Genomic DNA, 57671 nt, shown 5'->3' with positions numbered 1-57671 from the left:
AGATAAAGACATTAGCCCGACAAATGAGTCGGGCTACAAGTATTATTGTGCGGCAGGTGTTTTAGCGGGTTGTTGATCCACTGGTTCTAACTGGAAGACCACATCGACCTGATCATCAAACTGAATAGCGGCCTGCTCGTAAGTTTCCTGGGCGGAAACCGGTGCGGCATCGGCTTTCATCATGCGTACCATTGGGCTGGGCTGATAATTGGAAACATGGTAGCGCACGCTATATACCGGCCCCAGTTTGCGATTAAAGCCGTTCGCCAGCTCCTGAGCCTGATGAATCGCGTTATCAATCGCTGCCTTACGCGCTTTGTCTTTATAGGCATCTGGCTGTGCCACGCCCAACGACACAGAACGAATTTCGTTGAGTCCGGCCTTCAGCGCGCCATCCAGCAAGGAATTCAGTTTGTCTAACTGACGAAGCGTGACTTCCACCGTTCTCACGGCACGATAGCCTTTCAGGATACTTTTACCATCCTGGTAATCGTAGTCTGGCTGGGTACGCAAATTCGCGGAACTGATATCTTTTTTCGCGATCTGATTGAGTTCAAGGAAAGAAATATATTGCGCGACACGCTCATCCGCCTGCTTCTTGGCAGAAGCGGCATCCTTCGCCGTCACGTTAACTTCAATAGCAAGAATAGCGATATCTGGCACCGCATCAACGCTTGCCGTTCCTGAAGTGACAATGTGCGGACCATCCGGTAGTTCATTGGCCTGCACAGCCATCCCGCTGAAACCCATCAATGCCGCCAGGGCGATAACTTTGAACTTCACGTTAGTCTCTCCGTGTTAATTGACTTGCCCAAAATTCAGGACCTCTGGAGGCAAGCTTAGCGTCTCTGTTTTATTTTTCCATCAGATAGCGCCTAACTGAACAAGGCTTGTGCATGAGCAACACCCTCTTTCGCCAGTTGTAGGGCGATAATCCACATAACGCAGCCCACCACGAGATTGATAATGCGCTGCGCTTTGGCGGTACGCAAACGCGGCGCCAGCCAGGCGGCTAATAACGCCAGACCAAAAAACCACAGGAAAGAGGCACTGATCGTCCCGAGCGCAAACCAACGTTTGGGATCTGGCTCAAGTTGCCCGCCCAGACTGCCCAATACCACAAAGGTATCCAGGTAAACATGCGGATTCAGCCAGGTTACCGCCAGCATAGTGGCAATAATTTTCCAACGTCCCTGCTTCATCACTTCAGCACTAACCAGCTCAATATTGCTGCTCATCGCCGTTTTAAAAGCACCAAAGCCATACCACAGCAAGAAGGCCACACCGCCCCAGGTCACCAGCGCCAGCAACCACGGTGACTGCATCAATAACGCGCTACCACCAAAAATCCCGGCACAAATCAGGACCAAATCGCTTATCGCGCAGAGCAAAGCAATCATAATGTGGTACTGACGACGGATGCCCTGATTCATCACAAAAGCATTTTGCGGGCCAAGCGGCAGAATCATAGCAGCACCAAGTGCAAGACCTTGAAAATAATAAGAAAACACGTTGAACATTCCGAACTAATTATCTGATAAAGAGACTATAGCGCGGGATTGTTATTAGATAAAATTTATAATGCTAATAGCATATAAATAATTTTAATAAAAAAATAAATAATTCTATTCGGTAACTGATTTTAGGATAAAGATCTCATCATTCCCCATAACATAAACGGCGTTATGGCTCTCTTTCCTGCTAGCGTTGTAAAGGACTAACACTATGCAAGCCTATGATCTCACTCTTCTCCCCTACCCTATCCACGAAAATATGCCGCGCCAACAAGGTTGGTGCTTTGGCCTACCGCCAGGCATAACGCCCGAACAGTGGCCTCTGGATCCAAATAATGGTTTCCCACTGAATCATGGATTTACCCTGCTGTTGCCGGAAGATTATCGGATTTATGGGCCAGAAATTGTCGCGTTATCTTTCTTTGCTGTTGCGCCCGAGCACAACGATGGCGGAACACCCTGTACGGAAGAAATATTGGATGTGTTTGAGAATTTTGAATCCTGCATCCCACCCAAAGATCCAGACCTTTATGTTTTCTGGCAGGCAGAAAAGCAGCGACATCCACGGCTATTTCGGATGGAAGATATATTAGGCTGTTCTTATGCGGTAATTTTACTCACCCAGCACGAGTTCAACGGCCCATTTTGTGAGCCGCCTGAACTTATACCTAACCACTATCGCGACCAGCAAGATACGCCAGAATGGCTGACTATTGGCAGTGCGTTTAGTTATTTTCAGGCTAACGTCAGGCCAAAAGATACGCCTGAAAGCAATTTTGTATACCGTAAAATGGGCACCATTCCTGAGCAGTCACTGGCTTTCAATCTGGCGATTTCATGCGAGCCGCGCGCTTTTGATCCTAATGCGGGAATTAGCCCCACAGAAAGAAATAATACGGAATATCAGTCCATTCATTATTGTTCTAAAGATGCAGAGGGAAAGAGTAAATATGAAACTCACCAGTGGCATAGCGCTCATCAGCTTGATCATCTCGGTGGTTCAATGGCGCCCGTGCAGTCTATACCAAACGAAATGTCGCCTTATTATATTGAGTTTGAGGAGTATTTCGGCGGGTATAATTTTGGTGCGGGTAATGCCTGGCTGGACTTTAAAAATATGAAGTTTGATTTTAGTTGTTAAAGTTTACAGCTTTTAATATTAATGACGACAAATAAAATTACAGAAGGAACTGACATGATATTCAAACCATTCTTACTCTCTGTGTTATCAGGATCACTTCTGATATCTACACCCAATTTTGCCGCAGAAAAAATTCTACGCTATACCGATCATGAACCTTATGGCGGAATGCGTACCCAGCTAATTCAAAATACATTTTTTGCCGAAATTGAAAAAGAATCTCAGGGGCGTTTGAAAATCGAACCACACTGGAACGGTGAAACCGCCATCAGCTATGATGCACTGGCGACGATAAGCGATGGCAGTAAAGCTGATATGGGTATCGTGGTGCCGGAATACACAGCGAAACAATTGCCGCTTCATCAAATCTTCAAGAGCTTTGCTATTGGCCCGGATCATGGAGCCAGTCAGGTAGAATTTTTTCATCGCGTTTATGCAGAAATACCTGAGTTTAACGCTGAACTTGAGCGTAACAATATCGTGAATTTACAGTTTTTCCTTGGCTACCCGGTAGGTTTTTTCTCTACCAGGCCCATTGATAAATTGACTGTGCTTCAGGGAACCACCTGGCGAACAGCCAGTTTCTGGCATCGGGCTTATTTAACTCATACGGGAGCAAAAACCGTAACCTTACCGTGGAATGAGCAAATTACGACAGCAATCCGCGAGGGAAAACTCGATGGCTTAATGGTCAATCTTGATAGCGGATATGACATCCATGCTGAACGTGCTGCGCCGAATGTGTTGCTCTCCCCTTCTCTCTGGCTTGGTCATGTCTATCTGCTGGTAATGAATAAACAAACGTGGGAAAACCTTGATAAAAGAGATCGTGAGGCGATTCAACGAGCAGCCATTACAACCGAGAAAGCGCTGGGCAAGGCATTAGATAACAACCTGATCAGCATGGTAAAAACGCTTGAGCAGGACGGTGCACAGGTTCGCTATCTGAAAAAATCAGAGCTGGACGCCTGGCAGAAAGCAATTGGTTATCAGCAAGAGCAAACTCAGTGGGTAGAACAGCAAAATAATGAAGCCGTGGAGAAAGCCGGGGAAGTCATGCAAAAAGTTGCCAAGATACTAGATGAAACAATGCGTTAAATTGGTAGTGCGCCCATGAACTTCATGGGCGCTTCACATGATTAACGTGTTACCGCTTCGCTCTCTTTATTTTCTTTCACCCGCTTAAAGTTCACATCCATTTGCGGATACGGGAAACTGATACCAGCAGCATCAAATTCACGTTTAATACGTTCCAGCACATCCCAGTACACGTTTTGCAGATCGCCACTGTTGCTCCAGGCCCGAACGACAAAATTAATCGACGATGCGCCAAGTTCGTTCAGGCGTACGGTAATTTCACGATCTTTTAAAATACGATCTTCGGACTGAATAATATCGGTCAGGATCTGCTTAACCTGATCGATATCAGAATCATACGCTACGCCAATAATAAATTCGTTACGGCGCGCTGGCTCACGAGAGAAGTTAATAATATTACCGGCAATAATTTTACCGTTCGGAATAACAATTATTTTACCGTCTGCGGTACGCATGGTGGTGGAGAAAATCTGCACACTCTGCACAGTACCAGCAACGCCGCCGAGGTCAACATATTCTCCTGCACGGAACGGGCGGAACATAACCAGCAAAACGCCAGCAGCCAAGTTAGACAGTGAACCCTGCAAGGCCAGACCTACAGCTAAACCTGCGGCACCGAGTACGGCAATGACCGATGCGGTTTGTACGCCCACGCGGCCCAGTGCTGCAATTAACGTAAAGGCGATAATTGCGTAACGGATTAATGCAGAAAGAAAATCAGCAACGGTGGCATCTATGTTACGGGAGATCATCAGGCGATTCACCGCGTTGGAAATCATCCGCGCGATAATCAAACCAACGATGATGATCGCGAGTGCCGCCACGATGTTTACAGCATAACTCAGCAACAGCGCCTGGTTATTTACCAACCAGGATCCTGCGCCGTTTATGCTATCGACAACTTTCAAATCTTCCATTCAATATTCCTTTTCAACTGACTTAAATTGGAGAAACATACTCCGCCGCCTTACGACGGGCAGTCTGACAAGGGTAAACAATAAAGCATAATTTTGCCAAATAGATCACAGATTTCTTAAGTACATCACCTTGCTTTTGGCGAAAAAAGGTCCGCAGAGCGGGCCTCAGACAGATGACAATGTGCGCTTTGTCATGCCGGATGCGGCGTGAACGCCTTATTCGGCCTACAAAAACCTGCAAATTCAATATATTGCAGGATACGTGTAGGCCTGATAAGCGTAGCGCATCAGGCAATTTTGCTTTTGGCGAAAAAAAGACCCGCAGAGCGGGCCTCAGACAGATGACAATGTGCGCTTTGTCATGCCGGATGCGGCGTGAACGCCTTATTCGGTCTACAGAAATCTGTAAATTCAATATATTGCAGGATACGTGTAGGCCTGATAAGCGTAGCGCATCAGGCAATTTTGCTTTTGGCGAAAAAAAGACCCGCAGAGCGGGCCTTGAGATAAGCAGAAAGGAATATCTTACAGAACGTCGATCGCGTTCAGTTCCTGGAATGCTTTTTCCAGACGAGCGATCATCGAAGTCTGACCGGCACGCAGCCATACGCGCGGATCGTAGTATTTCTTGTTCGGCTGATCTTCGCCTTTCGGGTTGCCCAGCTGGCCCTGCAGGTAAGCTTCGTTCGCTTTGTAGTAGTTCAGAACACCTTCCCAGGTCGCCCATTGGGTGTCGGTATCGATGTTCATTTTAACTACACCGTAGCTTACGGAGTCTTTGATTTCCTGAGCAGTAGAACCGGAACCACCGTGGAATACGAAGTTCAGGCTGTTGTGCGGCAGATTGTGTTTCTTAGAAACATATTCCTGAGAATCACGCAGGATGGTCGGGGTCAGAACAACGTTACCCGGCTTGTAAACACCGTGTACGTTACCGAAGGACGCTGCGATGGTGAAACGCGGGCTGATTTTGCTCAGCTCGGTGTATGCGTAATCAACGTCTTCCGGCTGGGTGTACAGTGCAGAAGCGTCCATGTGGCTGTTGTCCACGCCGTCTTCTTCACCACCGGTGCAACCCAGTTCGATTTCCAGAGTCATGCCGATTTTGGACATGCGCTCCAGGTATTTAGAGCAGATTTCGATGTTCTCTTGCAGAGATTCTTCAGACAGGTCGATCATGTGAGAAGAGAACAGCGGCTTACCGGTAGCAGCGAAGTGTTTTTCACCCGCGTCCAGCAGACCGTCGATCCACGGCAGCAGTTTCTTCGCGCAGTGGTCGGTATGCAGGATAACCGGAACACCATAATGTTCAGCCATCTGATGAACGTGATGCGCACCAGAGATCGCACCCAGGATAGCAGCGCCCTGCGGAACGTCAGATTTCACGCCTTTACCAGCGATAAAGGAAGCACCACCGTTGGAGAACTGAACGATAACCGGCGCTTTAACTTTAGCAGCGGTTTCCAGTACGGCGTTGATGGAGTCAGTACCGACGCAGTTTACTGCTGGCAGTGCGAAGTTGTTTTCTTTTGCTACCTGGAAAACTTTCTGTACGTCATCACCAGTGATTACGCCAGGTTTTACGAAATCAAAAATCTTAGACATGTCTCTTGTCCTGTATCGTCGGGCCTTATACTCGCCATACCTCAAGTTGCTGTGCTGCAACTCGAATTATTTAGAGTATGAAAAAGTGCGTGCTTTAAAAGCGCGCTGCAACAAGGGCAGGTTTCCCTGCCCTGTGATTTTTTACTTCTTAGCGCGCTCTTCGAGCATCGCTACTGCAGGCAGTACTTTACCTTCCACGAATTCGAGGAATGCGCCGCCGCCAGTGGAGATGTAGGAGATTTTGTCAGCAATGCCGAACAGGTCGATTGCTGCCAGAGTGTCGCCGCCGCCAGCGATGGAGAACGCTTCGCTGTCTGCGATAGCGTTAGCCACGATTTCAGTACCTTTGCGGAAGTTCGGGAATTCGAACACGCCAACCGGACCGTTCCACAGAATGGTTTTCGCATTCTTCAGGATTTCAGCCAGTTCCTGAGCGGAAGCATCACCGATATCCAGGATCTGCTCGTCAGCTTTCACATCGTTAACAGATTTCAGAGTAGCCGGAGCGGTTTCAGAGAACTCAGTCGCTACGCGAACATCAGACGGAACCGGGATGTTGCAGGTGGTCAGCAGACGTTTTGCTTCGTCAACCAGGTCAGCTTCGTACAGGGATTTACCCACATCGTGGCCTTGTGCCGCGATAAAGGTGTTAGCGATACCACCACCAACAATCAGCTGGTCAGCGATTTTAGACAGAGAGTCCAGAACGGTCAGTTTGGTAGATACTTTAGAACCACCAACGATAGCCACCATCGGGCGAGCAGGTTCTTTCAGTGCTTTACCCAGCGCGTCCAGTTCAGCTGCCAGCAGCGGGCCTGCGCACGCAACGTCAGCGAATTTGGCGATACCGTGAGTAGAAGCCTGCGCGCGGTGAGCAGTACCGAATGCGTCCATTACGAACACGTCACACAGTGCAGCGTATTTTTTGGACAGGGTTTCGTCGTCTTTCTTCTCGCCTTTGTTGAAGCGAACGTTTTCCAGAACAACCAGTTCACCTTCAGCAACGTCAACGCCGTCGAGGTAATCTTTAACCAGACGAACCGGGTTAGACAGTTTGTCTTTCAGGTAGTTAACAACCGGCAGCAGAGAGAATTCTTCATTGTACTCGCCTTCGGTAGGACGACCCAGGTGGGAAGTTACCATCACTTTTGCGCCTTGTTTCAGGGCCAGTTCGATGGTTGGCAGAGAAGCACGGATACGCGCGTCGCTGGTTACTTTCCCGTCTTTTACTGGTACGTTCAGATCCGCACGGATAAATACACGTTTCCCAGCAAGATCCAGATCGGTCATCTTAATTACAGACATGGTGAATCCTCTCGTTGATTCTAAAAGTTTTGCAGACGCTGCTTGCGTCTTACCTGAAAGCAACAGTAGCCATAGCTAACGTCGTGTCGAGCATTCGGTTAGCAAAGCCCCATTCGTTATCGCACCAGACCAACGTTTTGATCAGGTGTGCGCCACTGACCCGGGTTTGGGTGCCATCGACAATGGCACTGTGCGGATCGTGGTTAAAATCTACAGAGACCAACGGTAATTCCGTATAGTCAACTATACCATGAAATGCACCTTGTGCTGCTTTTTGCAGCAACAGGTTGACTTCATTGGCTTTTACAGGTTTCTTCACCGTCACGCTTAAATCGATTGCCGTCACATTTATGGTTGGCACACGTACCGCAATCGCTTCAAAGCGATCATTAAATTGCGGAAAAAATCGTGTGATACCGGCGGCCAGTTTGGTATCGACCGGAATGATCGACTGGCTGGCTGCCCGGGTGCGGCGCAGGTCAGGATGGTATGCATCAATAACCTGTTGATCGTGCATGGCGGAGTGAATTGTAGTCACAGTGCCGGTCTCAATACCGTACGCATCATCCAACAATTTGATGACAGGAATTATGCAATTCGTGGTACAGGAAGCGTTAGAAACGATGCGGTGTTCCGCACGAAGTTGATCCTGATTGACGCCGTAAACAACGGTCGCGTCGAGATCGTTACTGCCAGGATGTGAAAAGAGCACTTTTTTGGCCCCGGCGGCAATGTGCGCTTCGCCATGCTCGCGGGTGCCGTATACGCCGGTGCAGTCGAGAACAACATCAACGCCTAGTTCACGCCAGGGAAGCGATTGCAGTGAACGTTCATGCAATACGCGGATGGCATCATCACCAACAAAAAGTTGATCACGTTCCTCACGGACTTCCCATGCAAAACGGCCATGACTGGTGTCATATTTCAACAAATGCGCCATGCCCGCAGCATCCGCCAGTTCGTTGATTGCCACCACGGTAATTTCCGCACGGCGTCCTGATTCATACAAAGCACGAACCACATTACGCCCGATGCGACCGAAGCCATTTATCGCTACGCGTACGGTCATAGATCTCCTGCAAGGCTTTCCCTGAGCAAATTTGCCAGACAGAGTAATCCAGCAAATCGTTCGGGGAAACCTTACCTGTCGCAAACTGCGACTGATTGGTTAATTGTCGAACATTTAATCGACTGAAACGCTTCAGCTAGGATAAGCGAAACATGGAATAAAAGGAATGATTGTCCAGTCAAAGAAGACAATTATCTGACTTGCGTCACGTTTTCCGGCCTGATGCGTTGGAATTTATTCCACTTTGCAGAATCACGAATAAGCGTAGCAAAATCTTTTCGTTGTGCCGTCACAAACCCTGACTTATATCAGAATATGACTGATGCAGCGTCGATATTATCCGCAATACGTCCGAGTTTCGGAGTACTCCAATGATGACATTGCCCTACCCATATTCTTCCTCCGCACGCTTTTACGCGCTGCGCCTGCTCCCCGGGCAGGAAGTTCTCTCCCAATTACGCGCCTTCGCGCAGCAACAACAACTCCACGCCGCATGGATTGCCGGTTGTACCGGCAGTCTGACTGACGTCGCCCTACGCTATGCCGGGCAAGAAAACACGGCCCTACTAAGCGGTAAGTTCGAAGTGATCGCACTGAACGGCACGCTGGAACACACTGGCGAGCATCTTCATCTCTGCGTTTCTGACCCACGCGGCGCGATGCTTGGCGGTCATATGATGCCCGGCTGTACCGTACGCACCACGCTTGAACTGGTGATCGGCAGCCTTGAGGAACTGGCGTTTAGCCGCCAACCTTGCGCGCTTTCTGGTTACGACGAGTTGCATATTTCCCCCGTTAAATAACTATTTGCAGAGAGGTTTTCTTATGGCGCGTCGCCACTTTTCCAGTCAGGCACTGGTGTTGATCGTTATATCTATCGCCATCAATATGATCGGCGGGCAACTGGCCAGCATGGTTAAATTACCTATTTTTCTCGACTCAATCGGTACGCTCATTAGCGCGGTACTACTTGGCCCGGTTATTGGCATGTTGACCGGCTTACTGACCAATTTACTCTGGGGATTGCTAACTGACCCGATCACCGCCGCATTTGCGCCCGTCGCGATGGTCATCGGCCTGGTCGCCGGTTGGCTGGCGCGGGCGGGTTGGTTTCGCACTCTGCCAAAAGTCGTTGTCAGCGGCGTGATTATTACGCTTGCGGTAACGGTCGTCGCTGTACCGCTGCGTACTGCGCTGTTCGGCGGCGTGACAGGAAGCGGGGCCGATTTGTTCGTTGCCTGGATGCACTCGATGGGGCAAAACCTGGTGGAGTCGGTGGCGATAACGGTAATGGGCGCGAACCTGGTCGACAAAATTCTCACGGCGGTGATTGTCTGGCTTTTGCTCCGACAACTGCCGATTCGCACCACGCGGCATTTTCCGGCAATGGCAGCCGTGCGCTAAATGCATCCGTTTACATCCTTAACGCTGTGGGCGCTGGCGGCCTGCACCACGCTTATCCTGCCCACACAGACAATATTGCCAGTCTATAGCGCGGCGACCTTTTTCTGCCTTGTCGCGTTAAAGGCCACGCGACGGCGGGCAAAATATGTCTCCTGGCTGATGTTCTCGCTGGGAGCCGGGCTGTGGCTGGTACACGGTGGCTGGCTAACAGAATGGCTTAGCGGCACGCCGCGTTCGCCGGAACGTTGGACGTATGCCATTACGCTTTGGTTGCGGATTCTGGCGATTGTTTCAACCTCGCAGTTGTGGATGCAATTCGTCCCCGTGCAACGTTTTATCCGCGCTTTGTTTGCTTCTCGACTGCCGCCGGGCGTCGCTTATCTGTTCGCCGGGCCGTTGTTGGTCGTTGAGCAGTTAAAACGGCAATTAGCGATTATTCATGAGGCGCAGCGCGCCCGCGGCGTGCCGCTGGATGAGGGCTGGTATCAGCGTTTACGTGCGATGCCCGCGTTAATTATTCCGCTAACACACAATGCGCTAAACGATCTTGCTGTCCGTGGTGCGGCGCTGGATATGCGGGCATTTCGGATCCACAACCGACGAACAACGTTATGGGCACCAGCCGATAGCACCCTACAACGCGTAGCGCGTTACACCATGATCTTGCTGATGCTGGCAGAATTCGGAGCGTGGCTATGGTTACGTTAGAACAGTTTCGCTATTGCCCGACACACTCAACAAATCCTCCGTTCTGTTATGACTTTCACTATGCCAAACCGGGGATGGTCGCGATCTTTGGTGACAACGGCAGTGGCAAAAGTACGCTGGCACAGCTGATGGCGGGCTGGTATCCGGACTTTCTGCCAGGAGAGATAGCCGGCACGGGGACGCTTCTCGGTACGCCCATTGGACAGATCCCGCTTAATGAGCAATCCGCCACCATCCAGCTCGTTCAGCAATCACCCTATTTGCAGCTCTCCGGCTGTACCTTTAGCGTGGAAGAAGAAGTTGCCTTTGGGCCAGAAAATCTGTGTCTTGCTGAAGAAGAGATTATGGCGCGGATTGATGCCGCCCTGACTCTGACCGAGTGCCAGCCGTTGCGCCATCGTCACCCGACAACACACTCCGGTGGAGAGACACAGCGCGTGGTCGTTGCCTGCGCCATCGCGATGCAGCCAAAGCTCTTAATTCTTGATGAAGCCTTTAGCCGCCTGACGCCGCAGGCCAGCGAAATGCTGTTGCAGCGCTTACAACACTGGGCGTTTGAACGTGGTTCGCTGATTATTCTTTTTGAACGTCATCGCACGCCTTTCCTGAACTACTGCCAGCAGGCGTGGCACCTGCAAAACGGAGCGATCCAGCCATTATGTTAACGTTAAATCAGGTAACTTATCGCTGGCCAGGTGCAGTAACGGATTGTCTTTTCGACATTTCTCTGCAACTCAAACAAGGTGAATGGTTGGCACTGACCGGCGACAATGGCGCGGGAAAATCGACGCTGTTGCGGATAATGGCAGGTCTTCTTACGCCCACAGCCGGTACGGTTATGCTGCAACAACAGGCGATGAAAAACCTGAAAAACCGCCAGCGCGCGGCAAAGATTGGCGTACTGTTTCAGGAAGCGGAAAACCAGCTTTTTCACAGCACCGTCGCCGACGAGATCGCATTTGGTTTGAAACTGCAAAAATGCCCGGCGGATGAAATCACTCAACGTACCAATGCTGCCCTGCAATGCTGTCAGTTAGCAGATGTTGCCAGTGCGCATCCGTTAGATCTGCACAGTGCGCAGCGACGGATGGTCGCCGTCGCCTGCCTGGAAGCACTCACTCCGCCACTATTGCTACTGGACGAGCCGAGTCGGGATTTTGACGAAAATTGGTTGAGCGTGTTTGAAAGCTGGCTGGAAAAGTGCCGCCAGCAAGGCACAAGCGTCGTAGCAATCAGTCATGACGCCGCATTTACCCGGCGTCATTTCTCTCGTGTGGTGCGACTGGAAGGCGGTGTAATCAGGAACGTTAATCCACCAGACGATATTCACCCGTAGCGGTCATCATTAAGGTCAAATTTGCAGGCAGGCTCTCTTCAAGCACCCGGCGAACATTCGGCCCGTCGGTACGGTCATAAAAAGCTTCTGCGTCTGCCAGCGATAACCCTCCCGCCAGCTTGCGCCCCACCAGCCGTTCACGCAATGCAGCTGCGGGCGCGTTGATAAAGATCGAAAAATCACAAAATTGCGCAAGCTGGCGCCACTTCTCATCATCCAGCAACAACCAGTTTCCTTCGACGATGATTATTGGTGCGGTAACGTGCAACGCATCTTCTACCGGATCATGTTTTTGTCGATCGTACTGCGGCCACGTACAATCCCCTTCCACGACCTGGCACAGATTTTCCGCCAGTTTCGCAACGTCGAATGTCTCTGGTGCACCTTTGAAGGGGCGTAATTGATGCGCATCCAGCCAGCTATTGTAATGGTGAAAACCATCCATCGGCAGCGTCTGGATAGTGGGTAATTCAGGGTCTTGTTGCGCGAGATATTCCCAGAAGGTAGTTAATGTAGATTTACCCGTCCCCGGCGGAGCGCAAAGAAAAACCACCGTACGTCGCTGCAGATTTACCGCCTGTAAGGCCGCCAGCATACGCAGCAGCGGTTTATGAACATTCTCAATTTCATCATCAGAGTACTGCGCCTGTACCTTTAGTCCATTCACCGTCAGTTCGATTTTCACGGCGTTAATTCCTTTAAAGTTGTCGTTACTGCCAGCGTCAGCGCCGTTTTGACCATCCCGCTAAAACGCGCCTCTGACCAGACGGCGAAATCGGCGAACTTCATCGCTTTCAACGCGTCATAGAGAGTCGCATTGCGAGTTATACTGTTGACATTGCTGATAAAATCCCAGGTTATATCATCGGTAAATCCGGGCGTTTCATCCTGTTCGTTCAGGTAATGCCAGAACTGGGAAAAGTGCGTGATATCGGCGTACAGCCATTTATCCATCTTCCCCAGCGCATAAATCAAACGCAGCGCAACATCAATATCATCAAGCGGGCCACTTTGGGCGAGCAACGGCTTCACTGCATATTCCACGATCTCTTCATCGTTATCGACAAACAGCGACGGCAGAAACTGGCGTATCCCCTGGAGCAAAATGGCATGCGCAGTTTTCATAAATGACAATAAATTGTCCTGTGCATCCAGTTGCTCAAGCACATCATCTTCTGTCAGCGTCGCCATTCGTCTTCCGATAGATCACCATCAATGCAGGGAGTCTATTATATTACACGTTTGGTCCGCGCCGCCGATCAGTAATGTCTGCGTCCGCACCCCATTCGCCGTTTGTTGGATACCGTTCACCAACTCGCCGCCCGTCACGCCCGTAGCGCTAAAGAGGATATCGTTCCCCCTCACCAGTTCGTCGAGCGAGTACACACGGTTAACGTCACCTTGCAACGCTTGCGCTCCTGCTCTGCAATCTGCCGATTTTCCGTGTAATCCCCTTTAGCCTGACAAAAGTCAATCAGCTCGGCCTGCATATCCCCGCCTAATGCTTTAACGGCACAGGCAGAAATCACGCCTTCTGGCGCACCGCCGATGGTGTACATCACATCGTAAGGATTATCCTGCCAGCAGGTCAGCACGCTGGCGGCAACATCGCCATCCGGCAGGGCAAAAACCTTCACGCCCAGCTGTGTTGCCTCTTCAATCGCGGCACTCAGGCGCGGTTTATCCAGCGTAACCATGCGCAGCTTGTCCAGCGGTTTGCCTAACGCTTTCGCCACGTTGCGCAAGTTGTCCGCCAGAGGCAAAGACAGATCAATCGCCCCGGCAGCCAGTCGATTAACAACCAGCTTTTTCATATACATATCGGGCGCGTGTAGCAGGCTACCTCGTGGGGCGAAGGCCATGACCGCCAGCGCATTGCTCTGCCCCATCGCCACCATCCGCGTGCCTTCAATCGGGTCAACCGCGATATCGACTTCTGGCCCGTCGCCTTTGCCCACCTCTTCGCCAATCCACAGCATCGGCGCATGGTCAATTTCTCCTTCGCCGATAACCACTCGTCCACGAAAAGCGACGTCGTTTAATGCCTGGCGCATCGCGGTGACCGCCAGGCCATCAATTTTATTTTTGTCGCCACAGCCGGTTTGCGGCCAGGCAGCTAACGCTGCCTGTTCCGTAACGCGAAATAATGGCCACGTCAGGGACATCATTGCGCGGCCTCCCCAATATCAACGCCAAATTGCGCCAGCAGATATTTCTCGGCCTGTTCATTCCAGATGCCGTGCGTTTCCTCAACCAGCCGCGCCAGCTCTTTAAACAGCGGATCGGTTTTGCCTTTTTCGGCAAAATCGGCAATGGCAGTGAGCGGCATGGTCACGCCGTTATAAATGAGTTTTTTACCGCCTGGGATATCCGGCAGATTGAGCACGGTTTCTGGCACCGCATCCAGCCCACCGATATGGGTCACCATAAACGACGGCTGCAACTGCCCCGTGGCGCTAAGGGCTATCGCCTCTTTCATGTCGTCCGTTGAACCGCCGGATGTACCGACGACGTGCGTGCTGTTGTAATGGACGTTGTAGAAATTAAACGGCACTTTGAAGTTTTTATCTGTCGGCCCGGCGAAGAAATTCAGACAACCATCTTCCGCCAGTAATTCATCAGCCATTTCAACGACAGCAGGCACCGCCGCATAAACAAAAATGTCATCGAACCCGGCATCTCCTGTTAGTCCCCGCAGCATCTGGACAGGATCGCTCATCCCTTTGGTATTCACATACACCAGCTCAATGCCTTTACTGGCTGCCAGCTCCACCGGCAGCAGCTTCTGTACCTGCGCCAGGCGTTTGTCGTCGATATCGACCACCACCACCCGCGACGGTTGTATGCCGCCGTTAATGGCATAATCGATAGCGCCAATGCCCATCGGGCCTGCACACGCCAGCAGTGCAATATTGCCGCCAGGTTTGACGCCCATGCGATGCTCATAAACATATTGCGTGGTGTGATAATTGGCATGATAAGCGCCAATAATGCAGCACATAGGCTCTGCCAGCGACGCCGCAGCAAAATAAGAGCCGTGATACGGTAATACGCAGCCCAGGTTAATGGCGATCTCGGGAATAATCATATAGGTGGCGTTACCGCCAAAATATTCGTAGCTGTAGCCCGCTGAATATCCGCTTGGTAACCCCATCGCCGGTTGCAATACAAAACGCTGACCTTTTTTATATTTGTCGGTGAGATTTTTACCTACTTCGACAATAACCCCGGCACATTCATGCCCGGTAATGACCGGATGATTTTCTAAATCGTCGGGTACGCGTTTATGTTCACTACCGAGTAACGCCGCTTTCCAGGTCGATAAACAGACGCTGTCAGAAATTACACTCACCAAAAGTTCGTTATCAGTAATTTCTGGCAATTCAAATTCGCGCAGACGGACATCCCGCTTGCCATAAATAGCAGCAACTTTGGTTTTCATTTTTACCTCTGCAATCAGTTTTTATGTTCGGCGGTTAATTGATTAAATAAAGTGTCAAGTTTTGGATCGCCAATATAGTTATTAATCAATATCAGCGGTTTATCCGTCACACGTTTCACGCGCCCTTCCAGACTGGCATGAGTGACAACGATATCCGCATCCGCAGGCACGTTTTCTATCGCGTAATGTTTTACTTCAATTGCCAGTCCTGCTTTTTCCAGGCGTTTACGGAAGGTGGTTGCGCCCATCGCGCTGGAGCCCATCCCTGCATCGCAAACAAAGGCAATACGCTTAACACGGCTTAACGAGAATGCGCCTTCCTGCTTCATTGCCTTAACCGCATTGGCTGACTCAGTAAATTCATCTTCGCTCTCAGTCTCCACTGTTTTTTCCATCTTCAGTATCAGGGAAGTGATGACAAAGGACACCAGCGTGCCTACCGTAACTCCGGCAATTGTCGCCAGGAACGAACCTTTCGGCGTCAGCGCCAGGTAAGCAAAGATAGACCCCGGACTAGGGCCAGCCACCAGACCACCGTCCAGTAAGTTAAACATCCAGGTGCCAGACATACCGCCCGCAATCATGGCGATAATGGTCAACGGCTTCATCAGCACATACGGGAAATACAGTTCGTGGATCCCACCGAGGAAGTGAATAATCATCGCACCAGGTGCAGAGCGCTTACTCATCCCTTTACCAAACAGAGTGAATGCCAGCAGCAGTCCTAAGCCAGGCCCAGGGTTGGACGCCACCATAAAGAAGATGGATTTACCGTTAACCGAAGCCTGTTGCATCCCCAACGGGTAATAGACGCCCTGATCTATCGCGTTATTGAGGAAAAGCACTTTCGCCGGTTCATTGATGACTGACAGCAAAGGCAGATAGCCTGCATGTACCAGTGCTTCAATACACTCTTTGACGAAAGTATTGGCAATTAACACCGCCGGGCCGATGACTTCAAAACCCAGCAGACAGAGAATCATCCCAGCAATACCTAATGAGAAGTTATTGATAACCATCTCAAAACCAGCAGGTATGCGTTTTTCCAGTGCCTTATCGACATATTTTATGACCAGCCCACCTAACGGTCCCATGATCATCGAGCCAAGGAACATCGGAATTTCAGCACCGACAATAACGCCAATCGTCCCTATTCCTCCCATGACAGCACCGCGTTTACCACCGACCAGATGACCACCGGTAGAACCAATCATCACGGGCAATAAATAGGTAATCATCGGGCCGACAATTTTGGCGAAATGTTCGTTAGGCAGCCAACCAGTAGGAATAAATAATGCAGTAATAAAACCCCAGGCAATAAAAGCACCAATATTGGGGATGACCATTGCCGTCAAAAAGCCCCCAAAAGCCTGGACCTTTGCACGAGCAGACTTGTTTTCCATAATATTATCCTGTAGAGGAGAGAGTAATTATCCGCGGCTGATAATGTCCGCTAATTGTTTTTCTGATGATGCTGTTAAGAGTTGTTCGAGTATTTCTTCTTCGCACAGTAATTCACTTAACGCCTGAATAGCGCCAATGTGCGAATCGGCATCGGCAGCAGAGAGTCCGATGAGTAATTTAATCGGTTCGTCATTTCCCGGAAAATAAACGCCTTGTTTAAGTAACGTCAAAGACATCCCGGTTTTAAGCGCCCCACATTCCGGTCGCGCATGAGGCATTGCCACGCCTGTTGCGAGAATATAATAAGGGCCATTGTTAATGGTGGAATCTTTAATTGCCTGAATGTAATTATCGCTGATATAGTTTTTATCCAGCAATGATACCATCGAGAAATCGATAGCTTCCTGCCAGTCTTTTGCAGAATGTATAACTGAGATTGATGATTCTGGAAAATAATCACTAAGCCGCATAAATTATCCTTATTTTATTTTTAGGGTACCGTCCGGCGGTAAAAATAAAATACGCGTGAGATTTAATGAAAGCAATTGGGTACGCGAGAAGAAAAACCCCATAAACCAAAATAATAAAACCTTAAATAACAACAATATGAAATTGATATTTTTAAAGTCAACTTTGTATTTGTTATGTTTATCACAAAATCAATATTTTGTTTGTTATTGTATTTGTGATGCATATCTCTATTTATTTATTGAATGTTCGAAAACATACTTTTCTAATGCAATGTTTTTTCGCTATACCCTTTTATAGATTCTGAATTCTCACCTGTCGGCTGTTTTCCCCTCACCTCATGTGACATATTCCCACACTTTACTCAAGGAAGATTGTCATGAAAGCACCTGTTTCTATAACCTCATTTCGCCCACAAAAATCTATTGCTATCGCCATTGGCGTGCTTGCCGTGGTTGTGCTGCCATTTCTCTCGTATTACACCGTTAATGAAGGTGAACGCGGCATTTTGCTGCGCTACGGAAAAATAGTAAAAGTCGCCGAGCCGGGTCTGGGTTTTAAGATCCCGTTTATGGAAAGCGTGGAGAAAATTTCCACGCGTAATCAGGCCGTGGTCTATCAGGGATTGCAGGCATACAGCCGCGACCAGCAACCTGCACAAATGACCGTGTCAGTCAGCTTCCACATTAAACCTTCAGAAGCAGGTGCTGTTTATACCACTTACAACACCATTGAAGCATTAAAAGATCGTCTGATTGTCCGTCAGTTGCCAACTCAACTGGAGAACGTTTTCGGCCAATATACCGCCATCAGCGCCGTACAGGATCGTACAAAACTGGTTCAGGATCTGCAAAATGCCATGCGCAAAGCCGTTGTTGGGCCAGTGGTAATTGACGGGGTCCAGATTGAGAATATTGATTTTTCTGACGCTTATGAAAAGTCGATTGAAGATCGAATGAAAGCGGAAGTCGCCATTGCCACTCGTAAGCAAAATCTGGAAACAGAGAAAATCCAGGCGCAAATTGCGGTAACTCAGGCCCAGGCAGAAGCAGACAGTAAACTGGCGGCAGCCAAAGCAGAAGCTGAGACTATTCGCGTAAGAGGCGCGGCAGAGGCTGAAACTATTCGTTTAAAAAGTGCGGCTGAAGCAGAAGCTATCCGCCTGCGCGGTGAAGCCCTGCGGGATAATCCCGGCCTTGTAGCCCTCACCACCGCCGAACGTTGGGACGGTAAGCTGCCCGATACCATGATCCCCGGCAGCACAGTTCCGTTTATCTCTACTAAGTAAAAAAAGGGCCGCTTTCGCGGCCCTTAAGAGTGATGGCAAAGGCAAAACTGCCTGATGCGCTACGCTTATCAGGCCTACATACTTCCTGCAATATATTGAATTTGCACGATCTTGTAGGTCGGATAAGGCGTTCACGCCGCATCCGACATGAACAACGCGCACTTTGCCAACAATCTGAAGGGCCGCTTTCGCGGCCCTTCTCACAAAGCATCTTACCGATTACAGCAACGCTTTTGCTTTCGCAACAACGTTGTCAACGGTGAAGCCGAACTCTTCAAACAGCAGCTCAGCCGGAGCAGATTCACCGAAGGTGGTCATACCGACGATAGCACCGTTCAGGCCAACATACTTGTACCAGTAGTCAGCAATGCCTGCTTCTACTGCAACACGAGCAGTAACCGCTTTCGGCAGTACAGATTCGCGGTAAGCCGCGTCCTGCTTGTCGAATGCGTCGGTAGACGGCATGGAAACCACGCGCGCTTTCACGCCTTCGGCAGTCAGTTTTTCGTAGGCAGCAACCGCCAGTTCAACTTCAGAACCGGTGGCGATGAAGATCAGTTCCGGCTGACCAGCACAGTCTTTCAGCACATAACCACCGCGCGCGATGTTTGCCAACTGCTCTTCAGTACGTTCCTGCTGCGCCAGGTTCTGACGGGAGAGGATCAGCGCAGTCGGGCCGTCCTGACGCTCAACGCCGTATTTCCACGCGACCGCGGATTCAACCTGGTCACACGGACGCCATGTAGACATGTTCGGGGTTACGCGCAGAGAAGCGACCTGCTCAACCGGCTGGTGAGTCGGGCCGTCTTCGCCCAGACCGATGGAGTCGTGGGTGTAAACCATCACCTGACGCTGTTTCATCAGCGCAGCCATACGTACGGCGTTACGTGCGTATTCCACGAACATCAGGAAGGTGGAGGTGTACGGCAGGAAACCACCGTGCAGGGAGATGCCGTTAGCAATCGCGGTCATACCGAACTCGCGAACACCGTAGTGGATGTAGTTACCCGCAGCATCTTCGTTGATTGCTTTAGAACCAGACCACAGGGTCAGGTTAGACGGTGCCAGGTCAGCAGAGCCACCGAGGAATTCCGGCAACAGCGGACCGAACGCTTCGATAGCATTCTGCGACGCTTTACGGCTGGCGATTTTCGCCGGGTTAGCCTGCAGTTTAGCGATGAACTCTTTCGCTTTAGCGTCGAAGTCAGACGGCATTTCGCCTTTCATACGGCGGGTAAATTCAGCGGCTTCCTGCGGATAAGCTTTCGCGTAAGCAGCGAATTTCTCGTTCCATGCGGATTCTTTCGCCTGGCCTGCTTCTTTCGCATCCCACTGAGCATAGATTTCAGACGGGATTTCGAACGGCGCATATTTCCAGCCCAGCTGTTCGCGGGTCAGGGCAATTTCAGCGTCGCCCAGCGGCGCACCGTGGGAGTCGTGGGTACCGGCTTTGTTCGGGGAACCGAAACCGATGATGGTTTTGCACATCAGCAGGGACGGTTTGTCAGTCACTGCGCGCGCTTCTTCTACTGCGCGTTTGATGGATGCCGCGTCATGACCGTCGATGTCGCGAATAACGTGCCAGCCGTAAGCTTCGAAACGCATTGCGGTGTCGTCGGTGAACCAGCCTTCAACGTGACCATCGATAGAAATACCGTTGTCATCGTAGAACGCAATCAGTTTACCCAGCTTCAGCGTACCCGCCAGAGAGCAAACTTCGTGGGAGATGCCTTCCATCATGCAGCCGTCGCCCATGAAGGCGTAGGTGTAGTGGTCGACAATGTCGTGGCCCGGACGGTTAAACTGCGCCGCCAGCGTTTTTTCCGCAATCGCCATACCGACTGCGTTGGCAATACCCTGACCCAGCGGACCAGTGGTGGTTTCCACACCAGCGGTGTAACCCACTTCCGGGTGGCCCGGAGTTTTAGAGTGCAGCTGACGGAAGTTTTTCAGTTCTTCCATCGGCAGATCGTAACCGGTAAGGTGCAGCAGGCTGTAGATCAGCATGGAGCCGTGGCCGTTGGACAGCACGAAGCGGTCACGGTCAGCCCAGGACGGATTCTGCGGGTTGTGTTTCAGGAAATCACGCCACAGGACTTCGGCAATGTCAGCCATACCCATAGGGGCGCCCGGGTGACCGGATTTGGCTTTCTGTACTGCGTCCATGCTCAGCGCACGAATAGCATTGGCAAGCTCTTTACGTGAGGACATTTTGACTCCAGATCGGATGATGAAGGGCACGCCCTTAACGACTTGACGACAGCGCGTTTTGGGCTACGCCGGAAAATTTGCCAACAATTTACCGCAAGCCGCGCGTCATGTACATGGAACATCCTTTTGCCGTTTCAGAAATCTCTGGATCATGCTCGCATGTTGCGCAATCTGCTCGCCCGTCCGCTGCGCTTTTTCTTATACTTAGGACGAGCGTCGATTCACCTGCAAACGGCGCATTTTTAGAATAATCCTGACCTTGTGCGGAAGAGAAAACATGAAAATTCGCGCCTTATTGGTAGCAATGAGCGTGGCAACGGTGTTGACCGGTTGCCAGAATATGGACTCCAGTGGACTGCTCTCATCAGGAGCGGAAGCTTTTCAGGCTTACAGTCTGAGCGATGCGCAGGTGAAAGCCCTGAGCGATCAGGCGTGCCAGGAGATGGACAGCAAGGCGACGATTGCGCCAGACGGTAGTGAATACGCTAAACGTCTGACCACCATTGCTAATGCGCTGGGAAATAACATCAACGGTCAGCCGGTAAATTACAAAGTGTATATGGCGAAGGATGTGAATGCCTTTGCGATGGCAAACGGCTGTATCCGCGTCTATAGCGGCTTAATGGATATGATGACGGATAACGAAGTCGAAGCGGTGATCGGTCACGAAATGGGGCACGTGGCGTTAGGCCATGTGAAGAAAGGGATGCAGGTAGCACTTGGTACCAACGCAGTGCGAGTTGCGGCGGCCTCTGCGGGCGGGATTGTCGGCAGTTTATCGCAATCACAACTCGGTGACTTGGGGGAAAAATTAGTCAATTCGCAATTCTCCCAGCGCCAGGAAGCAGAGGCGGATGATTACTCTTATGATCTTCTGCGCCAACGCGGCATCAGCCCGGCAGGTCTTGCCACCAGCTTTGAAAAACTGGCGAAACTGGAAGAAGGCCGCCAAAGCTCAATGTTTGACGACCATCCGGCATCCGCCGAACGCGCCCAGCATATTCGCGATCGTATGAGCGCGGATGGAGTTAAGTAAGGTCTGGTGGTGCCGAACCCTGGTCAGATAAGGCGTTCACATCGCATCTGACATTAATGGCACATTTGTTACCCCGTGCGCATTGCCGGATGCGATGCCTGACGCATCTTATCCGGCTTACGGGTGCCGAGCGTAGGTCGGATAAGACGTTCACGCCGCATCCGACATTAATGGCACATTTGTTACCCTGTGCGCATTGCCGGATGCGATGCTGGCGCATCTTATCCGGCCTACGGGCGCCGAACCCAGGTCGGATAAGGCGTTCACGCCACATCCGACATTAATGGCACATTTTACCCGTGCGCATTGCCGGATGCGATGCTGGCGCATCTTATCCGGCCTACGGGTGCCGAACCCAGGTCGGATAAGGCGTTCACACCGCATCCGACATAAATGGCACATTTGCTACCCCGTGTGCTTACTCGCCCTTTTTCGCCGCCTGAATATACAGCATCTCCAGCGCCAGCGTCGCCGCAGCCAGAGCGGTGATTTCCGACTGATCGTATGCCGGAGCCACTTCCACTACGTCCATCCCAACGATGTTGAGATCTTTCAGGCCGCGTACCAGTTTAATAGCACGATCGGAGGTCAGGCCGCCAATTACCGGCGTACCGGTGCCTGGTGCAAAAGCAGGATCCAGGCAGTCGATATCAAAGGTCAGGTAAACCGGCATCTCACCCACAATCTGTTTCACCTGGGCGATAACGTCATCCACGCTGCGATCGTTCACCTGGCAGGCGTCCAGCACGGTAAAACCGTTGTCTTTATCAAATTCGGTACGAATACCAATCTGCACGGAATGATTCGGGTCGATCAGACCTTCTTTCGGCGCGGTATAGAACATGGTGCCGTGGTCAAATTCACAACCGTTAGCGTAGGTATCGGTGTGGGCATCAAAGTGTACCAGCGCCATTTTGCCGAAATGCTTCGCATGTGCACGCAGCAGCGGCAGCGTAACAAAGTGGTCACCACCAAAGGAGAGCATACGCTTACCAGCAGCCAGCAGTTTCTCGGCGTGCGCCTGCAGCTTCTCGCTCATCTCACGGGCATCGCCGAATGCATATACCAGATCACCGCAGTCCACCACGTTCAGACGCTCACGCATGTCGAAATTCCACGGGAAGCGGTTGTGTTCCCAGGCCAGATTCGTCGAAACCTGACGGATAGCTGCCGGACCGTGACGACCACCCGCACGACCAGAAGTGGCCATATCGAACGGCACGCCAGTAATCACCCAGTCAGCATCGCTGTCATACGGCTGGAAGTTCATCGGCAGGCGTAAAAAACCAAAGGCGTTGGAAACCAGTGAGTTATCGTATTGATGACCTAAGGTGCTCATGGATGGACTCCTATTACAAAGTCGATATAAAAAAACCCTTCCGCGTCGTTAGGCCCGACGAGGAAGGGTTGGATTTGCGAAACACAAGTTTGTGCTAATTATCGCCCTAAATGGGCGAGGCATCAAGCAAGGTTACTATTTCCGACACGGTGGCGGCGCATAGCCATTGTTGTCCGCCGGAAACGCTTGTCCAGAGCACGGCGGCAGCTCGTTTTGCGCCGGGCCTTGTAATTCAAAGGCGGCAAAGCCGATTACACCGGTATTACGCACATCGCCTTGCGCCGAATTGGCTGCGTAGGAATCAGCAACGTTGGCGAACTGAAAAGCCGCTTCGGTATGTTTATCTTTGCGGAATCCTTTAATCGCTAACGAATCTCCGGCATTCACAATATAACCGTTGTTATTCAGCGAACCTTGCTTGCCGTTCAGCACATCCAGGCCATCAACCGTAGCAACGATCTCGTAGTTGGTGTTACGACTGTAATTGCGGACATATAATTGATAATTCATTCCTACTCTGGCATGGACAATATAGCGTGGTTCATTATTTGATGAATCATAAACCCGCGTAATAGGTAGAGAATTAAAATTACCATCGCGAATAGCATATTCCAGTTCGTTAATACGAATGCTATAAACGCGGTCGTAGCCGGAAGGAACATTAGTCGAATAACTAATAACGATCATCTCCGCCGGATCGCGCCAGGCTCGCTCAGCAGATACGCCCTGAACCGTTGAGTGCACATCCCCACCCCAGGCGGTGCCGACATTGCCAGATGCACTGCTATTATACTGCGCATTACTGGAACAACCAGCCAGCAGCACGATTAATGCCACCAACGCGCTACGTACTTTCCATTTTTTCATAACCGTTCCCTCTGCATTTAATTAATGCAGCGATTGTAGGGAGATTATTTAATAAGAAAAGCAGCTAAATTATTTTTAAGAATATATAAAAAGAAAGCGGGTCGATTTACGTAAATAAATCGACCCGCCAGCGGAATAATCTTAATTATTCATCTTCAAGATAGGTATAACCGTACAAACCTGCCTCGAACTCTTCCAGGAACTGTTGTTGCAGTTCAGCATCAAGATCGGTTTTCTTCACTTGATCGCGGAACTGGGTTAACAGCGTTTTCGGATCGAGCTGCACATATTGCAGCATGTCCGCCACGGTATCGCCTTCGTCAGACAGTTCCACTTCTACACTACCGTCAGGGAACACGAACACGTCAACCGCTTCGGTATCACCGAACAGGTTGTGCATGTTGCCGAGGATCTCCTGATATGCGCCGACCATAAAGAAACCGAGCATCGGCGGATTCTCCGGATCGTACTCCGGCATTGGCATTGTCGTGGCAATACCGTCACCATCGATATAGTGGTCGATAGCACCGTCAGAGTCACAGGTAATATCCAGCAGCACAGCGCGGCGTTCCGGCACTTGATCCAGCCCTTCCAGCGGCAGAACCGGGAACAACTGGTCGATCCCCCATGCGTCCGGCATCGACTGGAACAGCGAGAAGTTGACGTACATTTTGTCCGCCATACGTTCCTGCAATTCATCGATAATCGGGCGATGGGCGCGGTTTTGCGGATCCAGCTGCTTTTGCACTTCATGGCACATGCTCAAATAAAGCTGCTCAGCCCATGCGCGTTCTTGCAGGCTAAAGGTGCCGGAAGAGTAGCCGATATGAATATCGTGCAGATCCATCTGGCTGTCGTGCAACCATTCACGCAGAGAACGGCGAGTTCCCGGTTCGTGCATCTCCTGCCAGGTTTCCCACATGCTTTGCAGTGCGCGCGGCGCATCTTCTGCGGGCGCGGTCGGCACCGTATATTCGTTACGTTCCACGCCGATGATATTCGACACCAGCACGGTATGGTGCGCAGTCACCGCACGACCCGATTCGGTGATTACCGTCGGATGCGGCAGACCATTTTCTTCACACGCATCGCCAATCGCCCAGATGATGTTGTTGGCGTATTCATTGAGGCCGTAGTTCACCGAACAGTCGGACTGCGAACGAGTACCTTCATAATCCACCCCCAGACCGCCGCCGACGTCGAAGCACTGAATATTGACGCCCAGCTTGTGCAGTTCCACATAGAAACGCGCGGATTCACGAACGCCCGTGGCGATATCGCGAATATTCGCCATCTGCGAACCAAGGTGGAAGTGCAGCAGTTGCAGGCTGTCGAGACGCCCGGCTTCACGCAACGTTTCAACCAGTTGCAGTACCTGAGTCGCAGCCAGGCCGAACTTCGATTTTTCCCCGCCGGAGGACTGCCATTTCCCCGAGCCCTGCGAAGCCAGACGTGCACGCACGCCCAGACGAGGAACGACATTCAGACGTTCTGCTTCATCCAGCACAATGGCGATTTCTGACATCTTCTCAATGACCAGATACACCTTGTGACCCATCTTCTCGCCAATTAATGCCAGGCGGATATATTCGCGGTCTTTATAACCATTACAGACGATGACGCTACGGGTCATGCCAGCATGCGCCAGCACCGCCATCAACTCTGCTTTCGAGCCTGCTTCCAGCCCCAACGGTTCGCCAGAATGAATCAGGGACTCAATCACGCGGCGGTGCTGGTTAACTTTGATCGGATAAACGAGGAAGTAATCGCCGTTATAGCCGTAGGATTCCCGCGCACGTTTAAACGCGGCGTTAATGGAACGCAAACGGTGCTGCAGGATCTGCGGGAAACAGAACAGTGCAGGCAGACGCTGGCCCTGTGCTTCGCGGGTTTTCACCAACTGCGCGAGATCGACGCGAGCTTCCGGGACGTCCGGGTCCGGGCACACGCTGATGTGGCCCAGCTCGTTAACGTCATAGTAGTTATTGCCCCACCAGGCAATATTGTAAGTACGCAGCATCTTGCTGGCTTCCTGGGAGCTCATTGCAACCTCCTGCATGGAGCGTAGTACACCGTGTTCGCCCGCTGACGAAGGCAAACTCATAGACATGTCGTCAGACATAGCGAACCTCAAATTATTTTATTAAGTGTAAAACAGTTAACGACTATCGCAGCCTGAAACTGCGATAACAACCCATAAGCACATGGATTTTCCAGCAGTGTATGCTGACGCTCCGACTGCGCAACCGGTTTCTTTTTCATAACATTATTAAGCACATAACCGAACGTAAGTGTGACAGTTCGGCGAAACCACGAGAAAACTCTTGTTTTTACAAGAGCGCCCTTGTTCAGTCCTCAGTAACTGTAACCAGCTCTTGAATCCTGAGAAGCGCCGAGATGGGTATAACATCGGCAGGTATGCAAAGCAGAGATGCAGAGTGCGGGGAACGAATCTTCACCAGAACGGTGAGACAGGTTAAGCAGCAGACAACGGTTCATTATTTCGTATCACCTCCACGGCCGCCCGTTAAGACGAACCCACAAGCCAAAACTCTGATTTCAACCCGGCTGGAAGTGGCAACACGAAAGAAACGTCGTGTGCTTTTTATTTAAGCCGCGCGCCGCGTTTTATACCCCACAATGGCAGAAAATTGCAAAAGATAAATACGAAGAATGCCAGCATTGTCAGGAAAAATTTCCAGCCACGTTTCTAACAGAATGAGACACGATTCAAAAAAAAGTGGAAATCGGGTGAAGGATTGACCTAAAATAGCCATCCAGATGTTAATCCATCCATACTGATTAACACTCAGACTGCCAGTGTTTTTAACCTGTCGAGTCGTGGTAGGATCCGCTACCACAGAAAATCCACACAACAGTTTGAGCTAACCAAATTCTCTTTAGGTGATATTAAATATGGCAAAACACCTTTTTACGTCCGAGTCCGTCTCTGAAGGGCATCCTGACAAAATTGCTGACCAAATCTCTGATGCCGTTTTAGACGCGATCCTCGAACAGGATCCGAAAGCACGCGTTGCTTGCGAAACCTACGTAAAAACCGGCATGGTTTTAGTTGGCGGTGAAATCACCACCAGCGCCTGGGTAGACATCGAAGAGATCACCCGTAACACCGTTCGCGAAATTGGCTATGTACATTCCGACATGGGCTTCGACGCTAACTCCTGTGCGGTCCTGAGCGCTATCGGCAAACAATCTCCTGACATCAACCAGGGCGTTGACCGTGCCGATCCGCTGGAACAGGGCGCGGGCGACCAGGGTCTGATGTTTGGCTACGCAACCAACGAAACCGACGTGCTGATGCCAGCACCTATCACCTATGCACACCGTCTGGTACAGCGTCAGGCTGAAGTGCGTAAAAACGGCACTCTGCCGTGGCTGCGCCCGGACGCGAAAAGCCAGGTAACTTTCCAGTATGATGACGGCAAAATCGTCGGCATCGATGCTGTCGTGCTTTCCACTCAGCACTCTGAAGATATCGACCAGAAATCGCTGCAAGAAGCGGTAATGGAAGAGATCATTAAGCCGATTCTGCCCGCTGAATGGCTGACTTCCGCCACCAAATTCTTCATCAACCCGACCGGACGTTTTGTTATCGGTGGCCCGATGGGTGACTGCGGTCTGACTGGTCGTAAAATTATCGTTGATACCTACGGCGGCATGGCGCGTCACGGTGGCGGTGCGTTCTCCGGTAAAGATCCATCAAAAGTGGACCGTTCCGCAGCCTACGCAGCACGTTATGTCGCGAAAAACATCGTGGCTGCTGGCCTGGCTGACCGTTGCGAAATTCAGGTTTCCTACGCAATTGGCGTGGCTGAACCGACCTCCATCATGGTGGAAACTTTCGGTACCGAGAAAGTGCCTTCTGAACAGCTGACCCTGCTGGTACGTGAGTTCTTCGACCTGCGTCCATACGGTCTGATTCAGATGCTGGATCTGCTGCACCCGATCTACAAAGAAACCGCAGCATACGGTCACTTTGGTCGCGAACATTTCCCGTGGGAAAAAACCGACAAAGCGCAACTGCTGCGTGAAGCTGCCGGTCTGAAGTAATCTTTCTTCACCTGCTTTCAAAGGCCAGCCTCGCGCTGGCCTTTTTCTTTTACCTCTCCGCGGTGGATAGGCGTTCACGCCGCATCCGGCATTTGTGTCGGATTCGATGCTGCCGCATCTTATCCGACTTACAGACATCCCGCGCTCGTAGGCTGGATAAGGCGTTCACGCCGCATCCGGAAAAAAGCCGCCCGCACAATAACATCATTCTTCCTGAACACGTTTTACCGCAAATTATCATCACCACTGAAACCGATTACACCAACCACACCAGCCAAATATTTGTAATATTTTCATATTATTATTCAGTTTTCACGGTTGTTACATTTCTTTTCAGTAAAGTCTTAAATGCAGATAACTATGTTTAACCTATGATTATATAACTCAATTAATTTCATACACTTAAATTATAATCATAATGAATATTAGTGTAAGCGATTACACTGATGTGATTTGCTTCACATCTTTTTACGTCGTACTCACCTATCTTAATTCACAATAAAAAATAACCATATTGGAGGGCATCATGCCTGACGCTAAAAAACAGGGGCGGTCAAACAAGGCAATGACGTTTTTCGTCTGCTTCCTTGCTGCTCTGGCGGGATTACTCTTTGGCCTGGATATCGGTGTAATTGCTGGCGCACTGCCGTTTATTGCAGATGAATTCCAGATTACTTCGCACACGCAAGAATGGGTCGTAAGCTCCATGATGTTCGGTGCGGCAGTCGGTGCGGTGGGCAGCGGCTGGCTCTCCTTTAAACTCGGGCGCAAAAAGAGCCTGATGATCGGCGCAATCCTGTTTGTTGCCGGTTCGCTGTTCTCTGCGGCTGCGCCAAACGTTGAAGTACTGATTCTTTCCCGCGTTCTGCTGGGTCTGGCGGTAGGTGTAGCCTCTTATACCGCGCCGCTGTACCTCTCTGAAATTGCGCCAGAGAAAATTCGCGGCAGTATGATCTCGATGTATCAGTTGATGATCACTATCGGGATCCTCGGCGCGTATCTTTCTGATACCGCCTTCAGCTACACCGGTGCATGGCGCTGGATGCTGGGTGTGATTATCATCCCGGCAATTCTGCTACTGATTGGCGTCTTCTTCCTGCCAGACAGCCCACGTTGGTTTGCTGCCAAACGCCGCTTTGTTGATGCCGAACGCGTGCTACTGCGCCTGCGCGACACCAGCGCGGAAGCGAAACGCGAACTGGATGAAATCCGTGAAAGTTTGCAGGTTAAACAGAGCGGTTGGGCATTGTTTAAAGAGAACAGTAACTTCCGTCGCGCGGTGTTCCTGGGTGTACTGTTGCAGGTGATGCAGCAATTCACCGGGATGAACGTCATCATGTACTACGCGCCGAAAATCTTCGAACTGGCGGGTTATACCAACACCACAGAGCAAATGTGGGGGACCGTGATTGTCGGCCTGACCAACGTACTTGCCACCTTTATCGCAATCGGTCTTGTTGACCGTTGGGGGCGTAAACCAACGTTGACGCTGGGCTTCATGGTGATGGCTGTGGGCATGGGCGTACTGGGTACAATGATGCACATCGGTATTCACTCACCGTCGGCGCAGTATTTCGCCATCGCCATGCTGCTGATGTTTATTGTCGGTTTTGCCATGAGCGCGGGTCCGTTGATTTGGGTACTGTGTTCTGAAATCCAGCCGCTGAAAGGCCGCGACTTCGGTATCACCTGCTCCACCGCTACCAACTGGATTGCCAACATGATTGTCGGCGCAACCTTCCTGACTATGCTCAACACGCTGGGCAACGCCAATACCTTCTGGGTTTACGCAGGTCTGAACGTGCTGTTTATCCTGCTGACACTGTGGCTGGTGCCGGAAACCAAACACGTTTCGCTGGAACACATTGAACGTAATTTGATGAAAGGTCGTAAACTGCGCGAAATCGGCGCTCACGATTAATCTCCCCAGGCTTCCTCCCGTCGCGGAGGAAGCCACCTCTTGCAGTCATCTTTTCTTCGCTCTATCCTCTGCCGCTATGAAAACATCCCGTCTCCCTATCGCCATCCAACAGGCTGTTATGCGTCGCCTGCGGGAAAAACTCGCCCAGGCCAACCTGAAGCTGGGGCGTAACTATCCGGAGCCAAAACTTTCTTATACCCAGCGAGGCACATCCGCCGGAACGGCCTGGCTGGAAAGCTATGAAATTCGCCTCAATCCGGTGTTGCTGATGGAAAACAGCGAGGCTTTTATAGAAGAAGTGGTGCCACACGAACTGGCGCATTTGCTGGTATGGAAACACTTTGGTCGCGTAGCGCCACATGGCAAAGAGTGGAAGTGGATGATGGAAAGCGTGCTGGGCGTTCCCGCCCGCCGTACGCATCAGTTTGAACTGCAATCCGTGCGCCGTAACACTTTCTCCTACCGTTGCAAATGCCAGGAGCATCAGCTCACCGTACGTCGTCATAACCGCGTGATACGAGGCGAAGCCGTCTATCGCTGCGTTCACTGCGGTGAACAACTGGTTGCCCAATAACCAGCAGAACTATCAGGAATTTTACTGATCTGGCTGATTGCATACCAAAACAACTTTCGCTACGTTGCTCGCTCGTTTTAACACGGAGTAAGTGATGTACCGTAATTTGTCTGTGGCTGCGGTGGTACTGAGCGCAGCATTATCCGGCACGGCGTTAGCCGAAGGCATCAATAGTTTTTCCCAGGCGAAAACAGCAGCGGTAAAAGTCTACGCTGATGTGCCGGGAACATTTTACTGCGGATGTAAAATCAACTGGCAGGGTAAAAAAGGCATCGTGGATCTGGAGTCGTGCGGGTATCAGGTGCGCAAAAATGAAAACCGCGCCAGCCGCGTAGAGTGGGAACATGTTGTTCCCGCCTGGCAGTTCGGCCACCAGCGTCAGTGCTGGCAGGAAGGCGGTCGTAAAAACTGCGCTAAAGATCCGGTTTATCGCCAAATGGAAAGCGATATGCATAACCTGCAGCCCGCGATAGGTGAAGTGAACGGCGATCGCGGCAACTTTATGTACAGCCAGTGGAATGGCGGCGAGGGGCAGTATGGGCAGTGCGCTATGAAGATTGATTTCAAAGAAAAAGTTGCTGAACCGCCCGCTCATGCCCGTGGTTCCATTGCGCGGATTTACTTCTACATGCGTGACCAGTACAACCTGACACTCTCACGCCAGCAAACGCAGCTGTTTAACGCCTGGAACAAAATGTATCCGGTCACCGACTGGGAGTGTGAGCGTGACGAGCGCATCGCGAAGGTGCAAGGCAATCACAACCCGTATGTGCAACGCGCTTGCCAGGCGCGAAAGAGCTAACCTACACTAGCGAAATTCTTTTTGTTAACCCTACCCCACGCGCGCAACCGCGTGGGGAGACGACGCGGATATTTAACCATGCGTATCCCCCGCATTTATCATCCTGAACCACTCACCAGCAATTCGCAGATCGCGCTTTGTGAAGATGCCGCTAACCATATCGGGCGCGTCCTGCGTATGGCGCCAGGTCAGGCATTACAGTTATTTGACGGCAGCAACCAGGTCTTTGACGCAGAAATCACCAGCGCCAGCAAAAAAAGCGTGGAAGTTAAAGTGCTGGAAGGCCAGGTAGACGATCGTGAATCTCCCTTGCATATTCACCTTGGTCAGGTGATGTCGCGCGGAGAAAAAATGGAATTCACTATCCAGAAATCGATAGAACTTGGCGTAAGCCTCATTACGCCACTTTTTTCTGAACGCTGCGGCGTTAAACTGGATAGTGAACGTCTGAACAAGAAGCTCCAGCAGTGGCAGAAAATTGCAATTGCCGCCTGCGAGCAGTGTGGTCGTAATCGGGTACCAGAAATCCGTCCGGCGATGGATCTGGAAGCCTGGTGTGCAGAGCAAGATGAAGGCTTGAAACTCAATCTTCACCCGCGCGCCAGTAACAGCATCAATACATTGCCGTTACCGGTTGAACGCGTCCGCCTGCTGATTGGCCCGGAAGGCGGTTTGTCGGCAGATGAAATTGCCATGACTGCCCGCTATCAATTTACTGATATCCTGTTGGGACCTCGCGTTCTGCGTACTGAGACAACTGCGCTCACCGCCATTACCGCGCTACAAGTGCGTTTTGGCGATCTGGGCTAACGGAGAAGAATAATGATCAAGCTCGGCATCGTGATGGACCCCATCGCAAGCATCAACATCAAGAAAGATTCCAGTTTCGCTATGTTGCTGGAAGCACAGCGTCGTGGTTACGAACTTCACTATATGGAGATGGCCGATCTCTATTTGATCAATGGTGAGGCTCGCGCTCGTACCCGTACTTTGAGCGTCGAACAGAACTACGATAAATGGTACGAGTTCACGGGTGAGCAGGATCTGCAACTGGCCGATCTCGACGTGATTCTGATGCGTAAAGATCCGCCGTTTGATACCGAGTTTATCTACGCGACCTATATTCTGGAACGCGCCGAAGAGAAAGGAACGCTGATTGTTAACAAGCCGCAGAGCCTGCGCGACTGTAACGAGAAGCTGTTTACCGCCTGGTTCTCTGACTTAACGCCAGAAACACTGGTCACGCGCAATAAAGCGCAGTTGAAAGCGTTCTGGGAAAAACACAGCGATATCATCCTCAAGCCGCTGGACGGTATGGGTGGCGCGTCGATTTTCCGCGTGAAAGAAGGCGATCCGAACCTTGGTGTGATTGCCGAAACCTTGACTGAGCACGGCACCCGCTACTGCATGGCACAAAATTATCTGCCAGCGATTAAAGATGGTGACAAGCGTGTGCTGGTGGTGGATGGCGAACCAGTACCGTACTGTCTGGCGCGTATTCCACAGGGCGGCGAAACCCGTGGCAATCTGGCTGCCGGTGGTCGTGGCGAACCTCGTCCGCTAACGGAAAGCGACTGGAAAATCGCCCGTCAGGTAGGACCGACGCTGAAAGAAAAAGGGCTGATTTTTGTTGGTCTGGATATTATCGGTGACCGCCTGACTGAAATTAACGTCACCAGCCCAACCTGTATTCGTGAGATTGAAGCAGAGTTTCCGGTGTCTATCACCGGAATGTTAATGGATGCTATTGAAGCACGATTACAGCAGCAGTAACCCTGTTTAGCGAGAGGGATCTCGTTGAGACTATGAGTGACAGCGCCATACTTTCCACGCATACTGGGCGCTGTTGCTTTTTTGAACCAGGAAACAGAACCTCTGACAATGAATTTACAGCATCACTTTCTTATTGCCATGCCTGCTCTCCAGGATCCGATTTTCCGTCGTTCCGTGGTCTACATTTGCGAACATAATACCAATGGAGCAATGGGGATCATCATTAACAAGCCACTGGAAAATCTCAAAATTGAAGGGATTCTGGAAAAGCTGAAGATCACGCCGGAGCCGCGTGATGAATCTGTCCGTCTGGACAAACCGGTTATGCTTGGCGGCCCGCTGGCTGAAGATCGCGGGTTTATTTTGCATACCCCGCCATCCAATTTTGCGTCCAGCATTCGCATTTCAGATAACACGGTGATGACCACTTCCCGCGATGTGCTGGAAACACTCGGCACCGATAAACAACCTGCTGACGTGATGGTAGCCCTTGGTTACTCCTCTTGGGATAAAGGCCAACTGGAACAAGAAATTCTCGATAACGCGTGGTTAACCGCCCCGGCAGATCTGAATATTCTGTTCAAAACACCGATAGCCGACCGCTGGCGCGATGCGGCAAGGCTGATTGGTGTTGATATTCTCACCATGCCTGGTGTGGCAGGGCATGCCTGATGAGCGGAACATTACTCGCCTTCGACTTCGGCACCAAAAGCATTGGCGTAGCGGTCGGCCAACGCATTACCGGCACCGCTCGCCCGCTGCCCGCAATTAAAGCACAGGACGGTACCCCGGACTGGAACCTTATCGAGCGTTTACTGAAAGAGTGGCAACCAGACGAAATCATCGTCGGTTTGCCGCTGAATATGGACGGTACCGAGCAACCATTGACTGCCAGAGCGCGTAAATTTGCCAACCGTATTCATGGCCGTTTTGGTGTTGAAGTAAAGCTCCATGACGAGCGTCTTAGCACCGTGGAAGCACGTTCCGGTCTGTTTGAACAGGGCGGCTATCGGGCGCTCAACAAAGGCAAAGTCGACTCTGCCTCTGCGGTTATTATTCTCGAAAGCTATTTCGAGCAGGGGTATTAAGGCGATTTAAAAGCCAGCTGGAGTGTAAATAATATCATCGCGCCTTACGCCTTACGCCTTATTGCCGGATGCGGCGTGAACGCCTTATCCGGCCTACATGTGGCAGCGGTTGTAGGTCTGATAAGACGCGCAAGCGTCGCATCAGACGTTTATTGCCTTTGTAGGCCCGATAAGCTTGCGCATCGGGCGTGTTTACAATTCGTATCAGGCACAGCAACGTCACAAACGCCCTTCCCCCACCCGCTGCTGATAACTCTGCTGAAACGTTAACATCCCCACCTGCTGACCGGTTTGAATAACATGCGGCAACTGGTGGGTTTTCCCTTCGCGAATCAAATTCCCCACCGCAGGTGTGTTAATCAGTAATTCAAACAGCGCCACGCGTCCTTCCTGTTTATCCACTTCCAGCTTTTGTGACAACACCGCCCGTAAACTACCTGCCAGTTGATTACGCACGGGATCTTTTTCCTGCGCCGGAAACGAATCCACCAGTCTCTCAACTGCCTGCGCTGCACCGCGCGTGTGTAATGTCGCCAGCACCAGATGCCCGGTTTCTGCCGCCGTTAGCGCCAGACGTATTGTCTCGCTGTCACGCAGCTCTCCAAGCAAAATCACATCAGGATCCTCCCGCAATGCGGCCCTCAATCCCGATGCGAACGTCATACAGTGCAAACCAATTTCCCGTTGCTGGATCAAACATCGCTGGCTGGCATAGAGATATTCCACAGGATCTTCCAGTGTCAGAATATGCGCATCGGCATGTTGATTGAGATAGCCAACCATTGCCGCCAGCGTGGTGGATTTGCCGCTCCCCGTCGCCCCCGTCACCAGAATCAGGCCATTCTCGCTCTTGAGTAATTCCGGCAATACCGGTGGTGCGCCAAGCTGTTCGAGTTGCGGACAGTGCGAAGGTAACAGCCGTAACGCCAGAGATATGCCTTGCCGCTGCGCGAACGCACTGCCGCGCAATCGCTGGTTTTCCGCCAGCGACACGGCAAAATCCAGCTGACCATTCTCCAGCAATATTGCCCGCTGATCGTCATCCAGCCACTCCCGCAGTAGCTCTTCGACGTCCGGCGCATCAAACGGCGCAGCTTCCATTCTGCCGCGAATGCGCCATCGTGCGGGCCAGGCGCTGCACAGGTGTAGATCAGAGACGTTATGCTTTACACTAAGGGCCACAATTTCTTCCATATTCATACTAAGATCCTCGGAAAATGAACGATATTGCGCATAACCTGGCACAGGTCCGGGACAAAATCTCAGCGGCTGCAACGCGTTGCGGCCGTTCTCCAGAAGAAATTACGCTGCTTGCAGTCAGTAAAACAAAACCTGCGAGCGCCATCGCAGAAGCCATTGATGCCGGGCAGCGTCAATTTGGTGAAAACTACGTTCAGGAAGGGGTAGATAAAATTCGCCACTTTCAGGAGCTGGGCGTAACAGGATTAGAATGGCATTTTATTGGCCCGTTGCAGTCTAATAAAAGCCGCCTGGTGGCAGAAAATTTCGACTGGTGTCATACCATCGACCGTTTGCGTATCGCTACCCGCCTGAACGACCAGCGACCGGCAGAACTTCCCCCTCTTAACGTGCTGATTCAAATCAATATTAGCGATGAAAACAGCAAGTCAGGGATTCAACTGGCGGAACTGGACGAGCTGGCTGCTGCGGTCGCTGAACTACCGCGTTTACGTCTGCGCGGGCTGATGGCAATCCCTGCGCCTGACTCAGAATATGTAAGGCAGTTTGAAGTTGCACGCCAAATGGCTGTAGCATTTGCCGGACTGAAAACGCGCTACCCGCATATCGACACGCTCTCTCTGGGAATGTCAGACGATATGGAAGCCGCCATTGCGGCAGGTAGCACGATGGTTCGTATCGGCACTGCAATTTTTGGTGCGCGTGATTACTCTAAAAAATAAGGAATTAAAGGAACGCCATGAATACGTTGACTTTCCTGCTTTCAACGGTCATTGAGCTGTATACCATGGTGCTGTTATTACGCATCTGGATGCAGTGGGCTCATTGTGATTTTTATAACCCTTTCTCACAGTTTGTAGTGAAGGTGACACAACCGATTATCGGGCCACTGCGCCGCGTTATTCCGGCAATGGGGCCAATTGACAGCGCCTCACTGCTGGTCGCTTACATTTTGAGTTTTATCAAAGCCATCGTGCTGTTTAAAGTGGTGACCTTCCTGCCAATCATCTGGATTGCCGGTTTATTGATTCTGCTGAAAACCATCGGTCTGCTGATTTTCTGGGTCCTGCTGGTGATGGCGATTATGAGCTGGGTAAGCCAGGGTCGTAGCCCAATTGAATACGTGCTGATTCAGCTGGCCGATCCGCTGCTGCGCCCGATTCGCCGCCTGCTACCGGCAATGGGTGGGATTGATTTCTCGCCGATGATCCTCGTTCTGCTGCTGTATGTCATCAATATGGGTGTCGCAGAAGTGTTACAGGCGACCGGAAACATGCTGCTGCCGGGGCTGTGGATGGCGTTATGAGTGCCGTAACAGTTAACGATGACGGTCTGGTTTTACGGCTCTATATTCAGCCGAAAGCCAGCCGTGATTCTATTGTCGGTTTACATGGCGACGAGGTAAAAGTCGCCATTACCGCGCCGCCGGTTGACGGCCAGGCCAACAGCCATCTGGTGAAGTTTCTCGGTAAGCAATTCCGGGTAGCCAAAAGCCAGGTGGTGATTGAGAAAGGCGAACTTGGCCGCCACAAACAAATTAAAATCATTAATCCGCAACAAATCCCGCCAGAAATCGCGGCGTTAATTAATTAGGTATCCTATGCAAAAAGTTGTCCTCGCAACCGGCAATGCCGGTAAAGTGCGTGAGCTGGCGTCGCTGCTTAGCGACTTCGGTCTTGATATCGTGGCCCAAACAGACCTCGGCGTAGATTCCGCTGAAGAAACCGGCCTGACCTTTATCGAAAACGCGATTCTGAAAGCGCGCCATGCGGCAAAAGTGACCGGTTTACCGGCAATTGCCGACGACTCCGGTCTGGCGGTAGATGCGCTGGGCGGCGCGCCAGGGATTTACTCCGCGCGTTATTCCGGTGAAGACGCGACCGATCAAAAGAATCTGCAAAAACTGCTGGAAACACTGAAAGACGTACCGGACGACCAACGTCAGGCGCGTTTCCACTGCGTGCTGGTATATCTGCGTCACGCGGAAGATCCCACTCCGCTGGTGTGCCACGGTAGCTGGCCGGGCGTGATTACTCGTGAACCAGCGGGTACTGGCGGCTTTGGTTATGATCCAATCTTCTTCGTGCCTTCCGAAGGGAAAACCGCTGCCGAACTGACCCGCGAAGAAAAGAGCGCCATTTCTCACCGTGGTCGGGCGTTGAAACTGCTGCTGGACGCCTTACGTAATGGTTAAATTACCGCCGCTGAGTCTCTACATTCACATCCCGTGGTGCGTGCAGAAATGCCCGTACTGCGATTTCAACTCTCACGCGTTGAAAGGGGAAGTGCCGCATGACGATTATGTTCAGCATCTGCTTTGCGATCTGGACAACGATGTGGCTTACGCTCAAGGCCGTGAAATGCAGACAATCTTTATTGGCGGCGGTACGCCGAGCCTGCTTTCCGGCCCGGCGATGCAAACGCTGCTGGACGGCGTACGTGCGCGTTTGCCGCTGGCAGCAGATGCAGAAATTACGATGGAAGCGAACCCTGGTACGGTTGAAGCCGATCGCTTTGTCGATTATCAGCGTGCTGGCGTGAACCGCATCTCTATTGGTGTGCAGAGTTTTAGCGAAGAAAAACTGAAACGACTCGGGCGCATTCATGGCCCGCAAGAAGCGAAACGTGCAGCAAAACTGGCAAGTGGACTGGGGCTGCGTAGTTTTAACCTCGATTTGATGCATGGGCTGCCGGATCAATCACTGGAAGAGGCGCTAGGCGATCTGCGCCAGGCCATTGAACTGAATCCGCCGCATCTTTCCTGGTATCAACTGACCATCGAACCCAATACGCTGTTTGGCTCGCGCCCTCCCGTACTGCCGGACGATGATGCGTTATGGGATATTTTCGAACAGGGGCATCTGTTGTTAACCGCGGCAGGTTATCAGCAATATGAAACTTCCGCTTACGCCAAGCCCGGTTATCAGTGCCAGCACAATCTCAACTACTGGCGATTTGGCGACTACATCGGCATCGGCTGCGGCGCGCACGGCAAAGTGACCTTCCCGGATGGGCGCATTCTGCGTACCACCAAAACGCGTCATCCGCGTGGTTTTATGCAAGGAAGGTACCTGGAAAGCCAGCGTGATGTCGAAGCCGCAGATAAGCCGTTTGAGTTCTTTATGAATCGCTTCCGTCTGCTGGAGGCCGCGCCGCGCGTGGAGTTTAGCCAGTATACTGGCCTTTCAGAAGAGGTTATTCGCCCTCAGTTAGACGAGGCTATCGCTCAGGGATATCTCACAGAATGTGCGGATTACTGGCAGATAACGGAACATGGGAAGTTGTTTTTAAATTCGCTGCTGGAGCTTTTTCTGGCTGAGTAAATTTGTATTGCCGGATGCGGCGTGAACGCCTTATCCAGCCTACATGTGGCAACGGTTGTAGGTCTGATAAGACGCGCAAGCGTCGCATCAGACGTTGATTGCCGGATGCGGCGTGAGCGCCTCAGCCGACATGTGGCAGCGGTTGTAGGTCTGATAAGACGCGCTAGCGTCGCATCAGACGTTGATTGCCGGATGCGGGGTCAACGCCGCATCCTGCTACAAATCGTGCGCTATATCAAAACTTACTTAATCACCCCATTGCGCCGTAATGCTTCGGTATCTTTTTTCCAGCGATCGCAGGCCTTATTGATATCGTCAATTTTCATCAAAATCGCGACTTTTTTACTGTTTATTTCTGAAACCTTCATCGTTAACGGATATTGCCCTTTCTCGAGCGTTATCCAGTCATCCTGCAATTTACGGCTAAGTTTTTGTGATTGCAGAAAAGTCTGTCGCCGTTGTTCGTTGATATCGAAATCCCGTTTCTGCTGAATCGGCACTTCATAACACTCTTCACTCTGTTTATGACATGCCGCAATCGCCGGTTGATAAACCTCTTTGTCATATTTAACCGCGAACGCCTCGCTATCATTCTGTTTATTAAACTCATCCCGCTGTTGGTGAATTTTTTTAAAGGCGTCTTCGCGAGTCATTTGCTTGCCATTTGCATCTTTTCCCCAATATGCATCTGCTGCTTTCTGCGCCGCCACCATTTGCTTATCAAGCGCTTTTACATCCTTTTCCAGCGCAGGAATCGAGTTCTTCTGGGTATTCAACGCTGATTCAAGCTGACTAAAGCGATAATTGAAATCTTCGCTATTCACAATCAGGTACTTATTATTCGTTTTAATATCGTCGACCGCCCGCCCACTATCGCTGGCTGCCGCCTGAAAAGAGTAAAAGTTCACCGTCCAGCCAGACGCGGGCGTTCCTTTACTGGTTAACATCGCCGAGAATTTTACTGGTTTATCTTTCGTCCAGGTCTGTTCGAGCAGTTCGTAATCTGCCAACTGACCGACCCAGGTATAGAGATCGTCGCTGGAAGAGACATCGCCCTCCGCTGACCAGGTGGCCTGATTACCCTTGGCATCAAGATTTTTTAAGCTGATGGCATCAAGCTTGAGAATGCCGTGATACTGCTTTTTGAATTGATCTTTTAAGACATTTTCAGTTGGCGGTTCGCCATCGGCCCAGACATTACCAGTCATCAACATAAGCAGCGCCGTGCCAACAATCCATTGCTTTTTCACCCGAAAACCCTCGCGCGGAATAATTTATTCCAGTGATTATCATTAGGGTAATGAAAATTGGCAATGGACGTGAGTCTGAAGTGAATAAGCCCCGGCGCGATACCGGGGCGAGGTGATTAGTACTGATTGAAGATCTGCTGGATCTGCTGCGGATCTTTGGTTTGCGTCAGAGCCAGTTGCAGCAGAACGCGCGCTTTTTGCGGGTTCAACGTGCCAGAGGCGACGAAGCCGTATTTCGCATCATCCACTTCGGCATCCTGAGTGGTAGCGCCCGTCGGTACGCGGGAAGAACGCACTACCGCAGTGCCGTTTTTCGCGGCGGTCGCCAGAGTGTCAAACACGGATTTATACAGGTTGCCGTTACCCACACCAGCGCTCACGATGCCATCATAGCCCGCATCTACCAGGGCTTTAGCCGGAAGATCGGATGCGTTAGCGTAGTTATAAACAATGCCGACTTTCGGCAGTTCATTCAGCTTAGAGACATCGAACGGCGTGTCGCTGGTGTGCTTACGTGCCGGAGTACGCTGATAGTCAATCTTACCGTTGTGAATGTAACCCAGAGGGCCGTAGTTAACAGACTTGAAGGTCGCAACGTCGGTGGTGTTGGTTTTGGTGACATCCCGCCCATCCAGCACGGTGTCGTTCATCACCACCAGCACGCCACGGTTGGCGGAGGCTTTATCTGCCGCAGTTACTACCGCGTTATACAGGTTGAATGGACCGTCTGCGCTCATGGACGTGGACGGGCGCATTGCGCCAACCATCACCACGGGCTTGTCGCATTTCACCGTCAGGTCGAGGAAGTAAGCAGTCTCTTCCATCGTGTCGGTACCGTGGGTAATAACGAAGCCGTCAGTCTTATCACAGTCGGTGTTAATTTTTTTCGCCAGTGTCAGCCAGACATCATCGTTCATATCCTGGGAGCCGATATTAACGACCTGCTCGCCTTTAACGTTCGCAATGTCCTTCAGTTGCGGCACCGCATTGACCAGATTTTCTACGCCAACTTTACCCGCTGTGTAGTTAGATTTGGTTGCGGAGTCACCACCACCGGCAATCGTCCCGCCAGTCGCTAAAATGGTGATATTGGGTAATGCCAATGCTGCACCACTAAAACCCATAACCAGTGCGGCAAGTGCCGTCTTTTTGAAAAACTCCATTTCATTCCTCCAGTTACGTGAACGCTACGCATTATCCCTTAGCTTTGTATAGGAAATTTGACGTTAAACAATTTACTTTGTGAATAGATTTTGGAGATCTATAAAGTTAGAGGCAGGTAACAAAATGAAGAATTAAACGGCATAAAAAAGCATTATGCCGTCTTAAACTAGAGGATTATTTCAAATTCCCGACCAGGGCTTTACGGCTGTCTTCCAGAGTCACAACACGGCTACAAACATCTTTGCCAAATTGCTGGAAATCTTTTTCCTGCTTTTTCCACTCGGTCTGGATTGAGGATTGCAGTCCCCCCAGGCTTCCCAGCACATTCTGTAACGGGTTGCCGCCGCTTTTCAGCACCGCTTTCGCGCCCATTTCGTTAATGCTGTCCTGCAAAATTCCGCCCATCGCCTGATTCACTAACTGCTGACCTTCGGCGCGAACCTGATCAATGGCTTTATAGTGAAATGTCAGGCCATCGCTGCGCGTTTCGATAATGCGATTCATCTGTTCTTTCAGCTGCGCATCAAGTTTGGTCAGACGGCTGCGCATTTTGCTGCTTTCGCCCATCTCCTGAACGATAATTTTATCCAGCGCAACGCGTGCTTTCTCTACGCGGCTTTTCGCACCTTCATCAATCCACGGCAGCGTGCTGCGCAGTTCGGCCTGATAATCCTTCGCCTGCTCGCGCTGGGCGGCGTTCAGTGAATATTGCTTGCCGTTGTACATCACATTGCCGTCTGGCGTGATCACCAGATTGCCGTTTTCGCCCTTCACCTGCACGGTTTGCGGGCTGACAATCACATCGTCACGCGGCGTGACGCTGCACTGGTAGTCGGCGTGAGCGGTCATTGCCGTCACTGAAAGTGCTGCCGCCAGCAGCATTTTGCGCATCATAGTCTTCCCTCAAGAACAAATCAGGCCAGCATTTGCTGGCCCCAGATTGATAACAATGTACACGTTGTCCATGCCGGATGCGGCGTAAATGCTTTATCCGGCCTACTCGATCGTACATCTTTGTAGGCCTGATAAGCGTAGCGCATCAGGCAGTTTTGCATTTGTCATCGCCCGTATGCTTTCTTAGTCCCACCAAACATCGAAAAGTTCGCTGGTGCGTACCTCATCCAGTTTGCGCTCTTCCAGCCACTTACGCACAATCGCTTGATGCTCTTCGGTGCATTTGCCGATTTCCTGCATGCAGATCAGACCTTCCCAGGCCAGATACCCGCTGCCGTCAAAGGCCAGTTTGTTCGGTTCGATAACCTCGTTAATAAAGTCATCAACGGTTTTATCAATCTGCTCTTCCGATGTACCTTCCGGGAATCGCCATGCCACCGAAAATCCTAATTCCTGGAATTCGTCGATGTGCATTTTTTTACGCAGACGACGGCTACGGTTCTTTGCCATTATTTCACCCTCTCGAACATTAAGTCCCATACTCCGTGACCAAGACGATGACCACGTTGTTCAAATTTCGTCACCGGACGTGATGCCGGACGCGGTACGTAATCATTGCTCTCTGACAGGTTTTTATAACCGTCAATAGAAGACATCACTTCAAGCATATGTTCCGCATAAGGTTCCCAGTCGGTCGCCATATGGAATACGCCCCCCAGCTGCAGTTTGCTTTTTACCAGTTCGGCAAACGGCACCTGAACGATACGGCGTTTATTATGGCGCGCTTTGTGCCACGGGTCAGGGAAAAAGAGCTGCACCATGCGCAATGAATTGTCAGGAATCATTTTATGCAGCACTTCAACCGCGTCATGACACATCACGCGCAGGTTGCTTAAGCCCTCTTCATGCGCAGAAGCCAGGCACGCACCCACGCCCGGGGAATGCACTTCAATGCCGAGGAAGTCCTGCTCAGGGCGATCTTTGGCCATTGCCACCAGCGACGCGCCCATGCCAAAACCAATCTCAAGCGTCACTGGCGCTTCACGGCCAAAAAGCGCAGGGAAATCCAGCATATCTTCGCTGAACTCAACGCCCATCACCGGCCAGTAGTTTTCCAGCGCATGTTCCTGGCCTTTGGTCAGTCGCCCCTGGCGGCGCACAAAACTACGGATACGGCGCAGTGGGCGGCCGTTTTCATCAAATTCCGGTGAGATGACGTCGTTTTTCATAAAGATTTAGTCGCTTGTGAAAGTGTTCTGAAAACGGGCATTATCCAAAGTTAGTTGCCGGATGCAAGCATGATAAGGCCGTAGCTGCGGAAAGTTCCGGTTTACACCCCGCCGCGGCTGTGCTGCAATCTTGCCCCCAACAACAGTGAATTCGGTGACCATGCAAGCGTCGCAATTTTCAGCCCAGGTTCTGGACTGGTACGATAAATACGGGCGGAAAACGCTGCCCTGGCAAATTGACAAGACGCCCTACAAAGTATGGCTCTCAGAAGTGATGTTGCAACAAACTCAGGTTGCGACCGTTATCCCCTATTTTGAACGCTTTATGGCGCGCTTCCCGACGGTGACCGACCTCGCCAATGCGCCACTGGACGAAGTTCTCCACTTGTGGACCGGGCTTGGCTATTACGCCCGCGCGCGCAATCTGCATAAAGCGGCACAGCAAGTTGCTACCTTACACGGCGGTAAATTCCCGGAAACCTTTGAAGAAGTCGCGGCGTTACCGGGCGTTGGGCGTTCCACCGCAGGCGCGATTCTCTCGCTTTCTCTGGGTAAGCACTTTCCGATTCTCGACGGTAACGTCAAACGCGTGCTGGCGCGCTGCTATGCTGTAAGCGGCTGGCCTGGGAAAAAAGAGGTCGAGAATAAACTATGGAGTTTGAGCGAGCAGGTGACGCCCGCGGTCGGCGTGGAGCGGTTTAATCAGGCGATGATGGATTTGGGCGCGATGATTTGTACGCGTTCGAAGCCGAAATGCTCGCTCTGTCCGCTACAAAACGAATGTATTGCCGCCGCCAATAATAGCTGGTCGCTTTATCCGGGCAAAAAACCGAAACAGACGCTGCCGGAGCGCACCGGCTACTTTCTGCTGTTACAGCACGAAGATGAAGTATTGCTGGCGCAGCGCCCGCCGAGCGGATTGTGGGGCGGTTTATACTGTTTCCCGCAGTTTGCCAACGAAGAAAGTTTGCAGCAATGGCTGGCGCAACGGCAGATTGCTGCCGATAACCTGACGCAACTGACCGCGTTTCGCCATACCTTCAGCCATTTCCATTTAGATATTGTGCCTATGTGGCTTCCCGTGTCGTCATTCACCGACTGCATGGATGAAGGCAATGCGCTCTGGTATAACTTAGCGCAACCGCCGTCAGTTGGCCTGGCGGCTCCCGTGGAGCGTTTGTTACAGCAGTTACGCACTGGCGCGCAGGTTTAGCGCGTGAGTCGATAAAGAGGATGATTTATGAGCAGAACGATTTTTTGTACTTTCCTGCAACGTGAAGCAGAAGGTCAGGATTTTCAGCTGTACCCCGGCGAACTGGGAAAACGCATCTATAACGAGATCTCCAAAGAAGCCTGGGCGCAGTGGCAGCACAAACAAACCATGCTGATTAATGAAAAGAAACTCAACATGATGAATGCCGAGCACCGCAAACTGCTGGAGCAGGAGATGGTCAACTTCCTGTTCGAGGGTAAAGAGGTGCATATCGAGGGCTATACGCCGGAAGATAAAAAATAAAAACTGTGCCGGAGCACGTCTCCGGCAACTTGCATAAAAACAAACACAACACGCACCCGGAATGATGAAAAAATATCTCGCGCTGGCTTTGATTGCGCCGTTGCTCATCTCCTGTTCGACGACCAAAAAAGGCGATACCTATAATGAAGCCTGGGTCAAAGATACCAACGGTTTTGATATTCTGATGGGGCAATTTGCCCACAATATTGAGAACATTTGGGGATTCAAAGAGGTGGTGATCGCCGGTCCTAAGGACTACGTGAAATACACCGATCAATATCAGACCCGCAGCCACATCAACTTCGATGACGGTACGATTACTATCGAAACCATCGCCGGGACAGAACCTGCCGCGCATTTGCGCCGGGCAATTATCAAAACGTTGCTGATGGGTGACGATCCGAGTTCGGTCGATCTCTATTCCGACGTTGATGATATTACGATTTCGAAAGAACCTTTCCTTTACGGTCAGGTGGTGGATAACACCGGGCAGCCGATTCGCTGGGAAGGCCGTGCGAGTAACTTCGCGGATTATCTGCTGAAAAACCGTCTGAAAAGCCGCAGCAACGGACTGCGTATCATCTACAGCGTCACCATTAACATGGTGCCGAACCACCTTGATAAACGTGCGCACAAATATCTCGGCATGGTCCGCCAGGCGTCACGGAAATATGGCGTTGATGAGTCGCTGATTCTGGCAATTATGCAGACCGAATCTTCCTTTAACCCGTATGCGGTCAGCCGTTCCGACGCGCTGGGATTAATGCAGGTGGTACAACATACTGCCGGGAAAGATGTGTTCCGCTCGCAGGGGAAATCCGGCACGCCAAGCCGCAGTTTCTTGTTTGATCCTGCCAGCAATATTGATACCGGCACCGCGTATCTGGCGATACTGAACAATGTTTATCTCGGCGGAATTGATAACTCAACGTCGCGGCGTTATGCCGTCATCACCGCCTATAACGGTGGTGCAGGCAGCGTGTTACGCGTTTTCTCTAACGATAAGATTCAGGCGGCTAATATTATTAATACCATGACACCGGGCGATGTTTATCAGACGCTGACGACCCGCCATCCCTCTGCGGAATCTCGCCGTTATCTTTATAAAGTGAACACGGCGCAAAAATCTTACCGTCGCCGATAATTGCACTTATTGCCCCTTGACGATGTTCAGGGGCAAAAGTGTTATCTACATCACAATTATGTTTTGCAAAACGATATTATTTGCAATTATTTGCCACGGGTAACAAAAAAACAGTCCGCGAAGTTGATAGAATCGCATCATCTTGCACGGTCAAATGTGCTTTTTAAAACACTCATCCGCATTATGATGTGAGGAAATTAACATGAATCTTAAGCTGCAGCTGAAAATCCTCTCTTTTCTGCAGTTCTGTCTGTGGGGAAGTTGGCTGACGACCCTCGGCTCATATATGTTCGTTACCCTGAAGTTCGACGGTGCTTCCATTGGCGCTGTTTATAGCTCACTGGGTATCGCTGCGGTCTTTATGCCTGCTTTGCTGGGGATTGTGGCCGACAAATGGTTAAGTGCGAAATGGGTGTATGCTATTTGTCACACCATCGGCGCAATCACCCTCTTCATGGCGGCACAAGTTACCACCCCGGAGGCGATGTTCCTCGTGATATTGATTAACTCGTTTGCTTATATGCCAACGCTTGGGTTAATCAACACCATCTCCTACTATCGCCTGCAAAATGCCGGAATGGATATCGTGACTGATTTCCCGCCAATCCGTATCTGGGGCACCATCGGCTTTATCATGGCGATGTGGGTAGTGAGCCTGTCTGGCTTTGAATTGAGCCACATGCAGCTATATATTGGCGCAGCACTCTCCGCCGTTCTGGTGCTGTTCACCTTTACGCTGCCGTATATTCCGGTTGCTAAACAGCAAGCTAATCAGAGCTGGACGACGCTGCTCGGCCTCGATGCATTCGCGCTGTTTAAAAACAAGCGTATGGCGATTTTCTTCATCTTCTCGATGCTGCTGGGTGCGGAACTGCAGATTACCAACATGTTCGGTAATACCTTCCTGCACAGCTTCGACAAAGATCCGATGTTTGCCAGCAGCTTTATTGTGCAGCATGCGTCAATCATCATGTCGATTTCGCAGATCTCTGAAACCCTGTTCATTCTGACCATCCCGTTCTTCTTAAGCCGCTACGGCATTAAGAACGTAATGATGATCAGTATCGTGGCATGGATCCTGCGTTTTGCGCTGTTTGCTTACGGCGACCCGACTCCGTTCGGTACCGTACTGCTGGTTCTGTCGATGATTGTTTACGGCTGTGCGTTCGACTTCTTCAACATCTCTGGTTCGGTGTTTGTCGAAAAAGAAGTTAGCCCGGCGATTCGCGCCAGTGCGCAAGGGATGTTCCTGATGATGACCAACGGCTTCGGCTGTATCCTCGGTGGCATCGTGAGCGGTAAAGTGGTTGAGATGTACACCCAAAACGGCATTACCGACTGGCAGACAGTATGGCTGATTTTCGCAGGTTACTCCGTGATTCTGGCCTTCGCATTCATGGCGATGTTTAAATACAAACACGTTCGTGTCCCTGCCGGTACACAAACTGTTAACCACTAATTACGCAAAGAAAAACGGGGCGCCAGAAGGTGCCCCGTTTTTTATTCTTACTTCAACACATAACCGTATAACCGTTTCATTCCATCCGCATCGGTTTCGCTATAGACACCTTGTAGCTCCGGCGAAAATCCCGGCAGCAAATTCACGCCTTCTTCCAGCGCAAGGAAATAACGCTGGACCGCTCCGCCCCACATTTCTCCTGGCACCACGCAAAGCACGCCAGGTGGATACGGCAGCGCGCCTTCCGCCGCAATTCGCCCTTCGGCATCACGAATGCGCACCAACTCCACTTCACCACGAATATAAGCGCTATGCGCATCCTGGGGGTTCATCACCACTGACGGGAAACTCTGCTGGCGGAACATCGCTTTTTGCAGGTCTTTGACGTCGAAACTGACATACAGATCGTGCATCTCCTGACACAACTGGCGCAGGGTATAGTCGCGATAGCGCACCGGGTATTTGTTATAAACACTCGGCAACACTTCAGACAGCGGCGAGTCATCCTCAATATGTTGTTCAAATTGCGCCAGCATCGCCACCAGCTGTGCCAGCTTCTCGTGGCTTTCCGCCGGAGTTAATAAGAACAGAATGGAGTTGAGATCGCACTTCTCTGGCACAATGCCGTTCTCACGCAGATAGTGCGCCAGAATCGTCGCTGGAACGCCAAAATCACTATATTCGCCTGTTTCGGCATCGATACCCGGCGTGGTGAGTAACAGCTTGCACGGATCAACAAAATACTGATCCGCGGCATATCCTTCAAAGCCGTGCCACTTCGCCCCCGGCTCAAAACTGAAAAAACGGCGGTCGTTGGCTAACACTGACGTCGGATAATCCTGCCACAATTTGCCATCAACAACGGGCGGGATAAACGGGCGGAACAGCTTACAGCGCGCAAGAATCGCTTTCCGCGCTTCAATCCCTATCTCAACGCACTCAGCCCACAGCCGACGCCCACTCTCCCCTTCATGAATTTTGGCGTTAACGTCCAGCGCGGCAAACAGCGGGTAAAACGGGCTGGTAGAGGCGTGCAGCATAAAAGCATTGTTCAACCGTTTATGCGGGCAAAAACGCGCCTGTCCGCGGATATGGTTATCTTTTTTATGGACCTGCGACGTCTGTGAGAATCCCGCCTGCTGTTTGTGCACCGACTGAGTCACAAAGATCCCCGGATCGTTTTCGTTAAGTTCTAACAGCAGCGGCGAGCTATCTGCCATCATCGGGATAAACTGTTCGTAACCGACCCATGCAGAATCAAACAGAATGTAATCACACAGATGCCCAATGGTATCGATCACCTGGCGGGCGTTGTAGATAGTGCCGTCATAGGTTCCCAGCTGAATAATCGCCAGGCGGAACGGGCGCGGCAGTTCGGCTTTTTCTGGCGCAACGTCGCGAATTTGCTGGCGCAGATACTCTTCATTAAAACAGTGCGCATCAATCCCGCCAATGAAACCGAATGGGTTGCGTGAGGCTTCCAGATACACCGGCGTCGCCCCCGCCTGAATCAGCGCACCGTGATGATTCGACTTATGGTTGTTACGGTCGAAGAGCACCAGATCACCACGCGTTAACAGCGCATTCGTCACCACTTTATTCGCTGCCGATGTGCCGTTCAGCACAAAATAGGTTTTATCGGCATGAAAGACTTTGGCGGCGAATTTCTGCGCATCCTTTGCGGAACCTTCATGAATAAGCAGATCGCCCAATTTTACGTCAGCGTTACACATATCGGCGCGAAAGACGTTCTCACCAAAGAAATCGTAAAAATGGCGTCCGGCAGGATGCTTTTTAAAGAACGCACCATGTTGATGCCCAGGACAAGCAAAGGTGCTATTGCCCATCTCAACGTACTGGGTCAGCGTGTCATAAAATGGCGGCAGCAAATTCTCTTCATACTGACAGGCTGCGGATTCCAGCTCCAGCCACTGCTGCTCATTGCCGTTGATGATAGCCGTAACGCCCGCGGGCAATTCAACCGCATCTTCAGAATACAAAAACACCGGCAGATGAAAACCGGTGCGCTTAAGTAACGCAAGGATGCCGCTACGACTATCCGCAGCGGTAATGACGACTGCCGCGACGTCCGTAAAATCAGTATCTTCCAGCGCCACCACGCGGCGATGGGTAGAAAGTCGGGAAACCAGTTCACCACTGGCGGCAATACTCATTGATTTCATAAGCGCAAAACCCGTTTCGGGGAAGTAAAAATACCGGGCAAGGTGGAACCCCCGCCCCATGAGATGTGGGTCAAACTGGTCACCAGCTCCGACCGCCAGACATCAGTAAAAGCAGAAACGCTCTGATTTTACTGTTGCCCTGCAGTGAGCATACGTTAACGTCACCGCATAAAAAGCAGCGTCACAGAACAGGAGACATTTCGCGCGAAACGGCGATAAGCGAAAGAATGTAAGGAGGCGGCGTGCATCAAGCAAGCTCCGTACAGGAAGGAGAAAATTCGCGCAATCATGGCACTTTTCGCTAACGCGTGCAAGCCAGGACTTTGCGACCAGACAAGCAATCGACGGGGCAAAAAGTTCATAATAAAAACATCAAACAACACAATTAACAGGAACTCTTGTGGTCATCGGCCCTTTTATCAACGCAAGTGCAGTATTACTGGGTGGCGCCCTCGGCGCACTGCTTAGCCAACGCTTACCGGAACACATCCGCGTCTCTATGACGTCCATTTTTGGCCTGGCATCGTTGGGAATTGGTATTTTACTGGTGGTGAAATGCGCCAACCTTCCGGCGATGGTTTTAGCTACGCTACTCGGGGCATTAATCGGCGAAATTTGTCTGCTGGAAAAAGGCGTCAATACTGCGGTCGCTAAAGCGCAGAATCTGTTTCGTCACTCGAGCAAGAAATCTGCGCATGAATCTTTTATTCAGAATTTTGTCGCGATTATTGTCCTGTTTTGTGCCAGCGGCACCGGGATCTTCGGCGCGATGAATGAAGGGATGACAGGCGATCCGAGTATTTTAATCGCCAAGTCATTTCTTGATTTCTTTACAGCGATGATCTTCGCCTGTTCACTTGGCATTGCGGTATCGGTGATTAGTATTCCATTGCTCATCATCCAGTTAACGCTGGCGTGGGCTGCTGCGCTGATATTACCGCTGACCACACCGTCGATGATGGCGGACTTCAGCGCCGTAGGTGGTTTATTGCTGCTGGCAACCGGATTACGCATCTGCGGCATAAAAATGTTCCCGGTGGTCAATATGCTTCCTGCCCTCCTTCTGGCAATGCCGCTTTCCGCTGCCTGGAGCGCCTGGTTTGCATGACATTACGAGCGATAACGGCAAACTGATGATAGATTGTGCAGTCTGCCGTAAATTGAAGAAATTTGATTGACGAGACGAGGCGAATCAGGTTTAATGCGCCCCGTTGCCCGGATAGCTCAGTCGGTAGAGCAGGGGATTGAAAATCCCCGTGTCCTTGGTTCGATTCCGAGTCCGGGCACCAAATTTATAAGGCCTCGCTGCAAAGCGGGGCTTTTTCTTTTTCTGGCTACGGTAAATTTCAGATCGTTGCTACAGGTCATTCGTAATCGTTAACACCTTTTAATTTCAAAGCATTCTGTCGAATGTCGGCATATCTGGCGATGAGCTGTTTCAGATGCATCTCTGCCTCAGCCCCTGCGGCAGGTGGAAGTGGTTGTCCCGCCGACGACTGTTCCAGTATCCGCAGTTGCTCTTCAGCCGGTATGGATTGATTAAAAGACTGTATCGTTGAAAACACCACTGACTTCAGCTCACTGACCGTCATGTATTTCCCCTTATGCTCATCCAGTCCGTTTAGTCGCTCACTCAGTTTCTGTAGCGTAACCATTCCCTGATGCCAGCCATTCAAATTTCCTGTCGGCAACGCAGCGACATTAAATTGTTGCTGCCACTGCTGTATCAGGGGCTTTGCGCGCTCCGGCCATATCACCCGGGCCTGTTCGACAAGCTGCCTTTCCCGGGTTATGAGCCAGTCCGGCGGTAGCTTGTCCAGACGCGTAAGCTGCTGTTGTGTTTGCGTAATTAAAGCTTGTGGCAACGGCGATTGCTGACGCAATAAATCCAATTGTTCAGGCGTGAGTACTGCGGGTAACGGTGCCAGAGAGGCAGTAAACTGGGTTTGTAACGGGTCCGGCCGATGAAAAAACTGCCACGCCCATAGCGTTGCTGCACCTATCACCAGCATGGTACACATCCCACCGACAAAAGATTTCCATTTTTTTACTGGCTCAGGTATTGCCGGCAGTACCTCCACGTTCGGCTGTGTAACGTACACCCATTGCACTGCACTGTCTGGCGCCCGGATATCTTCAAACGAACGACCAGTATGGGAACCTGTTGTTATACCCACGTCATTCATGACCGGATCATGCGAAACGATACCCGACTGAATTGTCGCCCCTGTACAGATTGTGTCATCGCTGTTCTCCAGCCTGACAGCGTTGTTATGTATCAGGGTACGCAATGTATCCAGCTGACTGAGATGTCTGAGTTCCAGACGCTGTAAAACTGCCCCCAAACGGGTAAGCAGTTGCTCTGCCCGATACAGTTGGCTAAGGTCGCTGTATTTCAGCGGAAGTGAGCGCATCCGTTGTTGCAAACGCTGGCTCAGATTACTGAGGATCTCAATCCGAACATGGACAGGCTGTGGCCAAAGCACGCCCCACTGATGGCTTATCAGAGCCTCCAGTATTGCCAGCCCTTCATTCAGACCAAACAATCCGGCCAGCTGCGTACGGGCCAGCGTATACCAGGCCGCAGTCTGCAGCTCAACACCATTTTGCTCAAACAGTGAGAGACACAGTTTTTCAGCATAACGCCAGTTCACATCAGGACGTGCCGGATGCGTTAGCTTATTGAGTTCATCACACAAAGCGGCATAATCCGGTAACCTTCGCGGGTCACCGCCGGTTTTGATTCTACGTGGGGTAATGTCATTCATGACCAGTTATCCATCTGACGTACTTGCGGTTATAAAAGATGATCGTTTATGCAGCTTGGTGTTCTGCATATTCAGGGCGTAGCAGAGACTGACGGGGTTAGGGAGAAACGCTAAAACCAGACCTTAAATACGAGCTGCCGTGTCGAGATACTGCTGTTTCAGGTGTCTCAACAGGACTCGCCCTTCAGGCATAAATTCAGTGCCATAACGCACCAGACCAACATCTTTGAGTTCAGCGTCAATGGCATAGCACAGCTCGCCAGGGACTGCCTGTTCCAGCAGAACAACGGTTATTTTTTTCAGACGCGGCTCATATTTGAGCAGTACGGTAGATAACGTCCCCATCATTTCATGCGCCGTCCCCGGCATTCCCTGGAGAATTTTGGTCATATCCGGTAGACCATAGTCCGGCAGATGTGCCAGCGTGCCGGCACGACTGTTAAGAATGCGCTGCATATTGTCCAGTACTGAGAGGATTATCTGGTTCTGCTCGCTAACCTGATTCAGATCCAGACCTCCGGTAAAATTCCCAAACAGGGTTTCATATAGCGACGGACGCGGAGTGTCATTCATCTTTCAACGCCTTCAGAGTCAACCGTTCACTCCCTGCTTCAATGATTCTGGCTGAGTCCGGGTCAAGGTCGTCACGACTCAACACGATCCGCCAGGTGTTATTCACCGGATCCGGAGTGCCGGCCTTATCCAGGTCTAACATCGCTGCCCGGTCCGGATAACTTTGTGCAAACTCTTTCGCGGTTTCACGCAGGTAGCGCATTTCTGCGTCGTAATAACGCAGGGTTAAATCATCCATAAAATAGTTACTCAAAATATAGGAAACAATGTTTTCTTCCCCAAAAGTGGAAGTTATCTCACCACTTCGCGAGTAGTCAGAGACATAGGTTTTATCTCCTCATTTAAAATCTCAAATTCAGTAGTTATTTTTCTGAATGACTGACCAGATGAAAAAATGTGAGAAAGTACCTTGCTATAAATTATGAGCCACACTTATTCATCCTCCTTTTATCCAGCCAATAACTTTCTCTAACCACATAACACCGCGGCCCGCGCCGGATCGAGCTGAATCAGCCCGCCTAGCAATTTTTCCATAGCAGGCCCGAGGCGAATCTTGTCAGCCTCACTGCGGCTGGCTTTCAGTCTGAGGAGTTTCAGATGACGAGCCTGTACCTCAAACAGCAGCTCAGGTTCCCAGTCGCTAAGGGCCACTTCTGTGGCACGCTCACCCAGCTCTGCAAACAGGTGCACCGCGAGCTCATTTTTTCCGTACTGTTCTGCAATACGCCCCATTAGCAGGCGCAGCAGCCACTGCTGCCGCACAGTGGCGATGCCCGGTCGATGCTGTAACCAGCTCAGTGCCGCATCCGGGCTTTCGCTGTCCGCCAGCGCCACGGCTTCCGACTCCAGAGCCAGAATGTCGTCATTCACTTCGGCCATACGGGCGGAAGGCGTTTCTTTGCCCCACCCAGCGGTGGTATCCAGTACGCTCTGCTGGATCCAGTTCAGCGTCACTTCATCAGCAAACGGCGTACCGTCACTGAATGCCAGCGTCTCCAGCCCGGATAGCCGGGTCAGTAGCCCCTTCAGATCAGCGGCAATAATGTCAGCCACTATCTCCTTACCGGACTTCGTCAGCGCCTGATGGATATACCATTGCAGATCCAGCCACAGGTGGTTGGCACCGCGGGAAAAGGTACTGTCTGCCGTTTCCAGAATCTCAGCCCAGTTTTGCTGCAGGTACAGGCGTTTGAGCAGCGCTCGCTGGTCTGCTCTTGGGGGTTCGATGCGAGTTCGCCCCTGTGCATCTGGAGCCGGAATAGCCTGCAGGGTATCGTGACGCAGACTTTTCATCAGATGGTGCGCCGACAACCAGCCGTCGGGCTGTTCACGCAGGTATTCGCTAAGAGTGCGCGCCTGCGCCAGCAAATCCTGACCGGAAGTGATTCTCCCGATAGCAGGGGCATCGCTGTGGCTCGCCGTGGAAAGTGTCTCGGTAGTACTGGCGTTCTGCGGTACAACGGCATCCACTCCGCCCGCTTTCTGCAGTCGGTTTTCCAGCGCACCATACAGTGCGTTAAGTTCTGGGCGGGTTTCATCCGGCTCATTTTCGGTGAGCTGCGCTATCAGCAGCAGCGCACCGATGGTACGCAGCGCATCTTCCCTGACCACTTCCGGATACAGTGAAAGAGAATCCGTCATGCGTGAACCTGCCAGCCACTCCAGTGCTGCCTTACGGCTGCGGTTGCGCTGTGGGTGCAGTTGCACACCGAAGCGGTCTATCAGACCCGCCAGCAGTTCGAGCCCCTCAGCCAGCCCCTGCTCGCCTTCACGATGCAACCTGGCCCAGCAGTAATACGTCGCCACACGAATGTCTTTAGCGGTGGTGGTGAGCACTTTCTCCGCCAACTGGCAGATAAGCTCAGTATCCGCCCCGGAAAGTTTGTTGACCTCCTCGCGCATTTGCTGGAAGCCATCGTCATAACCAGGGTCATCTCCCACTGATGACTCTCCGGGTAACGGCTGCAGCCAATTGTTCCACTGCGCTACTCGCTCACGGGTCGCGTCAAGGAGTGTTGTCGGCTCTGTCTGACAGGCGCTAACCAGGGCATTTAACGTGCTCATCAATTGACCTCCGCTGCATCACGGTTCGTGCTGGCGACCGGGTCTGTCACTGCCACTTTCGCCGTACTGAAGATGGTACCTGTCAGACTCATAAGGTTCCTTCAGTCATATTTAAACTCCAGCACAACCCCTTCTTCATCATTCCACCCCAGTGTCAACGACGCTGGCTTTTGTTTCGCCGCCATATGAACCAGCAATTGCTGACTCAGCACCGGCAGAATTTGTTGGTTGAGTAAGCTGTCGACATTGCGCGCCCCGGTGTCCGGTAACAGGCAGGCTGCGGTCAGCGCGTCGTACAGACTTTCGTCAATCAGCGTGGTCAGGCCGTAGTGGCGCTGTAAGCGCTGGCTGACCTGGGAGAGTTTCATCTCCACAATCGTGTGCATGGCTGCTTCTGCCAGCGGACGGTAAATCACGGTCTGGAAACGGGCGAGCAGCGCAGGCTGGAAGTGGTCGCGCAGTATCGGGCGCAGCAGTTCGTGCAGGTCTGCCTCGGTGGCTTCCGGTTGTTCGTTCAGCAACTGCATCAGGTGGTCGCTACCAAGGTTGGAGGTCATCAAAATAACGGTATTACGGAAGTCGATTTCTCGCCCTTCGCCGTCGCGCATAAAACCACGATCGAATACCTGATAGAACAGATTCATCACGTCACGGTGCGCTTTTTCGACTTCATCGAGCAGCACCACACTGTACGGACGCTTACGTACAGCTTCAGTAAGAATGCCGCCCTGGCCGTAGCCGACGTAACCAGGTGGAGAACCTTTCAGCTGGGAAACTGTGTGTGGTTCCTGGTATTCCGACAGGTTAATGGTAATCAGTGATTTTTCGCCACCGTACAGCGCATCCGCCAGTGCCAGCGCGGTTTCAGTTTTTCCTACACCACTTGGGCCAACCAGCAGGAATACACCCTGTGGACCGTTCTCAGAGGTGAGGCCGGTTTTAGCGGCGCGCAGGCGCCGGGCGATGGCTTCAAGTGCTACATTCTGACCGACTACACGTTTGCCGATTTCATTTTCCAGGGTAAGCAGTTCAGTCTGTTCGTCTTTCATCAGCGAAGAAAGCGGCACGCCGGTCCAGTCGGCAATCACTGTTGCAACAGTGCGCACATCCACATCCACCGACAACAACGGATTGCCCTGCTGTAAACCGTTCAGCTCCTGTTGCAGGGCATGCGTTTCGCTCTGACGGGAAATGTCCTGGCGGCATTCCCGTAGTTGTTCAGTAAGTTTCAGTTCCTGGCCGTACTGGGTTTCAAGTTCGTGGAGTTCAACGATGACGTTTTTCTCTTCCTGTTCGATTGCCGTCAAGCGTTCACCGTGGTTTTGATTACCGACGGTAATATCTTCCTGTAGCGCTTGTCTCTCCATTTCAAGAGAGGTAATCCGGGAACGGATACGGGTCAACTGTTCGGGTACGGTGTCGAGACTCATACGCACGCGAGCGCTTGCAGTGTCGAGCAGGTCAACGGCTTTGTCCGGGAGTTGACGGCCAGTCAGATAACGTCGGGATAACGTAACGGCAGCGCACACCGCATCATCAGTGATGTGCACATTATGATGTTCGGCATAACGGGATTTCAGGCCACGCAACATCAGACAAGCCGTGTCGTCGTCCGGCTCGTCAACTTTCACCATCTGGAAGCGGCGTTCGAGTGCGGCATCGCGCTCAAAGTATTGTTTATACTCAGACCAGGTCGTCGCGGCGATGGTACGTAACTCACCGCGCGCCAGGGCTGGCTTCAGCAGATTGGCAGCATCAGCACCACCCGCCTGGTTACCTGCGCCGATGATGGTATGGGCCTCATCGATAAACAGCAAGACAGGTACCGGAGACTGCTGTACAGCATTAATCACGTTTTTCAGGCGCTGCTCAAATTCCCCCTTCACTCCCGCCCCCGCCTGCAGCAGCCCGAGGTCAAGAGTGCGTAGCACCACCGGTTTGAGGGATTCAGGGACATTACCGTCAGAGATTCTGAGCGCCAGACCTTCTACCAGTGCGGTTTTCCCGACACCTGGCTCACCGACCAGGATTGGGTTATTTTTTCGGCGACGAGAAAGAATGTCCACCATCTGGCGGATTTCACTATCGCGGCCAAATACCGGATCAATTTTGCCTTCACGCGCCTGGGCGGTGACGTCATGGGTGAATTTATCCAGCGCATTCTGCAGCGCCGGACTCAGTTCCCCTTCTTTCATCTCACTCCCGACTGGACGCCCGATAAACTCCACGTCCCCACCATGGCTCCCCGTGAGTTCGGCTTCCTGCTGTACCTGCGCACGCTCGTCTGACTGAGCATCCAGTAGCGGGCGCAGGCACTCCAACTGGCTCTGGCCCAGAGTCAGCAATGGCCACAGACCATCGCAGCGCACCAGCTTCTGGTTAGCCACCAGCGCCATCAGCAGGTGGTGACTTCGAATCTGTTCTTCTCCCGCCAGTGAGGCAATCAGCCAGGCTTGTTGCATCAATACCTGGATATTTTCTGAAAGCTGCGGGCGATGGCGCACCGAGCGCGGTTGTTTGTCG

The 57671-nt window shown here is 51.5% G+C and carries 56 protein-coding genes, 1 tRNA gene and 3 pseudogenes (1 of these 60 running past the window's edge); 28 read left to right on the top strand and 32 right to left on the bottom strand.

The window, feature by feature from the left end; all coding sequences use genetic code 11:
* Window positions 1-42: 42 nt before the first annotated feature.
* Together D9736_RS07555 and argO are read right to left on the bottom strand one after the other, a co-directional pair.
* The gene (locus tag D9736_RS07555; RefSeq protein WP_064529765.1) at window positions 43-783 is read right to left on the bottom strand and encodes an oxidative stress defense protein; all 741 of its coding nucleotides are present in this window, start codon (window positions 781-783) and stop codon (window positions 43-45) included.
* Between the two features lie 92 nt (window positions 784-875).
* A complete protein-coding gene (gene argO / locus D9736_RS07550) occupies window positions 876-1511 on the bottom strand; it encodes an arginine exporter ArgO (protein WP_130217989.1) in 636 nt (211 codons plus the stop codon).
* A gap of 214 nt (window positions 1512-1725) precedes the next feature.
* Between argO and D9736_RS07545 the strand changes: the two genes are divergently transcribed.
* Both D9736_RS07545 and dctP read left to right on the top strand, forming a co-directional pair.
* Window positions 1726-2655, top strand: coding sequence for a hypothetical protein (locus D9736_RS07545; RefSeq protein WP_130258047.1), 930 nt, complete (start codon window positions 1726-1728; stop codon window positions 2653-2655).
* A 54-nt stretch (window positions 2656-2709) separates the two neighbouring features.
* Complete coding sequence (gene dctP, locus D9736_RS07540; RefSeq protein ID WP_130258046.1) at window positions 2710-3753, top strand: TRAP transporter substrate-binding protein DctP; 1044 nt, start codon at window positions 2710-2712, stop codon at window positions 3751-3753.
* Between the two features lie 41 nt (window positions 3754-3794).
* On the opposite strand, the gene mscS is transcribed toward dctP, so the two are convergent.
* The 4 genes from mscS to epd form a co-directional block, all read right to left on the bottom strand.
* On the bottom strand, window positions 3795-4670 hold the full coding sequence (gene mscS, locus D9736_RS07535) for a small-conductance mechanosensitive channel MscS (protein WP_130217995.1): 876 nt from the start codon (window positions 4668-4670) through the stop codon (window positions 3795-3797).
* A gap of 525 nt (window positions 4671-5195) precedes the next feature.
* Entirely contained in the window at window positions 5196-6275 is a 1080-nt protein-coding gene (fbaA, locus tag D9736_RS07530; RefSeq protein ID WP_000034372.1) for a class II fructose-bisphosphate aldolase, read from the bottom strand.
* 141 nt (window positions 6276-6416) lie between these two features.
* Window positions 6417-7580 (bottom strand): phosphoglycerate kinase, encoded by a 1164-nt coding sequence (pgk, locus tag D9736_RS07525; protein ID WP_130258045.1) that lies wholly within the window; start codon window positions 7578-7580, stop codon window positions 6417-6419.
* Between the two features lie 49 nt (window positions 7581-7629).
* Window positions 7630-8649, bottom strand: a complete 1020-nt coding sequence (epd, locus tag D9736_RS07520; RefSeq protein WP_130217999.1) for an erythrose-4-phosphate dehydrogenase — start codon at window positions 8647-8649, stop codon at window positions 7630-7632.
* Between the two features lie 371 nt (window positions 8650-9020).
* On the opposite strand from epd, the gene D9736_RS07515 reads away from it, so the two are divergent.
* Genes D9736_RS07515 through D9736_RS07495 form a run of 5 tightly spaced genes read left to right on the top strand, consistent with a single transcriptional unit; the run spans window position 9021 to window position 12097 of the window.
* Window positions 9021-9452, top strand: a complete 432-nt coding sequence (locus D9736_RS07515) for a PPC domain-containing DNA-binding protein (protein WP_130258044.1) — start codon at window positions 9021-9023, stop codon at window positions 9450-9452.
* 22 nt (window positions 9453-9474) lie between these two features.
* Window positions 9475-10053, top strand: a complete 579-nt coding sequence (locus D9736_RS07510; protein ID WP_130258043.1) for an ECF transporter S component — start codon at window positions 9475-9477, stop codon at window positions 10051-10053.
* On the top strand, window positions 10054-10761 hold the full coding sequence (locus D9736_RS07505; RefSeq protein WP_130258042.1) for an energy-coupling factor transporter transmembrane component T: 708 nt from the start codon (window positions 10054-10056) through the stop codon (window positions 10759-10761).
* Entirely contained in the window at window positions 10749-11426 is a 678-nt protein-coding gene (locus D9736_RS07500; protein WP_130258041.1) for an energy-coupling factor ABC transporter ATP-binding protein, read from the top strand. The genes D9736_RS07505 and D9736_RS07500 overlap by 13 nt, the downstream gene beginning before the upstream one ends.
* Window positions 11420-12097: a sulfate/molybdate ABC transporter ATP-binding protein gene (locus D9736_RS07495; protein ID WP_130218009.1), complete on the top strand. Its 678-nt coding sequence runs from the start codon at window positions 11420-11422 to the stop codon at window positions 12095-12097. The genes D9736_RS07500 and D9736_RS07495 overlap by 7 nt, the downstream gene beginning before the upstream one ends.
* Here the strand turns inward: D9736_RS07495 and D9736_RS07490 are convergent.
* The 6 genes and pseudogenes from D9736_RS07490 to cmtB form a co-directional block, all read right to left on the bottom strand.
* Window positions 12069-12782 (bottom strand): nucleoside/nucleotide kinase family protein, encoded by a 714-nt coding sequence (locus tag D9736_RS07490; RefSeq protein ID WP_130258040.1) that lies wholly within the window; start codon window positions 12780-12782, stop codon window positions 12069-12071. The genes D9736_RS07495 and D9736_RS07490 overlap by 29 nt on opposite strands.
* Entirely contained in the window at window positions 12779-13288 is a 510-nt protein-coding gene (gene fumE, locus D9736_RS07485; RefSeq protein WP_130218013.1) for a fumarase E, read from the bottom strand. Before fumE ends, D9736_RS07490 begins: the two co-directional genes overlap by 4 nt.
* 21 nt (window positions 13289-13309) lie before the next feature.
* Window positions 13310-14265: pseudogene (glpX, locus tag D9736_RS07480) on the bottom strand (class II fructose-bisphosphatase).
* Complete coding sequence (locus tag D9736_RS07475) at window positions 14262-15539, bottom strand: zinc-binding dehydrogenase (protein ID WP_114484470.1); 1278 nt, start codon at window positions 15537-15539, stop codon at window positions 14262-14264. Before D9736_RS07475 ends, glpX begins: the two are co-directional and overlap by 4 nt.
* A 14-nt stretch (window positions 15540-15553) precedes the next feature.
* A complete protein-coding gene (cmtA, locus tag D9736_RS07470) occupies window positions 15554-16942 on the bottom strand; it encodes a PTS mannitol transporter subunit IICB (protein ID WP_130221438.1) in 1389 nt (462 codons plus the stop codon).
* 27 nt (window positions 16943-16969) lie between these two features.
* Window positions 16970-17413 carry a PTS mannitol transporter subunit IIA gene (cmtB, locus tag D9736_RS07465; protein ID WP_130218021.1) on the bottom strand — a complete coding sequence of 148 codons (444 nt, stop codon included), beginning with the start codon at window positions 17411-17413 and terminating at the stop codon, window positions 16970-16972.
* 377 nt (window positions 17414-17790) lie between these two features.
* Here cmtB and D9736_RS07455 point away from each other — a divergent pair, with 377 nt between their 5' ends.
* Entirely contained in the window at window positions 17791-18699 is a 909-nt protein-coding gene (locus D9736_RS07455) for a prohibitin family protein (RefSeq protein WP_000646923.1), read from the top strand.
* Window positions 18700-18918: 219 nt separating this feature from the next.
* On the opposite strand, the gene tkt is transcribed toward D9736_RS07455, so the two are convergent.
* Window positions 18919-20910: a transketolase gene (gene tkt / locus D9736_RS07450; RefSeq protein WP_000098613.1), complete on the bottom strand. Its 1992-nt coding sequence runs from the start codon at window positions 20908-20910 to the stop codon at window positions 18919-18921.
* Window positions 20911-21187: 277 nt separating this feature from the next.
* Between tkt and loiP the strand changes: the two genes are divergently transcribed.
* Window positions 21188-21946 carry a metalloprotease LoiP gene (gene loiP / locus D9736_RS07445; RefSeq protein ID WP_130218025.1) on the top strand — a complete coding sequence of 253 codons (759 nt, stop codon included), beginning with the start codon at window positions 21188-21190 and terminating at the stop codon, window positions 21944-21946.
* A 418-nt stretch (window positions 21947-22364) separates the two neighbouring features.
* Here loiP and speB read toward each other — a convergent pair whose 3' ends face one another.
* The 6 genes from speB to D9736_RS23740 form a co-directional block, all read right to left on the bottom strand.
* On the bottom strand, window positions 22365-23285 hold the full coding sequence (gene speB, locus D9736_RS07440; protein ID WP_130221436.1) for an agmatinase: 921 nt from the start codon (window positions 23283-23285) through the stop codon (window positions 22365-22367).
* 135 nt (window positions 23286-23420) lie between these two features.
* Window positions 23421-24152: a hypothetical protein gene (locus D9736_RS07435; protein WP_115204397.1), complete on the bottom strand. Its 732-nt coding sequence runs from the start codon at window positions 24150-24152 to the stop codon at window positions 23421-23423.
* A 145-nt stretch (window positions 24153-24297) separates the two neighbouring features.
* A complete protein-coding gene (speA, locus tag D9736_RS07430; protein ID WP_010347927.1) occupies window positions 24298-26274 on the bottom strand; it encodes a biosynthetic arginine decarboxylase in 1977 nt (658 codons plus the stop codon).
* Between the two features lie 8 nt (window positions 26275-26282).
* Window positions 26283-26414: an acid stress response protein YqgB gene (yqgB, locus tag D9736_RS07425; protein ID WP_001338822.1), complete on the bottom strand. Its 132-nt coding sequence runs from the start codon at window positions 26412-26414 to the stop codon at window positions 26283-26285.
* A 93-nt stretch (window positions 26415-26507) separates the two neighbouring features.
* The gene (yqgG, locus tag D9736_RS23745; protein ID WP_001297404.1) at window positions 26508-26651 is read right to left on the bottom strand and encodes a protein YqgG; all 144 of its coding nucleotides are present in this window, start codon (window positions 26649-26651) and stop codon (window positions 26508-26510) included.
* Between the two features lie 110 nt (window positions 26652-26761).
* A complete protein-coding gene (locus D9736_RS23740) occupies window positions 26762-27013 on the bottom strand; it encodes a hypothetical protein (protein WP_130218033.1) in 252 nt (83 codons plus the stop codon).
* A 55-nt stretch (window positions 27014-27068) separates the two neighbouring features.
* Here D9736_RS23740 and metK point away from each other — a divergent pair, with 55 nt between their 5' ends.
* The 8 genes from metK (at window position 27069) to ruvX (ending at window position 34381) form a co-directional block, all read left to right on the top strand.
* Window positions 27069-28223 carry a methionine adenosyltransferase gene (gene metK / locus D9736_RS07410; protein WP_130207895.1) on the top strand — a complete coding sequence of 385 codons (1155 nt, stop codon included), beginning with the start codon at window positions 27069-27071 and terminating at the stop codon, window positions 28221-28223.
* A gap of 526 nt (window positions 28224-28749) precedes the next feature.
* Window positions 28750-30144, top strand: a complete 1395-nt coding sequence (gene galP / locus D9736_RS07405; protein WP_130207899.1) for a galactose/proton symporter — start codon at window positions 28750-28752, stop codon at window positions 30142-30144.
* Between the two features lie 76 nt (window positions 30145-30220).
* Window positions 30221-30718: a SprT family zinc-dependent metalloprotease gene (locus D9736_RS07400; RefSeq protein WP_130258039.1), complete on the top strand. Its 498-nt coding sequence runs from the start codon at window positions 30221-30223 to the stop codon at window positions 30716-30718.
* 94 nt (window positions 30719-30812) lie between these two features.
* The gene (gene endA, locus D9736_RS07395) at window positions 30813-31520 is read left to right on the top strand and encodes a deoxyribonuclease I (protein WP_130207903.1); all 708 of its coding nucleotides are present in this window, start codon (window positions 30813-30815) and stop codon (window positions 31518-31520) included.
* A 78-nt stretch (window positions 31521-31598) separates the two neighbouring features.
* Window positions 31599-32330: a 16S rRNA (uracil(1498)-N(3))-methyltransferase gene (rsmE, locus tag D9736_RS07390; RefSeq protein ID WP_130221434.1), complete on the top strand. Its 732-nt coding sequence runs from the start codon at window positions 31599-31601 to the stop codon at window positions 32328-32330.
* Between the two features lie 12 nt (window positions 32331-32342).
* On the top strand, window positions 32343-33293 hold the full coding sequence (gene gshB, locus D9736_RS07385) for a glutathione synthase (protein ID WP_130207907.1): 951 nt from the start codon (window positions 32343-32345) through the stop codon (window positions 33291-33293).
* A 108-nt stretch (window positions 33294-33401) separates the two neighbouring features.
* Entirely contained in the window at window positions 33402-33965 is a 564-nt protein-coding gene (locus D9736_RS07380; RefSeq protein WP_130207909.1) for a YqgE/AlgH family protein, read from the top strand.
* Window positions 33965-34381 (top strand): Holliday junction resolvase RuvX, encoded by a 417-nt coding sequence (gene ruvX / locus D9736_RS07375; protein ID WP_000017111.1) that lies wholly within the window; start codon window positions 33965-33967, stop codon window positions 34379-34381. The genes D9736_RS07380 and ruvX overlap by 1 nt, the downstream gene beginning before the upstream one ends.
* Before the next feature lie 219 nt (window positions 34382-34600).
* Here ruvX and D9736_RS07370 read toward each other — a convergent pair whose 3' ends face one another.
* Window positions 34601-35581 carry a type IV pilus twitching motility protein PilT gene (locus D9736_RS07370; RefSeq protein ID WP_001055627.1) on the bottom strand — a complete coding sequence of 327 codons (981 nt, stop codon included), beginning with the start codon at window positions 35579-35581 and terminating at the stop codon, window positions 34601-34603.
* A 17-nt stretch (window positions 35582-35598) separates the two neighbouring features.
* Here D9736_RS07370 and yggS point away from each other — a divergent pair, with 17 nt between their 5' ends.
* From yggS to hemW, 5 genes are read left to right on the top strand one after another with little or no spacing between them, the layout of a single operon-like run.
* The gene (gene yggS / locus D9736_RS07365) at window positions 35599-36303 is read left to right on the top strand and encodes a pyridoxal phosphate homeostasis protein (RefSeq protein WP_130258038.1); all 705 of its coding nucleotides are present in this window, start codon (window positions 35599-35601) and stop codon (window positions 36301-36303) included.
* Window positions 36304-36320: 17 nt separating this feature from the next.
* Entirely contained in the window at window positions 36321-36887 is a 567-nt protein-coding gene (gene yggT, locus D9736_RS07360) for an osmotic shock tolerance protein YggT (protein ID WP_001094831.1), read from the top strand.
* Entirely contained in the window at window positions 36884-37174 is a 291-nt protein-coding gene (yggU, locus tag D9736_RS07355) for a DUF167 family protein YggU (RefSeq protein ID WP_001277222.1), read from the top strand. The genes yggT and yggU overlap by 4 nt, the downstream gene beginning before the upstream one ends.
* 7 nt (window positions 37175-37181) lie before the next feature.
* Entirely contained in the window at window positions 37182-37775 is a 594-nt protein-coding gene (locus tag D9736_RS07350) for an XTP/dITP diphosphatase (protein ID WP_130207915.1), read from the top strand.
* Window positions 37768-38904 carry a radical SAM family heme chaperone HemW gene (gene hemW / locus D9736_RS07345; protein ID WP_130258037.1) on the top strand — a complete coding sequence of 379 codons (1137 nt, stop codon included), beginning with the start codon at window positions 37768-37770 and terminating at the stop codon, window positions 38902-38904. Before D9736_RS07350 ends, hemW begins: the two co-directional genes overlap by 8 nt.
* 242 nt (window positions 38905-39146) lie before the next feature.
* Here the strand turns inward: hemW and D9736_RS07340 are convergent, their stop codons facing one another.
* From D9736_RS07340 to trmB, 5 genes are all read right to left on the bottom strand, one after another.
* Window positions 39147-40154: a DUF1202 family protein gene (locus D9736_RS07340; RefSeq protein WP_130258036.1), complete on the bottom strand. Its 1008-nt coding sequence runs from the start codon at window positions 40152-40154 to the stop codon at window positions 39147-39149.
* A gap of 116 nt (window positions 40155-40270) precedes the next feature.
* Window positions 40271-41317, bottom strand: a complete 1047-nt coding sequence (gene ansB / locus D9736_RS07335; protein ID WP_000394103.1) for an L-asparaginase 2 — start codon at window positions 41315-41317, stop codon at window positions 40271-40273.
* A 175-nt stretch (window positions 41318-41492) separates the two neighbouring features.
* A complete protein-coding gene (locus D9736_RS07330) occupies window positions 41493-42212 on the bottom strand; it encodes a DUF2884 family protein (protein ID WP_000984799.1) in 720 nt (239 codons plus the stop codon).
* A 183-nt stretch (window positions 42213-42395) separates the two neighbouring features.
* Window positions 42396-42722, bottom strand: coding sequence for a YggL family protein (locus tag D9736_RS07325; protein WP_001107564.1), 327 nt, complete (start codon window positions 42720-42722; stop codon window positions 42396-42398).
* Window positions 42722-43441, bottom strand: coding sequence for a tRNA (guanosine(46)-N7)-methyltransferase TrmB (trmB, locus tag D9736_RS07320; RefSeq protein ID WP_000786911.1), 720 nt, complete (start codon window positions 43439-43441; stop codon window positions 42722-42724). The genes D9736_RS07325 and trmB overlap by 1 nt, the downstream gene beginning before the upstream one ends.
* 160 nt (window positions 43442-43601) lie before the next feature.
* On the opposite strand from trmB, the gene mutY reads away from it, so the two are divergent.
* The 4 genes from mutY (at window position 43602) to nupG (ending at window position 47560) form a co-directional block, all read left to right on the top strand.
* Complete coding sequence (mutY, locus tag D9736_RS07315) at window positions 43602-44654, top strand: A/G-specific adenine glycosylase (RefSeq protein WP_130258035.1); 1053 nt, start codon at window positions 43602-43604, stop codon at window positions 44652-44654.
* Window positions 44655-44681: 27 nt separating this feature from the next.
* Window positions 44682-44957, top strand: a complete 276-nt coding sequence (locus D9736_RS07310; RefSeq protein ID WP_000091700.1) for an oxidative damage protection protein — start codon at window positions 44682-44684, stop codon at window positions 44955-44957.
* Between the two features lie 64 nt (window positions 44958-45021).
* A complete protein-coding gene (mltC, locus tag D9736_RS07305; protein ID WP_130258134.1) occupies window positions 45022-46101 on the top strand; it encodes a membrane-bound lytic murein transglycosylase MltC in 1080 nt (359 codons plus the stop codon).
* A 202-nt stretch (window positions 46102-46303) separates the two neighbouring features.
* Complete coding sequence (nupG, locus tag D9736_RS07300; protein WP_130207923.1) at window positions 46304-47560, top strand: nucleoside permease NupG; 1257 nt, start codon at window positions 46304-46306, stop codon at window positions 47558-47560.
* 47 nt (window positions 47561-47607) lie between these two features.
* Here nupG and speC read toward each other — a convergent pair whose 3' ends face one another.
* A complete protein-coding gene (gene speC / locus D9736_RS07295) occupies window positions 47608-49743 on the bottom strand; it encodes an ornithine decarboxylase (protein WP_130258034.1) in 2136 nt (711 codons plus the stop codon).
* A 400-nt stretch (window positions 49744-50143) separates the two neighbouring features.
* Here speC and D9736_RS07290 point away from each other — a divergent pair, with 400 nt between their 5' ends.
* Together D9736_RS07290 and D9736_RS07285 are read left to right on the top strand one after the other, a co-directional pair.
* Window positions 50144-50851, top strand: a complete 708-nt coding sequence (locus D9736_RS07290) for a DUF554 domain-containing protein (protein WP_130258033.1) — start codon at window positions 50144-50146, stop codon at window positions 50849-50851.
* Between the two features lie 105 nt (window positions 50852-50956).
* Window positions 50957-51032, top strand: a tRNA-Phe gene (locus tag D9736_RS07285).
* A 75-nt stretch (window positions 51033-51107) separates the two neighbouring features.
* Here the strand turns inward: D9736_RS07285 and D9736_RS07280 are convergent.
* From D9736_RS07280 to tssH, 6 genes and pseudogenes are all read right to left on the bottom strand, one after another.
* Window positions 51108-52511 (bottom strand): VasL domain-containing protein, encoded by a 1404-nt coding sequence (locus D9736_RS07280; protein WP_130258032.1) that lies wholly within the window; start codon window positions 52509-52511, stop codon window positions 51108-51110.
* 123 nt (window positions 52512-52634) lie between these two features.
* Entirely contained in the window at window positions 52635-53084 is a 450-nt protein-coding gene (tssE, locus tag D9736_RS07275) for a type VI secretion system baseplate subunit TssE (protein WP_130207931.1), read from the bottom strand.
* Window positions 53077-53202 (bottom strand): annotated as a pseudogene (locus D9736_RS23830) (type VI secretion system lipoprotein TssJ); the annotation flags it as partial. The gene tssE and the pseudogene D9736_RS23830, both read right to left, overlap by 8 nt.
* Window positions 53191-53322, bottom strand: a pseudogene (locus D9736_RS23455) (type VI secretion system baseplate subunit TssF); the annotation flags it as partial. The pseudogenes D9736_RS23455 and D9736_RS23830, both read right to left, overlap by 12 nt.
* 230 nt (window positions 53323-53552) lie before the next feature.
* Complete coding sequence (tssA, locus tag D9736_RS07265) at window positions 53553-55148, bottom strand: type VI secretion system protein TssA (protein WP_130258030.1); 1596 nt, start codon at window positions 55146-55148, stop codon at window positions 53553-53555.
* A 101-nt stretch (window positions 55149-55249) separates the two neighbouring features.
* Window positions 55250-57671 carry the 3' portion of a type VI secretion system ATPase TssH gene (tssH, locus tag D9736_RS07260; protein WP_130258029.1) on the bottom strand. It continues 218 nt past the right edge of the window, so the window shows 2422 of its 2640 coding nt (coding positions 219-2640); its start codon lies beyond the right edge, outside the window; its stop codon occupies window positions 55250-55252.

It is taken from the genome of Escherichia sp. E10V10 (genome assembly GCF_004211985.1).
Classification (GTDB): domain Bacteria; phylum Pseudomonadota; class Gammaproteobacteria; order Enterobacterales; family Enterobacteriaceae; genus Escherichia.
The sequence above is the reverse complement of the archived record's forward strand: the minus strand, read 5'-3'. Positions and strand labels throughout refer to the sequence as shown.

What these genes read in the sequence shown, in the direction of transcription:
- D9736_RS07545 (WP_130258047.1), top strand. Translation starts at nt 1,726, where the DNA reads ATGCAAGCCTATGATCTCACTCTTCTCCCCTACCCTATCCACGAAAAT.
- dctP (WP_130258046.1), top strand. Translation starts at nt 2,710, where the DNA reads ATGATATTCAAACCATTCTTACTCTCTGTGTTATCAGGATCACTTCTG.
- mscS (WP_130217995.1), bottom strand. Translation starts at nt 4,670, where the DNA reads ATGGAAGATTTGAAAGTTGTCGATAGCATAAACGGCGCAGGATCCTGG.
- fbaA (WP_000034372.1), bottom strand. Translation starts at nt 6,275, where the DNA reads ATGTCTAAGATTTTTGATTTCGTAAAACCTGGCGTAATCACTGGTGAT.
- pgk (WP_130258045.1), bottom strand. Translation starts at nt 7,580, where the DNA reads ATGTCTGTAATTAAGATGACCGATCTGGATCTTGCTGGGAAACGTGTA.
- epd (WP_130217999.1), bottom strand. Translation starts at nt 8,649, where the DNA reads ATGACCGTACGCGTAGCGATAAATGGCTTCGGTCGCATCGGGCGTAAT.
- D9736_RS07515 (WP_130258044.1), top strand. Translation starts at nt 9,021, where the DNA reads ATGATGACATTGCCCTACCCATATTCTTCCTCCGCACGCTTTTACGCG.
- D9736_RS07510 (WP_130258043.1), top strand. Translation starts at nt 9,475, where the DNA reads ATGGCGCGTCGCCACTTTTCCAGTCAGGCACTGGTGTTGATCGTTATA.
- D9736_RS07505 (WP_130258042.1), top strand. Translation starts at nt 10,054, where the DNA reads ATGCATCCGTTTACATCCTTAACGCTGTGGGCGCTGGCGGCCTGCACC.
- D9736_RS07500 (WP_130258041.1), top strand. Translation starts at nt 10,749, where the DNA reads ATGGTTACGTTAGAACAGTTTCGCTATTGCCCGACACACTCAACAAAT.
- D9736_RS07495 (WP_130218009.1), top strand. Translation starts at nt 11,420, where the DNA reads ATGTTAACGTTAAATCAGGTAACTTATCGCTGGCCAGGTGCAGTAACG.
- fumE (WP_130218013.1), bottom strand. Translation starts at nt 13,288, where the DNA reads ATGGCGACGCTGACAGAAGATGATGTGCTTGAGCAACTGGATGCACAG.
- D9736_RS07475 (WP_114484470.1), bottom strand. Translation starts at nt 15,539, where the DNA reads ATGAAAACCAAAGTTGCTGCTATTTATGGCAAGCGGGATGTCCGTCTG.
- cmtA (WP_130221438.1), bottom strand. Translation starts at nt 16,942, where the DNA reads ATGGAAAACAAGTCTGCTCGTGCAAAGGTCCAGGCTTTTGGGGGCTTT.
- cmtB (WP_130218021.1), bottom strand. Translation starts at nt 17,413, where the DNA reads ATGCGGCTTAGTGATTATTTTCCAGAATCATCAATCTCAGTTATACAT.
- D9736_RS07455 (WP_000646923.1), top strand. Translation starts at nt 17,791, where the DNA reads ATGAAAGCACCTGTTTCTATAACCTCATTTCGCCCACAAAAATCTATT.
- tkt (WP_000098613.1), bottom strand. Translation starts at nt 20,910, where the DNA reads ATGTCCTCACGTAAAGAGCTTGCCAATGCTATTCGTGCGCTGAGCATG.
- loiP (WP_130218025.1), top strand. Translation starts at nt 21,188, where the DNA reads ATGAAAATTCGCGCCTTATTGGTAGCAATGAGCGTGGCAACGGTGTTG.
- speB (WP_130221436.1), bottom strand. Translation starts at nt 23,285, where the DNA reads ATGAGCACCTTAGGTCATCAATACGATAACTCACTGGTTTCCAACGCC.
- D9736_RS07435 (WP_115204397.1), bottom strand. Translation starts at nt 24,152, where the DNA reads ATGAAAAAATGGAAAGTACGTAGCGCGTTGGTGGCATTAATCGTGCTG.
- speA (WP_010347927.1), bottom strand. Translation starts at nt 26,274, where the DNA reads ATGTCTGACGACATGTCTATGAGTTTGCCTTCGTCAGCGGGCGAACAC.
- yqgB (WP_001338822.1), bottom strand. Translation starts at nt 26,414, where the DNA reads ATGAAAAAGAAACCGGTTGCGCAGTCGGAGCGTCAGCATACACTGCTG.
- yqgG (WP_001297404.1), bottom strand. Translation starts at nt 26,651, where the DNA reads ATGAACCGTTGTCTGCTGCTTAACCTGTCTCACCGTTCTGGTGAAGAT.
- metK (WP_130207895.1), top strand. Translation starts at nt 27,069, where the DNA reads ATGGCAAAACACCTTTTTACGTCCGAGTCCGTCTCTGAAGGGCATCCT.
- galP (WP_130207899.1), top strand. Translation starts at nt 28,750, where the DNA reads ATGCCTGACGCTAAAAAACAGGGGCGGTCAAACAAGGCAATGACGTTT.
- D9736_RS07400 (WP_130258039.1), top strand. Translation starts at nt 30,221, where the DNA reads ATGAAAACATCCCGTCTCCCTATCGCCATCCAACAGGCTGTTATGCGT.
- endA (WP_130207903.1), top strand. Translation starts at nt 30,813, where the DNA reads ATGTACCGTAATTTGTCTGTGGCTGCGGTGGTACTGAGCGCAGCATTA.
- rsmE (WP_130221434.1), top strand. Translation starts at nt 31,599, where the DNA reads ATGCGTATCCCCCGCATTTATCATCCTGAACCACTCACCAGCAATTCG.
- gshB (WP_130207907.1), top strand. Translation starts at nt 32,343, where the DNA reads ATGATCAAGCTCGGCATCGTGATGGACCCCATCGCAAGCATCAACATC.
- D9736_RS07380 (WP_130207909.1), top strand. Translation starts at nt 33,402, where the DNA reads ATGAATTTACAGCATCACTTTCTTATTGCCATGCCTGCTCTCCAGGAT.
- ruvX (WP_000017111.1), top strand. Translation starts at nt 33,965, where the DNA reads ATGAGCGGAACATTACTCGCCTTCGACTTCGGCACCAAAAGCATTGGC.
- D9736_RS07370 (WP_001055627.1), bottom strand. Translation starts at nt 35,581, where the DNA reads ATGAATATGGAAGAAATTGTGGCCCTTAGTGTAAAGCATAACGTCTCT.
- yggS (WP_130258038.1), top strand. Translation starts at nt 35,599, where the DNA reads ATGAACGATATTGCGCATAACCTGGCACAGGTCCGGGACAAAATCTCA.
- yggT (WP_001094831.1), top strand. Translation starts at nt 36,321, where the DNA reads ATGAATACGTTGACTTTCCTGCTTTCAACGGTCATTGAGCTGTATACC.
- yggU (WP_001277222.1), top strand. Translation starts at nt 36,884, where the DNA reads ATGAGTGCCGTAACAGTTAACGATGACGGTCTGGTTTTACGGCTCTAT.
- D9736_RS07350 (WP_130207915.1), top strand. Translation starts at nt 37,182, where the DNA reads ATGCAAAAAGTTGTCCTCGCAACCGGCAATGCCGGTAAAGTGCGTGAG.
- hemW (WP_130258037.1), top strand. Translation starts at nt 37,768, where the DNA reads ATGGTTAAATTACCGCCGCTGAGTCTCTACATTCACATCCCGTGGTGC.
- ansB (WP_000394103.1), bottom strand. Translation starts at nt 41,317, where the DNA reads ATGGAGTTTTTCAAAAAGACGGCACTTGCCGCACTGGTTATGGGTTTT.
- D9736_RS07330 (WP_000984799.1), bottom strand. Translation starts at nt 42,212, where the DNA reads ATGATGCGCAAAATGCTGCTGGCGGCAGCACTTTCAGTGACGGCAATG.
- D9736_RS07325 (WP_001107564.1), bottom strand. Translation starts at nt 42,722, where the DNA reads ATGGCAAAGAACCGTAGCCGTCGTCTGCGTAAAAAAATGCACATCGAC.
- trmB (WP_000786911.1), bottom strand. Translation starts at nt 43,441, where the DNA reads ATGAAAAACGACGTCATCTCACCGGAATTTGATGAAAACGGCCGCCCA.
- mutY (WP_130258035.1), top strand. Translation starts at nt 43,602, where the DNA reads ATGCAAGCGTCGCAATTTTCAGCCCAGGTTCTGGACTGGTACGATAAA.
- D9736_RS07310 (WP_000091700.1), top strand. Translation starts at nt 44,682, where the DNA reads ATGAGCAGAACGATTTTTTGTACTTTCCTGCAACGTGAAGCAGAAGGT.
- mltC (WP_130258134.1), top strand. Translation starts at nt 45,022, where the DNA reads ATGAAAAAATATCTCGCGCTGGCTTTGATTGCGCCGTTGCTCATCTCC.
- nupG (WP_130207923.1), top strand. Translation starts at nt 46,304, where the DNA reads ATGAATCTTAAGCTGCAGCTGAAAATCCTCTCTTTTCTGCAGTTCTGT.
- speC (WP_130258034.1), bottom strand. Translation starts at nt 49,743, where the DNA reads ATGAAATCAATGAGTATTGCCGCCAGTGGTGAACTGGTTTCCCGACTT.
- D9736_RS07280 (WP_130258032.1), bottom strand. Translation starts at nt 52,511, where the DNA reads ATGAATGACATTACCCCACGTAGAATCAAAACCGGCGGTGACCCGCGA.
- tssE (WP_130207931.1), bottom strand. Translation starts at nt 53,084, where the DNA reads ATGAATGACACTCCGCGTCCGTCGCTATATGAAACCCTGTTTGGGAAT.
- tssA (WP_130258030.1), bottom strand. Translation starts at nt 55,148, where the DNA reads ATGAGCACGTTAAATGCCCTGGTTAGCGCCTGTCAGACAGAGCCGACA.